This window comes from Flavobacterium sp. 2755 (genome assembly GCF_031455715.1).
Taxonomy (GTDB): domain Bacteria; phylum Bacteroidota; class Bacteroidia; order Flavobacteriales; family Flavobacteriaceae; genus Flavobacterium.
This window is the reverse complement of sequence record NZ_JAVDTG010000012.1, coordinates 115,343-163,977: the sequence shown is the minus strand read 5'-3', so window position 1 is coordinate 163,977 and position 48,635 is coordinate 115,343. Positions and strand designations below refer to the sequence as shown.

Genomic DNA, 48,635 nt, shown 5'->3' with positions numbered 1-48,635 from the left:
TTATTATTATTATTATTATTATTATTATTATTATTATTATTATTATTATTATTATTATTATTATTATTATTATTATTATTATTATTATTATTATTATTGCTTTTCTTCCTGATTTCTGTTTGCTAAAGCCACTTTTACCGTTTGGTAGTTTTTGTTGACTTTTGTAATTACTTTTTCTCTAAATGAAAGTTCTAATTCACCATCGACTTGGTTTAGTAAATCAGAAGCATTGATTTTTACTTTTGATTTTTTTACTGAACTTTGAGCCAAAACGGTTTTTTCGGCCGCTTCGAGTAATTGATCTGTGTTCTCTTTTTTAGGATTTTCGGTAATTGCGATTGGATTTGTATTTGATTGTTTTTCTTGATTATTTTTGATGATGACTGAAGACTCCGTTATTTGATTTGACTCATTTTTAATGGTTTTATTTGGTGTTTGATTAGAGTTATTTTCTTGTTTATTTGATTTCTCTGCCGCTGTTTCTGTTGAAGTTTTTTCTGCAATCACAGTTTCTGTTTGAACGGGTTCAACTTTATTTATAGTTGGTTTTACAACAGAATCTTTTTTAATATTTTCTTCGATTACAACAGTTTTAGGTGTTTCAATCGCATCTTTCTTTTGATTGAAAAAGAAAGTTCCAACCAATAAAAAACCAATAATACTTGCTGCTACATACAGCCATTTTCTATTTTTAGTTGGCTTTTTAGTTTCTTCTGAAACACTTAACATGGCATCTAATCGATCCCAGGCTTTTTCGCTTGGTTCAATTTTGCGTTGGTTTAGTTTTTCACGGAAATCCTTTTCAAAATTATTCGGTTCCATTATCTTGTTTTTTTAGAATAGTAATTTGTGTTTGCAGCATTTTCCTAGCGTGCGATAATTGCGATTTTGATGTTCCTTCATTAATTCCTAACATCTTGGCAATCTCATTATGTTTATATCCTTCAATAGCATATAAATTGAAAACCATTTTATAACCGTCCGGCAGAGCATCAATTAAAAACTGAATCTGATCAACGGTAAACTGACTGTCGATTTCGTTGAAACTTTCTTCTGTAAAAAATTCATCTTCGGTAAATTTTACTTTTTTCTGAACTCTTAAATAAGAAATACATTCGTTAACCATAATTCGGCGAATCCAGCCTTCAAAACTTCCTTTATGTTCAAAGTTTTTCAGATTCGTAAATACTTTCATGAAAGCCGTAATCATTACATCTTCTGCCAGCTGAATATCTTTTATATATTGTCGGCAGACACTTAACATTTTCGAAGAAAATTTACTGTAAATCTGCTGCTGTGCTTGTCGATTATTTTCGACAGCAAGCTTTATGACTTTAGTTTCTTCTTGATGTAAATGAATAATTTTCATTAATAAGCTTTTCGGTTTTTGGTTTTAGAAACAGACTTCTATTAGCATAGACGCATGTCGATTTGAAATGGTTGCATGGGAGGTAAAAAAAATCAAAATTTAAATTTCAAATTCCAACACGCAGAAATACACAACTGATTTACAACAAAGTAAACCAATTATCTAATTGATAAATTTTCTAATTATTTAATTAAAAAATTATTTCTTTCTTTCAATAACGTAGTTTACCATTAAGGTAAGCGCCGCTTTGAATTCAGAATCCGGGTAATTGTCTAAAAGCGAAAGTGCTTCCTGCTGGAATTGCACCATTTTGTTTTCGGCGTAAACCAAACCATTATTATCTTTTACAAAGGCAATAACTTCTTTTACGCGTTTTTTGTCTTTGTTGTGGTTTTTGATGGAGTTTATCAACCACTTTTTTTCCTGCGGAGTACAAGTATTTAAAACGTGAATTAAAGGCAAAGTCATTTTTTGTTCTTTAATGTCAATTCCGGTTGGTTTTCCGATGGCTTCTTCGCTGTAATCGAACAAGTCATCTTTAATTTGAAATGCCATTCCGATCAATTCGCCAAACTTTCGCATATTCTCCACCTGAATATCATCTTCAATTACCGATTTTGCGCCAAGTGCACAGCAAGCTGCAATAAGTGTTGCAGTCTTTTTTCGGATGATTTCGTAATAAACATCTTCGGTAATATCGAGTCTTCTGGCTTTTTCTATTTGAAGTAATTCACCTTCGCTCATTTCGCGAACAGCTACAGAAATGATTCGGAGTAAATCAAAATCGCCGTTATCAATAGAAAGCAATAAACCTTTTGAAAGTAAATAATCTCCAACTAAAACCGCAATCTTATTTTTCCAAAGTGCATTTATAGAGAAAAATCCGCGGCGACGATTACTATCGTCCACCACATCATCATGAACCAAAGTTGCCGTATGAATCAATTCAATAACCGACGCACCTCGATAGGTTCTTTCGTTTACGATTCCGCCTGAAACCATTTTAGCAGTCAGAAAAACAAACATGGGACGCATTTGTTTTCCTTTTCGGTTTACAATATAATAGGTGATTCTGTTTAGTAACGCAACCTTTGAAGTCATCGATTCGTGAAACTTTTTTTCAAAAAGTTCCATCTCGGTAATAATAGGCTGTTTTATTTGTGAAGTAATATTCATTTCGATTTCAAATATACTATTTTAAATAAAAAAACGTTGTCTATTTTATGTTAGTATATCTATAAATATGCACTAATTTAAAAAAAACAATCCAAAAACACCTCAATCTAATAACTAATTTGAATTCATTGAAAAGTAAAACCAAAAAAACTATTTATTATGAAAACAAAATTTTTATTAATTGGAACCTGTATCGCTTTATCATTATTTACAAGTTGTAATTCTGATGAAAACACAAATGACGGAACTAGTAAGGTCATTACTAATGACGAAATAATTGCCAATTCTAAAATTGACGCCTCTATTGAAGATGTTACGAATATTGCTGAAGACCAGTTTATTTCTCAAGTAAACATCAATAGCAAACCTTCTGGAAACATAAAACACTTTTTACCTGAATGTGCTGTTATTACAACAGTTTTAACGAATAATACTTTTACAAAAACAATAGATTTTGGCGTTGACGGCTGTACGCTTGATAACGGAAATACGGTAAAAGGAAAAATGGTGGTTTCGTTTTCTAATGATTTTTCGGCTTCTACACAAACGATCAGTTATACGTTTGAAGGATTTTATCACAATGGTAAACTACTTCAGGGAAGCAAGAGCATTATTAGAACTGTAAAATCAACTGATTTACTGGCAGAAGCACATCCGGTTTTAACCGCAGCAATTGATTTGACTATTACTTTTGATGACGGAAAGGTTTATATCAGAAAAGGTTCTTTAGTAAAAGAAATGACTGCGGGTTATAACACTTGGTTCAATTGGGAAGACAATGTTTTTGTCGTGACCGGAAGCGGTACTACAACTTTACCAAACGGAGATACTTACGCTGCAGAAATTACAACTCCACTGGAATTTAAAACTTCATGCAGAAAATCATTTGCAGTAAAAGGAGTTGTTGAAATAACTAAAAATGGAGCTTCGGCTATTATTGATTATGGCAATGGAGATTGCGATACGTTGGCTTCTGTAACAAAAGACGGAGTAACAGAAGAAATAGATTTGAAAAAATAAAATCCCTTTTTGCCCACAAAAAAAGCATTAAAAACAAGATTCACCCTCGTTTTTAATGCTTTTTTTAATATCGAAAATTTTACGTTTAAATGTAGTCCCTACGGGACATTCTCTACGTTTTAATCATGATTTTCTACCGATTTGTAACTCCTAACGGAGTATATCTCGTAGAGATTATATATCGCTAGACAACATTATGCGATATCGCTTTTGTCCCGTAGGAACTATACCGCATCAGCTTCTTTATTTGCTAATTGCCCGCAGGCAGCATCAATATCTTTTCCTCGGCTGCGACGCACTTTTACAACAACTCCAATATTTTCTAATGCTTTTATATATGCCAAAATAGATTCTTCTGAAGCTTGTTGAAATTCTCCATCGTCAATTGGATTGTATTCAATTAAATTGACTTTACACGGTACATATTTACAGAATTTTACCAAGGCATCAACCGAAGCTTTATCATCGTTGATTCCTTTCCAAACTACATATTCGTATGAAATTTTGCTTTTGGTTTTTCTATACCAATATTCTAATGCTTCACGCAAATCTTTCAAAGGAAAGTTTTTACTGAAAGGCATAATCTTCGCGCGGATTTCATCAATTGCCGAATGAAGAGAAACTGCAAGTTTGAACTTTACATCATCATCGGCCATTTTCTTGATCATCTTCGGAATTCCCGATGTCGAAAGCATAATACGCTTTGGAGACATTCCTAAACCTTCTGGCGATGTAACCATATCGATTGCTTTAATGACATTGTTATAATTCATTAAAGGTTCGCCCATTCCCATAAAAACAATATTCGAAAGCGGATGATTGTGGTACAAACGGCTTTCTTTATCAATTGCCAAAATCTGATCGTAGATTTCTCCCGGTTCCAGATTTCGCATTCTTTTTAAACGTGCAGTTGCGCAGAAATTACAATCTAAACTACACCCAACCTGACTTGAAACACAAGCTGTTGTTCTGGTTTCTGTTGGAATTAAAACCGATTCTACAACTAATCCGTCGTGCAGGCGAACGGCATTTTTTACTGTTCCGTCGCTGCTTCTCTGCATGGTATCAACCTTAATATGATTGATAACAAAATTTTCTTCAAGCATAGAACGCGTTGTTTTGGCAACATTCGTCATATCCTCAAAACTGTGTGCTCCTTTGCTCCAAAGCCATTCATACACTTGATTTCCACGAAAAGCTTTGTCATTATTTGCGACAAAAAAATCTCGTAATTGATCTTTTGATAAGGCTCTTATGTCTTTTTTCTCGATTTGCATGCTGCAAAGTTAATCACTTTTGTCCTTTTTTTCGATTTTTAGATGCATTCTTCGTTTATCCTTTCTTGAATTTTATGCAAAATCATAACTCTATTTATCCTTTAAACCCTTACTATAATGATTTAATTAAAGTTTGGCTATGATTTTTATCATTTAATTTCGACTGTCTGCTTGATAATTTTGATCTAAGAAATAAGGTCAGTTCACAACCACTTACAGAACTCTCCTGATTAAAATTAACAAATACCTATCAAGATGAAAACAATTACATCAATCCTATTAACAGCAATTTTCACAATCCTATCATTACAGCTAAACGCACAAAGAACTTATACGGTAGCAGCTGCTAAATCAACTTTTGAAGTTGCCGGAACTTCTACAGTTCACGATTGGACAATGAGGTCTACAGAAGGAACTGGCATCGCCAACTTAACGGTAAAAGATTCTAAACTTACAGCGATAAACAGCCTAACTATTACCTTATCAGCAGAAAGTTTAAAAAGCAGTAAAACAAGTATGGACCAGGTGGCTTATGAAGCCTTAGATACCGAAACGCATAAAACCATCGAATACGCTTTAAAATCTGCTGAAAAAATAAATGAATCAACCTGGATTCTAACCGGAACTTATACTATTGCCGGTATCAGCAAAGAATACAAAACTCAGATAAAAATAACGGCTGATAATGAAACTTTTATTCTTCAGGGTTCTAACCAAATTACTTTTGGCGATTTTGAAATGACACCTCCAAAAGCAGCTCTCGGTGTTGTTAAAACAGGTAAAGATTTAACTGTGATTTTCAATATCATGTTAAGCCAGATAAATCAGATTTCAGATCTGTAAACCATAATTACATTCTTTAAAAGTTAATGTTTGATAAAACCCGAATCTCGATTTAGGGTTCAATTATCCATTCCCAAAAAATGAAAACGTTGTAGTTTTTAAATACCATTTTAATAAAATTTTAACAATGATTTTTATCATGTATCCCTTTGAAATATAGGTAGATCTTTGATACAAGTTAAAACAACATTCTTAGTACTAAAAGAAAATCGGTCGATTTGTTAACTTATTTTTTACAATAAAAACATGACAAAAATGAAAACCAATAAAATCAAATTATTTGCAATTGCAGTTGCTTTTTTCGGAATTACTTCAATTGCTACAGCACAAAAATCATATTCTTTAGATGACAAAGCTTCCTTTTCAGTTGCGGGAACTTCAACCCTTCACGATTGGGAAATGAAGTCGGCTTCAGGAACCGGAACAGCAAACTTTTCAATAGCTAATTCAAAGCTTACTGAAATAGAATCTCTATCGGTTACCCTATTGGCTGAAAGTATAAAAAGTGAGAAAAAAAGCATGGATAAAGTGGCTTACACAACTTTAAAAACAGATAAAAATAAAAACATCAAATATGTTTTAAAATCTGCTGAAAAAGTAAACGAAACTACTTGGGAATTGACCGGAACTTATACCATTGCAGGAGTCAGCAAAGTTTACAAAACGACTGTAAAAACAACTGTTACAAAAGATGGATTAAACATGCAGGGTTCTAACAAAATCACTTTTGCAGATTTTGGAATGAAATCACCAACTGCCATGCTTGGAACTATTAAAACAGGGCAGGATTTAACGATAAAATTCAATTTAAACTTTAATTTATAAACGCCATGAAAAAAATTTATATCCTATGTATAACATTAGTCAGCACGTTTGCTGTTAATGCTCAGGTAAGTTTTGGGCACATTCAAAACCAGATTCCACGAAACCAAAAAGGTATTAATCAATTTGATGTAAAAAAAGATACTGTTGCTTATAAAGGATTAAGTGTAGATATGGGAGCTGCTTTTGCACTTCAATTTCAAGCTTTAAATTCGTTTAATGATCAAAAAAACTTAGCCACAGCGCCAGGTTACAGATTAAATAATTTAGAAAACAATTTCAATTTACCAAATGCAAACTTCACAATTGGTGCTCAATTGTATGATGGTGTACGTGTAAACTTAGATGTATATATGGCTTCCAGACATCACAACGAAACTTGGGTAAAAGGAGGTTATTTGCAAATTGACAAACTGGATTTCATTAAAAAAGATTTCCTGGCTGATTTCATGCAGTATACAACGATCAAAATTGGTCAAATGGAGAACAACTATGGTGATGCGCACTTTAGAAGATCTGATAACGGAAATGCGTTTATGAATCCGTTTGTTGGAAATAATATTATGGATGCATTCATCACAGAAATGGGAGCCGAAGTTTATTATAATAGATTAGGTTTCGTAAGTATGCTTGGCGTTACAAATTCTAAATTAAACCAAAACGTTCAGGAAATTGTAGCAGCAAATCCTACAGCAGCAAAACCAGATAATAATACAACTATAAGTCCTTCTATTCTTGCAAAATTAGGCTGGGATAAACAAATCAACGACGATTTGAGAATTAGAGTAACAGGTTCTTATTATCATACAGCAAATTCAAGCGGAAATTTATATTCTTCTGATAGAGCAGGAAGCCGTTTTTATGGTGTAATGAGCCATTCTGAATACAATATTATCGATCCGGCTACCGGAACAGCTATTAGCACTGTTGCAAACAATTTCGATCCAACTGCTAATAAAGATACTGGAAGGTTTAATCCGGGATACGGAAACTGGGCAACATCCTATATGATAAACCCATTTATCAAATATAAAGGTCTTGAGTTTTTTGGAACGTTAGAATTTACTTCTGGAGGAGATTATAAAGGAACCGATGATACTCGTAAAGTAAATCAATATGTTGGTGATTTAGTTTACCGTTTCGGAGAAAATGAAAGATTTTATGTGGGTGGAAAATACAATTTAGTTGACGGGAAATTAGCAAATGCAAATGCCCAAGCAATTCAAATAAATAGATTTGAAGCCGCTGCAGGATGGTTCATGACCAGAAATGTTTTGGCTAAATTAGAATATGTAGATCAAAATTACAAAAACTTCGCTCAATTTAATGGAGCAACTCCAAACGATCTTTTCGGCGGAAGTTTTAAAGGACTTATGTTCGAAGCAGTAATTTCATTTTGATAAAATGTACAAAAGATTTATTTTTTTAATTATGGGTTTAGCGGCTTTCTTTTTATCAGGAAGTGCTAAACCCACTTTTTTAACAGAAGATACAGCCTTAGTAATAAATAAAATTAAAATAGAAATTACAGGAGCATCTACTGTTGGCAAATACAATTGTTCTAATACCTTTTCAATAAAAGATACGGTTTATATAAATTCAGTTAAAAAAGAGGCTTTTAATACCGAAATCAAAATGTCAAACTTTGATTGCGGCAACAAAATAATGACGAAGGATTTACAGGGAACCGTAAAAGTGAAACAATTTCCAAATAGTACGGTTTGCATTACAGATGTAAAACCAAATGGTAAAAATTACAAATGCCGATTAAACTTTTATATCACCGATAAAACTTTAAAATACAAAGATTTTATTCTGTATAATTCTGATGATAAAATTCAGGGAACACTAAATTTAAAATTTTCTGATATTGACTTAGAACCGCCCGTAAAAATGGCCGGATTAATAAAAGTAAAAGATGATATTGTGATAAATTTCAGCCTTTACAAAAACTAAAACTTACTTCTAAAACATTTCAGCAAAAAAAATTTCTTCAACTTTTCAAAACTGCAAAAATTTGGCACAAGAATTGTCTTGCACTCAAAAGAAAAGTAATCTTACAAAGCGCGCCATAATTTTAAAATTTGTATTTTTATTATTCCACTTTATAACCTTTTAAATTTTATAACCTAAAAAGACAATTTATTATGAAAAAACATTTTTTAAGTTTAGCTGTTGTTGCATTATTAGCTTTGGGATTACAATCTTGCGAAAAGAAAGAACCTAAACCTGCAGATGAAGAATTAACTCTTGGAAACAAAGTTGACTCCTTAACAACAGATATTGAAGAAGTGAAAGACAGCGCTGTAAGCAAAACAGAAGAGGCTGCTGCAAAAGCTAAAGATGCTACTGAAAATGCTGTACAAGATGTAAAAGATGGAGCTAAAAAAGCAGCATCTGACGTGAAAGATGCTACTAAAAAAGGAGCTGAAAAAGTTGAAAATGCTGCAAAAGCTGCAAAAGACGGAACTGTGAAAACAGCTAAAGAAGTAAACGAAGCTTTGAAAAAATAATTTTCAAATTAAAACTAAAAACAGAAAGCCATTCGCCTAAACGAATGGTTTTTTTATGCAAAATAGTCAGCGGATATTTTTTGTATTTTTGCATTCAATTACAACAACTACAAGATGCATTTTATATCACAAGAATTAGAAGATTATATCGAGCAGCATTCTGAAAACGAACCAGAATTATTAGCGAAACTTAATAAAGAAACCTACCAGAAAATACTTTTACCAAGAATGTTAAGCGGTCATTTTCAAGGCCGGGTTTTAAGTATGCTCTCTAAATTAATTCGTCCGGTAAATATTCTTGAAATCGGAACTTATACGGGTTATGCTGCGCTTTGTTTATGCGAAGGAATGCAGGAAAACGGACAATTACATACTATAGATATTAAAGAAGAATTAGTTGATTTTCAGAGAAAGTATTTTGATGCATCGCCTTGGGGAAATCAAATTTTTCAGCATTTAGGAGAAGCCGTAGATATTATCCCAACTATTGACGTAAAATTTGATTTGGTATTTATTGATGCAGATAAGGAAAATTACCTCAATTACTGGGAAATGATTGTTCCAAAGATGAATAAAGGCGGTATTATTTTATCTGATAATGTATTGTGGAGCGGAAAAATCCTTGAACCGGTTCATCCAAATGATGTCAGTACAAAAGTACTTTTAGAATATAATCAGCTTTTGAAAGACGATCCAAGAGTGGAAACGGTTTTGTTGCCAATTCGCGATGGATTAACAGTTTCAAGAGTATTATAATTTTATAAGTTGCTAAGATACTAAGGCGCTAAGATTCTAAGATTTTTTCTATTTATACTTTTACTCCATTTAGAATGACTTATTTAAATCAGATAGATAATGAAGGTTTTGCAATTATAAACAATGTTTATACTGAAAATGAAATTGAAAAACTGATTTCATTAATCGAAAATGTAACCGAAAATGATTCTGATAATGCTACTTTTAGAAAATCTCAGGATTTATTTGCAATCAGACAATTTCATAAAGAAGTACCTGAAACCTTAGATTTTATTTTCAATCAAAATTTAAAAGATAGTATTGAATCTAATTTTGGGAAAGGATACTTCATTACCAAATCCATTTATTTTGACAAACCTGAAAAATCAAATTGGTTTGTGGCTTATCATCAGGATTTAACTATTTCTGTGGATAAAAAAATTGAAGCTGAAAATTTTGAAAACTGGACTGTAAAACAAAATCAGTTTGCGGTTCAGCCTCCAAAAGAAATTTTAGAAGATAATTTTACGATTAGAATTCATATTGATACCACTACAAAAGACAACGGTGCTTTAAAAGTTATCAATAATTCCCATTCAAAAGGAATTTTGAGAATCGAAAATCTGGATTTTGAAAACGAAACAGAAACAATCTGCGAAGTTGAAAAAGGCGGAATCATGATTATGAAACCTTTATTATTTCACGCTTCAAACAAAACCACAAACAACGAAAGAAGAAGAGTTATTCATATTGAATTCAGCAAACAAGAACTTCCCACAGGGCTAGAATGGAGTGAAAGAAAAATTCTTGAAAATAATTTAGACGACTTCAAGAGTATTATAAAATAAAAAATTCAATAGCCTCCAGCTTCAGCTGGAGATAAAAAAGCTAAAAAAAGAAAAAGGCTTTAGCCAAATACCCAGTGTATTTTGGCTAAAGCCTTCTTAATTTTATCTATAGACTCTCCAGCTAAAGCTGGAGGCAATTTATCCAAATTTTATATGAGAAAACTTAGAAGCTTAGTATCTTAGAAACTCAGAACCTTAGATTATCCCGGAAAATATTGCGGTTTCAACCTTCTGTAAGCTAAAAAGATTAAGAATCCAAAAATAGCTCCAAAGAAATATCCTGTTAGAATATCTCCCGGATAATGTAATCCCAAATAAATTCTACTGTAAGCGAAAATTAACGGCCATAAGAATAACAAACCAAAATATTTGAAATGACGTTTTAAAACCAAATATAAAAAGGTTGCAACGGCCATTGTGTTTGCAGCATGTCCTGAGAAAAAGCTAAAAGATTTTCTAACCTGAACCACTCTGATAATTGTATTGACATCAGGATCGTTACAAGGGCGCAAACGCTGAAAAGTATGTTTAAACAAATTACAAGTCTGATCTGTAAAAGCGATTAAAATTGCGACAAAAAGTAATATATACAAGGTTTGCTTTCCCCCTACTTTTCTATAAATAAGATAAAACAACAGCAAAAAGAACGGTGTCCAATTCAACTGTTCGGTAATAATCAGCCAGAATTTATCATATTTTTCAGAACCTAAACCGTTTAGATATACCAATAAATTGACATCTAATTCTTTTATTTTTTCAAGCATATTATCTTTGGCGTTTTATAGGTCCCGAAAGTGATTCAATATCTTCTTTTACCTGATCGATTTCTGTAGCAGTTTCACCTAACAGATTACTGGATAAATTAGTAGTATCTCCTAACAAATTAGATTTTGCATCATTAATTTGCGCATTAATATTACCCGTAATATCAGTCAAAGATTTCGTGTCAAGACCATTGGCCTCAGCTCCTTTTTGAATTTCACTTTTTATATCGTTGGTTGCATTTTTTAACTGCGCCATCGCTTTACCCATTGTACGGGCAATTTCCGGCACTTTATCAGAACCAAAAAGCATTAGTACTATAAACAGTATGAAAACTAATTCTCCTCCTCCTATACCAAACATATCTTTTATTTTTGTTGTGCAACAAAGATATTAAATTTTGAAGCGCACAGTTTTAAAATTTACTTAAAAAAAAAGACTCTTTTCAGAGTCTCTTTAGTTTGTTCTTAGTCAAATTTTGATTTTTGTTCAACTTTTGGCCATGAATTATTTGTTACATCGATATCAGCCGTAAGTAATTTTGGATCTATCTGAATGCTTTTTACAGCTTTTGTAGTCGCATAAACTTTTTTAGCGGTATCGTTACTTTTTCTCCAGATTTGTGCCGGATATTGGTAATTATCTTTTGTACCATCTTCGTAAGTAATTTCAACAAGAATTGGCATAATCATTCCGCCTGGTTTGTTGAATTCAACTTCATAAAAATATTTAGGCGATTTAATGCTTGCTTTTTCCTCAGCAGTAAAAGTCTGGTTCACATAATCAGCCAATGGTTTTACATCTTCTAATTTTAATGCTTTTTTGCTTGAAGCGCTAACTTCTGGATTATCTCCTGAAACTAGGTAAACAAAAGGACCTTTTTCGAATCCAAAACGACCTTTTCTCACTTTTACATCTTTAATGTCAGCAGTTGGAGTTTCAGAAACATAATATTGTTTTACCTCTTTAATTCCGATATCTACAAAATCAGTTGAATAAAACCATCCTCTAAAAAACCAATCTAAATCTACAGCAGATGCATCTTCCATAGTTCTAAAGAAATCCTCTGGAGTTGGGTGTTTAAATTTCCATCTGTTTGCGTATGTTTTAAAAGCATAATCAAACAATTCTTTCCCCATAACTACTTCTCTTAAAATATTAAGACCTGTAGCCGGTTTTCCGTAAGCATTATTTCCAAATTGGTGAATCGTTTCAGAGTTAGACATAATTGGCTCTAAAAACTTCTGATCACCGCTCATATAAGGAACAATATTTTTTGCAGGTCCGCGTCTTGAAGGGAAAGTTGGATCTAATTCCTGTTCTGCCAAATATTCTAAAAATGAATTCAAACCTTCATCCATCCAAGTCCATTGACGCTCATCAGAATTTACAATCATTGGGAAAAACGTGTGTCCAACTTCGTGAATAATAACACCAATCATTCCGTTTTTAACCTCTTTAGTCGTAACACCGTTTTCATCCGGACGACCAAAATTCCAGCAAATCATTGGATATTCCATTCCCTGATCTTCTGCAGAAACAGAAACCGCTTTTGGATAAGGATAATCAAAAGTATGAGATGAATAGCTTTTTAAAGTATGTGCAACTGTAAGTGTTGAAGTTTCTCCCCAAAGCGGGTTTGCTTCTTTTGGATAAACAGATTCTGCCATAACAGTTTTGTTTCCAATTTTTACAGCCATTGCATCGTAAATGAATTTTCTTGAAGAAGCAATTCCAAAATCACGAACATTTTTAGCACTGAATTTCCATGTTTTTTTCTTTTCAGAAAAACCTTTTTCAGCCGCTTCAGCTTCAGCCTGAGTTACAATAACAACAGGTTTATCAAATGATTTTTGAGCCTGCTCGTAACGTTTAACTTGTTCTGCAGTAAAAACTTCGTTTCTGTTTGTTAATTCTCCTGTTGCATCAATTACGTGATCTGCAGGAACCGTAATATTTACATCAAAGTTTCCGAAAGGAAGGGCAAACTCTCCGCTTCCCCAAAACTGCATATTCTGCCATCCTTCAACATCGTTGTAAACTGCCATTCTAGGATAGAATTGTGCAATTACATATAATTTATTTCCATCTTTTTCGAAGAATTCGTAACCAGAACGTCCGCCTTCTTTTCTATAATTATTGATGTTATACCACCATTTTATCGAAAATGAAATTTTTTCTCCCGGTTTTAAAGGCGCAGCCAGATTAATACGCATCATCGTTTCGTTGATCGTATAAGACATTGGAGTTCCTTTTGCGTCTTTTACCTGTTCGATATTAAAACCGCGCTCTAAGTCTTTTTTCAAATATTTAGACGAAAAACCATCAAGAGCTAAAACCTGATTGATTTTTTCTCCTTCTGCTAAAGAAGTCTGTCCATTTGCTCTCGCTTGATTTTGATCTAACTGAACCCATAAATACTCTAAAGTATCTGGTGAATTGTTAGAATATGTGATCGTTTCAGCACCGGTTAATTTTGAATTTTTATCATCTAATTCAACATCAATCTTATAATCTGCCTGCTGTTGGTAATAAGCAGGTCCCGGCGCTCCAGATGCTGTACGAAACATGTTTGGTGTTGCCAGCAAATCGTACATCTGGCTAAATTTATTAGTGTCGTAACTGCCTTGCTGCTTAGGTGTCGCAGCTTTTTCCTGAGCAACTAACATTGCAGGAAAAATTAATAATAATGAAAGCTTTTTCATAAAAGTCTAATGGTAATTTTTGTCAGGGTGTGAAAATAACAATTAAAATATTAATTTAACAGATTAATTAATACTTTAACAATTCTTTCCTTGAAGATTCTGTAAAGAGGACACTTCTTTTAGTACCAAATGCTGAAATATGTGTAATATTCTGCTGTTCAGAACTCCAGTCCACAAGTAGAGTATTTGAAATTTCGATCGATTTAAATTTTTCGATATCTTTTATTCTCGAATAACATATTAAAACATCGTCGCTTTCCACTTCTTTTGACAAAAAAGTAATTGGTTTTGATTGTCCGTTTATCTTAATCGTGAAATTTTCAGCAAGATATTTTTTTAATAAATCAAGATCTGCGGGAGTTTCCTTTTCGGTTCCAACGAAAGTTTTTTTATGGTATTTTTTTTCTAGTGCATTATTCAAATCATCTACAAAAATACGCGATGTAATTTGAATCATTTTTTTTTCAGCAGCATATTCAACCTGAAAAACACCAACATAAAATTTATGAAATGCAAAGGAAGAAAGCGACAGAAACAATATCCCGATAAAAGGATAAATCAATATTTTTTTCATTATTGAGAGGCATTCACTTTTTTAAATTCAGCATTTTTGTTGATTAAAAAATCAATCAACTCAAATTTTTGATCTTCATTAAGATGTCTTTTTGATTCTGGATCATTAGAACAAAACATCAAAAACAAATCAACTTCGTCTTTTTTCAAACCTAAAGTTTTAGTAAAGAAATCAGGTTTAAAATTGGCTTTAGAATATTCTACAAAGGCAATATCCGTGATTTCTTCTTCTTTTACATCATTTTTAGAAAGAAGCTTTTTAACATCTTTAAAAATTCTAACGAAGTCCATTCCGTATTTTATGGTTTGATCAGAATACATTACCGTATTTTTCGCAGTCGAGAGTTTATCATCTTCAAACTGCATATCAACATATTTCTGCGTGTTTTTATCTAACGATTGTACTTTTAAATCTTTACGAACCACAACTTCTTTTAATTCATTGCTAACCAAATCTAAAGGCACAGAAAAAAGTATTTGTGCACAGTCTTTCTCTGTCAAAACAATTTTTTTAGACTGAAAAGCCAAACCGGTAAAAACCAAAGTATCTTTTGGCTGTGCCAAAATATCAAACAATCCTCCCGGACCTATAAAAGTTCTGGATTTTGCATTAATATTCATAACATACCCACTTTCTATAGCAAGTGATTTATTTGTAACCTGACCGTGCAGCGACTTTCTTGAGCCATTTTGCCCAAACATTATTTGACAAAATAAGCAAACAACGAATACTCCTAGTTTATTTTTCATTTTCGAGAATTATTAGATATTTTCGAGCTAACTCTGTTATTAAAAACATACTCATTGTTTTATTCTTTGTATTCAAAGATACGGCAAATTCGGCATCATCCACACAATATAATTGAAATCCTTTGATATCATCTACCGGAATTTTTAATCTTTCGGTATAATAATTTTCATCAAAAAGATACTCAATTTTTCTGAAAAGCATCTCCTTTTTTTCCACATTTACCTCTTTTTTTAACATTGCCGTACGTCCAGAAATTTTATTGAGGATTTTATCTATAGAAGTCGAAGTTGCAGTATACACTTTTCTTTCTGCAGGTGTATATGTTTTTTGGCCGTGCGGAACAATTCCTAAATTTTCAGTCGTAATTCCATGATTGTCATTCACCTTGACTTCTTTCAACTCAATTTCTTTTGCTGTCATTTTAATCACGAGCAGACTTAAAGTTAAATCCTCAGCAGAAATTCGGCGTTTATAAGGTTCTAGATTTACTGCTGAAAAAACCAAAACATCGCCTTCTTTAACGGCAATAGAAAATCTCCCGTCGGCATCAGAAATAGTCGAAACTTGTGTCGTGTTATTAATAATATTCACTCCGTCAACCGAAGTAGTTTTTTCGAAGATTTGTCCTAAAATTTCTTTAGAAGATGCATTTTGTCCAAAACCAATTTGAACAAAAAATAGAATTAAAATTATATGTAGGGTATTATTTAACTTCACTCGCAATTATTTCATTGTATTTCAAAGCTTGCTGATAAATTAACAACTTTAGCTTTGCTTTTTCTTTATTTCCTAACAACAACATTATTTCCTCATTCTCAACAAGGTAAAATTTAAAACCTGAAATGTAATCTGATGGAATTTTCAACTCATTGATAAAATATTCATCTTCAAACAAAGCCCCCAACTTCTCTAGAGCAATTTCTTTCTTTTCAATCTGAACATTTTTCTTCAACATTTTAGTTCTCCCATTTATTTTATTTAAAATAGGGTCTATTGCCACAGAACCTCCTAATAACCCTAGAAGTGAAATAGCTTTAAAATCTCCTGCAGTTGCTAATTTTCTTTCTGCGGGCGTATACTTTTTTTGGTCTTTAGAAACAATTCCCAGATTTACAGCATTTATATGAGCATTTTCATTAATAACAACTTCCTTCAACTCGATTTTTCCCGCTTTCATCTTTATTTGAATCAAAGCCAGATTAAAATCCTCAGCCGTAATTCGATGTTTTACAGATTCTTTATCTACAGCCGAAAAAATCAAAACATCTCCTTCTTTTACTTCAATCGAAAATCTTCCATTTTTATCAGAAACTGCTGTTCTTTGTGTTGCTGTATTAATGATGTTGATTCCCTCAATTACACTAGACTGCTCTAAAATCTGCCCAAAGATTTCCTTTGAAGTTTTTTCCTGTCCAAAACTCATTTGGACAAAACACAGAAATAAGATTATATCTAGTTTATTATTTAACTTCACTCGCAATTATTTCTTTATACTTTACCGCCAGTTCGCCTAGCAAAAATTCGGTTGAAGTTTTATTTTTAGAGTTCAAAATATTCGTAAACTGTTTATTATCGACAGCGTAATATTCAAAACCTTTTACATATTCTGCCGGAATTTTTAAGCGATCCACAAAATGTTCAAGCGTAAACATTTTCTCTAAAAGTCTCATAAAAAACTCTTTCTGCTCTACCTCAATTTCTTTTTTCAGCATTGCTGTTCGGCCCGAGAAAAAGTTCAGCAGAGGATCTGCAGAAATTGATCCGCCTACCATTCCTGTAGCACTTGCTGTGGCATCTAAAGCGGTAGCGGTACGTAATTTTCTTTCGGCTTCGGTATATGATTTTTGACCCGCCGGAACAATTCCCAGAGAAACAGCATTTATATTATCATATCTTTTTACAATAACTTCCTGTAATTGATGCACAACTAAGTTCATCCTTACGGTAAAATTTAAATCGGTAAAATTTTCGCAGGCAAGAGAAACCCTATTTTCCTTAAATTGAATCGAAGAAAAAATCAGCACATCATCTGGTTTTGCCAAAATAGAAAAGGCACCGGATGCATCAGTAGTAGTCATAACCTCAGTTTGAGAATTGACAACATACACTCCTTCCAAATCATTTGTATTTGCCGTAATTTTTCCGTTTATAATCGTACGTTCCTGATTTTGAGACCAGGAATTCTGACTTATAACTGCAACTAAAAAAAATACAATATTCTTTGTCAAAATGAAAATATTAGGGAATTATTAAAAAGGTAAAAATATCCTAATGTCTTCCAAATTTAGTATTAATGAGTTGGTAAAAATATGTTAATTAAACTCCAATATCTCAATTATATTAGACAGACTTTTTTTAATATCTTTATCAAATAGAATTTGAGTTTAGAATTATGAAAAGCATTATCATCGCCAGCACATCTACCCTGCACGGCGGCAGTTATTTAGATTATTTACTACCTACGTTACAATTACATTTTAAAAACTGTACCACTGTTTTATTTATTCCGTACGCACGTCCCGGAGGAATATCTCATGAAGAATACACCAAAAAAGCAGCAGAAGTTTTTGCTTCTATAAATATTAAACTTCAGGGAATTCATGAATTTGAAAGTCCTGAAAAAGCTATACAAAATGCTGAAGGCTTTTTTACGGGCGGTGGAAACACTTTTTTGCTTGTTTCACAGCTTTATAAAAACAATATTATGCAATTGCTTGCAGAAAAAGTTAAAAACGGAACTCCTTATTTAGGAACCAGTGCCGGAAGTAATATTTGCGGTTTATCAATGCAGACAACGAATGATATGCCGATTATTTATCCGCCGAGTTTTCAAACTTTAGGATTAATTCCGTTTAATTTGAATCCGCATTATTTAGATCCAGATACAAATTCGCAGCATATGGGCGAAACACGTGAAACGAGAATTAAAGAATTTCATGCTTTTAATGCCATTCCTGTTTTAGGTTTAAGAGAAGGAAGCTGGCTGGAAGTAAAAGGAGACAAAATAACTTTGAAAGGTTCTCTAAAAGCAAGACTTTTTAAACAAAACCAAACTCCGGAAGAACTAGAACCAGAAAGCGACTTAAGCAGTTTAAAATAAAGTTTCCCACCATATAAGTGATATAAGTTCATTTAAAAAAGCTTGACAAAAAAACTTATAATAACTTATATCACTTATATGGTTTAAAAAAAATAACAGAAACAAAAAAGCCTCAAACATTGTTTGAGGCTTTTGAAGAGCGAAAGACGAGGCTCGAACTCGCGACAACCAGCTTGGAAGGCTGGAGCTCTACCAACTGAGCTACTTTCGCATTAACAGGGTGCAAATATAAATAATTTATTTTAAAAAACAAAAATTATTTAAGTTTGATAAAAAAACCGAAACGATTAAATTTCGGTTTTTTAGAGCGAAAGACGAGGCTCGAACTCGCGACAACCAGCTTGGAAGGCTGGAGCTCTACCAACTGAGCTACTTTCGCATTGCTGGTGCAAATATAAAAATAAAGTTAAGTTCAAAACAAGCTTTTTTGCAAAAAAAATTAATTAAAATCAACATTTTCTTATAACCTATTTAAAATTAAAAAGTTATAAAATCAATTATTTTTAAAAAATCATGAATACTATTAAAGAAATCCCATCAAAAGAAACTTATATCGTTCGTCAGCCTGTACTAAGAGAAGGCAAACCTATCGAAAGCTGCATCTTTGAGGGAGATGATTTAGACACTACACATCATTTTGGTTTATTTAATAATGAAGATTTAATAGGAATTATTTCGTTATTCAATAAAATCAATCCTATATTTGCCGAAAAAAGTCAAGCACAAATTCGAGGGATGGCAGTTTTAGAAACGCATCAGAAAAAAGGATTTGGAGAAGCCTTAGTTAAGCATTGCGAAACCTACTGCAATGACAACAAAGTCGATTTGATTTGGTTTAATGCTAGAACCGCCGCCGTTGGCTTTTACAGAAAAATGGGATACCAGCCCCTCGGTGAACCATTTGATATTAAAGATGTTGGCGAACATTATTTAATGTTTAAAAATTTATAAAATGAGGAAACTTTACTTTCTTTTATTGGTATTAAGTTTAATTAGCTGTAAAAAAGATGCTCCTAAACCAGCTCCTGCTGCAGTAAAAAAAGCACCGCCAATTATACTTACTGATGAACGAAAAGTAGAAGTTGATACGGCACTTTTAAGTACTTTTAAAAGTGAAACGCTGAAGCAATTTTATACTTCATCTGAAAATAAGACCGTTTGGGGAAATCTAAAAAAGAGACAATATGTATTATCTCAATTAGAAAAATCGGAAGAATTAGGACTTAATCCAGAAGATTATAAAGCTTCGCAGCTGGAAAAATTTGAAAAACGAATCAGCAGTCTAAATGATGCCGACCTGGCAACGTATGATATTTTACTGACTTATAGTTTTGAGAAATATTTAGAACATTTATATAAAGGTAAACTTGATCCTAAAAAATTATATACAGACTGGGATTTAGACGAAAAAACATTTGATGTAAACAGTGTTTTGATTAATGCTTTTAATAAAAACAAATTAGACAGCATTGTTGAAAATGTTCAGCCTAAATCTATCGTATACAAACAATTATTGAAATCACTTGAAATTATTAATTCATTTCCTGATGAAGATATTGCTACTATTGAATCTTTAAAGAAAATTACTTTGAACGATACAAACAATGCGGTAATTAACATTAAAAAGAAACTTTTATTCTGGAAAGACATGACTGGAAAAGACAGTCTTACGGATAAATACGATCAAAAAACTTTTGAATCGATTAAAAAATTTCAGGCAAGACATGGTTTAGCCGATGATGGCGTTATTGGCCCGGGAACTATAAGCGCTTTAAACTATTCTAAAGAAAGAAGAAAACAGCAGATTATTGCCAATTTAGAACGCTGGAGATGGTATCCGAATGAATTTGCCGAGAATTATTTTCTTATCAATATTCCGGATTACAGCTTAAATGTTGTCGAAAATCAGGATACAACTTTAGTTCGAAATATTGTAGTAGGGACAAGTAAAAGAAAAACGCCTATTATTACATCTGTTTTAAAAACGGTTGTTTTTAACCCAACATGGACTGTCCCGCCGACTATTTTAAAAGAAGATGTTGTTCCGGCAATGAAACGCAACCGAAATTATTTAGCAAAGAAAAATATAACGATTTACGATACATCAGGAAATGTTGTAGATCCGCATGCGTGGAACGAAAACAAACCTAATAATTACAGATATGTTCAAAGTCCGGGTTATAATAACTCATTAGGCTTAATGAAGATTTTGTTTCCAAATCATCACAGTGTTTATCTGCATGATACCAACCACAGAAATTATTTTGAACGTAATAATCGTTCATTAAGTTCGGGCTGCGTTCGTGTTGAAAATCCTTTAGAATTGGCTGAACATATTTTAGACGATCCTGAAAGATTTTCAAAAGTAAAAATTGATACGATAATTGCTTCTAAAAAAACCATGAGTTTTAAAATTACCAAAAAATATGCTTTATATCAATGGTATTGGACGGCTTGGAGCAAAAAAAATCAGCTCATTTTCAGAGCTGATATTTATAATCTTGATTCAGATTTGTATGCTAAGTTAAGAGATTAACTTCTCTTCCATCGTAAAGCTTCTTGACGGATGGTAGATATACAAACATGATTTGTCTTTAATTACTTGGATGATTTCATCTGTCAATTCAACAGGAACTGCAGGACAACCCTGGCTTCTGCCTAATCTTTTGTGGTCTCTGATAAATGATTCAGAAACATAATCAGCTCCATGCATTACAACTCCTCTTTCGCGGGCGTTGTCATTTAAACCTCTTTCAAGACCGTCTAAACGTAATGAAGCACCATGTTTTCCCTGATAGATTTCACCTGTTGCATAAAACCCTAAACTACTTTTAAATGAAGAGTTTAAGTTTGAAAATGCTGTAGCAAATTCTTCTCCGGTATTTCTACCATGAGCTACCAAAGAGTTAAATAAGATTTTATTAGTTGTCATGTCAATTACCCAAAGACGCTTGGTATTTGATGACAAACTAAAATCAATTAATGTTAAAATGTTTTTCTGAACAATTCCTCTTTCTTTTAAAAGATAAAATCCTTTTAAAGCTTCTGTAAAACTTTTAAGATCAGGAATTTTACAATCATTGTTCGAATCTAACTCACTGTAAACATTTGCAATTTTTGCTTCGACAGAAAGGTTTGTTTCAACTTTTGCAATACTTTTTGTTGTTACAGATTTCAATTCGGAAGTGTTTTTAGAATCTTTACCAAAAGACAATAGAAAAAACACCAGCAGTGGATACATTTTGTAAATCATTGAATTTCTTTAGGTTAATAATAAATTTGGGTAAGGCAAAAGTAGAAATTTTTGAAAATACACAAAATAAAACCCTGTAAATCAGGCTTTTTTTGTTGAAAATTTAACATTATTAACACAAATTAGATCTTTCTGTAAGATTTTTTCTCATGCAAAAAATCATAATATTTTAGCTGCTTTTCTTAAAAAAAGGTCAAAAAAGTGGAAATTTTGAAACTAAAACTGTAACAAGTGAAACAAAATGAAGTCTATTATTCTTAAATTAAAGTACTTTTACAATCATTTTTCGCTCAAATTTTCATGAATAAACTTGTTTTTCTAACGTTTTTTTTATCTACTTTTTTGTGTTTCAGTCAAAAAAAGGCATTGCAGGCGAAGTCTATTTCGCAAAACATTTCTATTGACGGAAAACTGGAAGAAAGCGCATGGGAAAATGCCGGAATTGCTTCAGACTTTATCACATTAGAACCTGATAACGGAAAAGCTGCTCCGGAGAATAAAAAATCTACTGTCAAAGTTTTATATGATAACGACGCCATTTATATTGGTGCCATGATGTATGATGATGAGCCTGATAAAATTTTAAAAGAGATTTCGCAGCGCGACAATTTTGGAACTGCAGATATTTTTGGTGTCTTTATAAATGGTTTTAATGACGGCCAGCAGGATTTTATGTTTTATGTTTCTGCTGCTGATGTTCAGGCAGATTGTATTATGACTGATGCAAATGGTGAAGATTATTCCTGGGATGCTGTTTGGATCAGCAAAGCTTCGATTACCGAAAATGGATGGGTTGTTGAAATAAAAATTCCATATTCGGCATTGCGTTTTTCACAGGAAAACAAACAAACCTGGGGAATTAATTTTTTCAGGGAAGTAAAGCGTACACGTTATAAGTATACGTGGAACTTTGTCGATAAAAAAATTGGAACTTTTACGCAGCAAGCCGGAACTTTAGAAGGAATTGAAAATATAAAACCTCCTACCCGATTGTTTTTTATGCCTTATGCTTCTTATTATTTGAATGCCGGTGAAGGGCAAAAAACATATGGAACTGTAAAAGGCGGAATGGATATTAAATACGGAATCACGGATGCTTTTACAGTTGATGCTATTTTAATTCCGGATTTTGGACAGACTAAATACGACGATCAGATTTTGAATTTAGGTCCGTTTGAACAGCAGTTCAATGAAAACCGAGCTTTTTTTACCGAAGGAACTGATTTATTCAATAAAGGAAATATGTTTTATTCGAGAAGAATTGGCGGCAAACCTTCTGTTGAACCCGATTTAAAAGACAATGAAGAAGTTATTGAAACCGTACAAAACGTTAATCTTATTAATGCTTTAAAACTTTCAGGACGAACTAAAAATGGTTTGGGAGTTGGAATATTAAATGCGGTGACCGAAAAAACTTTTGCGACTATAAAAGATACTATTTCCGGCGAAACCAGACGTGAGATTGTAGAACCACTTACAAATTATAATGTTTTGGTTCTGGATCAGCGTTTTAGAAAAAATTCATCGGTTACTTTTATCAATACGAATGTCACCCGAAACGGTCATTATAAAGATGCGAATGTAACGGGTTTAGCGTGGGATTTAAATACCAAAGCAAACACTTACAGCTTATTTGGAAATGTAAAATACAGCACCATAAATGATACTGAAGATACAAAAGGTTTTTTCTCCACTGTTAGTTTTGCTGAAACAAGCGGGAATTATCGCTATAGTTTAGGTACTGATTTTGTTTCTAAAGATTTTGACCCAAATGATTTGGGAATTAATTTCTATACCAATTATTACAATTTTTACGGAAACGCGAATTATAGAATTCTAAACCCAACGAAGCTTTTTAATAGTTTTAGAATTGACTATGAAATGTATTCAGAATTCAATAAAGATTCAGGAAAAGTTCAGTCAAACCGAATTGGAGCAGAAGTAAACTTAAGCACGGTAAAAAACAATTATTACGGAGCAGGAATTACCGTTTCGCCACTGGAATCTCATGATTATTATGAACCAAGAGCAGACAATCGATATGTTATAATTCCGAGGAAGTTTGATTTTTGGGGAAGCATTTCAACCAATTACAATCATAAATTTGCTATCGATATTAATCCGTCATTATCTGTTGCCGATGAACCCGGAAGAGCAGCTTACGGCACAGATATTAGTCCAAGATATCGTTTTAATGATAAACTTTTACTTGTTTATACTTTTAGTTTTCTTAAAAGAAACAATAACAAAGGTTATATCGACGGCTATGACGATGACGATAATGAAAGCACTCCCAAAACTGTTGTTTTTGCTAATCGTGACGTTATCACATACGCCAATACTATATCCGGTAAATATGCTATTAACAGCACTATGACGCTTAATTTAGCCGTTCGTCAATATTGGTCTTCGGCAGAAAATAAAGATATTTTAAAGCTTGAAGCAGATGGAACTTTAGATCCTTATCCGCAATATACCGAAAACAAAAACTCAAGTTTTTATTCCTGGAATGCCGATTTATCGTATTCATGGTGGTTTGCGCCCGGAAGCCAGCTTTCGGCTTTATACAGAAATAATGCTTCTAACTTTGAACGTATTATCGATAAGGATTTTAAAAACAACGTAACAAGCTTATTGACTAACGACGCCTTAAAACACATTTTTTCTGTTAGCGTAAAATATTTTATCGACTATAACGCTGTCAAAAATAAGGTTAGAAAAAGAGCTTAGCGTGAATTAATTTTAAAAAATAAAGAGTTCTATAATTAATTTAGTATTTTTTGTTACACTTCATTTTATTAAACATAAATGTCATAATGCTTTCTCTCCAAATTTTAGAAATGGCTTATCTTTGTAAAAAACAAAAATGTAATGAACAAAAAAGTTATCCTTATGATTTTAGACGGTTGGGGAAAATCTCCTGACCCTAAAGTATCTGCAATAGACAATGCAAATGTTCCATTTATAAATAGTCTTTACAAAAATTACCCAAGCGCGCAATTGCGTACCGACGGATTAAACGTAGGTTTACCTGAAGGTCAAATGGGAAATAGTGAAGTTGGGCACATGAACCTTGGTGCCGGAAGGATTGTATATCAGGATTTAGCAAAAATTAATTTAGCCGTAGCGCACAAAACACTTGCCAAAGAACAAGTGTTAATCGACGCTTTTACTTACGCTAAAAACAACAATAAAAAAGTACACTTTTTAGGATTAGTTTCTGATGGAGGTGTTCACTCACATACTTCTCACTTACGTGGATTAATCGACGCTTCGCAAGAGTATGGTTTAGATCAGGTTTACATTCACGCTTTTACAGACGGACGTGACGTTGACCCAAAATCTGGAGCAAAATACATTCATGATTTAGATGAATATATTAAAGATACTCCGGTAAAAATTGCTTCTATCGTGGGTCGTTATTATGCAATGGACCGTGATAAACGTTGGGAACGTGTAAAACTGGCTTACGATTTAGTAGTTAACGGAGTTGGAATTCCGTCTACAAATGCCGTAGCAAGTGTTCTTGACAGTTATGCACACGATGTTACTGACGAATTTATCGAGCCTGTTGTGATTGTTAATGAAGAACAAAAACCTTTGGCAACTATTATTGAAGGCGATGTTGTTATCTTCTTTAACTTTAGAACAGACAGAGGACGTGAACTTACTGAAGCGCTTTCTCAGCATGATTTCCACGAGCAAAACATGCACAAATTGAACTTGTATTATGTAACGCTTACCAACTACGACGAAACGTACCAAAACGTAAAAGTGGTTTACAATAAAGATAATATCACTGAAACGCTTGGTGAAGTTTTAGAAAAAGCGGGTAAAAAACAAATCCGTATAGCTGAAACAGAGAAATATCCACACGTAACTTTCTTCTTTTCTGGTGGTAGAGAAACTCCTTTTGAAGGCGAATCAAGAATTTTGAGAAATTCTCCAAAAGTTGCTACTTACGATTTACAGCCAGAAATGAGTGCTTACGAATTGGCAGACGCTCTTGTTCCTGAATTAAACAAAGGTGAAGTTGATTTTGTTTGTTTGAACTTTGCAAACGGAGACATGGTTGGACACACGGGAATTATGAGTGCTGCAATTAAAGCTTGTGAAGCAGTTGACGCTTGCGCGAAAAAAGTAATCGACGCTGCTCTTGCAAACGACTACACTACAATCGTTATTGCTGATCACGGAAACTGCGAAACAATGATCAATCCTGACGGAAGTCCAAATACTGCGCACACAACAAACCCAGTGCCTATTATTTTAGTCGACAAACAATTGAAAAATATTCAAGATGGTGTTCTAGGTGACATCGCTCCTACTATCTTAGAATTAATGGGAGTGCAGCAGCCAAACGCAATGACTTGTCATTCGCTTTTATAAAAAACACTTAAATTATTTTTAAACCATATAAGTGGTATAAGTTCATTTAATTGAAGCGCTAAAGCTTTATTAAACTTATATTTCTTATATGGTTTTTATTTTTATATACCCGTTTTGTCACCCTGAGCGAAGTCGAAGGCTTATGGAACGAAAAAGGGCTTCGACTTCGCTCAGCCTGACATTCGTGTGCATTGAGAAATATCAAACAATAAAGTAATGATAAAGCTGTTCAACACCATAAATTACAAGCCCGATAATACCGCCAACTAAAGTTCCGTTGATTCTGATGTATTGAAGATCTTTTCCTATTTCCAGTTCCAGTTTTTCAGAAACCTCTTTTCCGTCCCAGCTTTTTACGGTTGACGAAATTAAATCTCCAATTACTTTTTTATTGTTTAGAAGAACCGATAACAAATCATTTTTGATAAAATTATTGATTTTATCAATCATAATGGTGTCTTCTTTAATACCATTCCCAAAAGTTTGAATTAAACCCGAAACACTATTTTTAATGGAAGATTCATCGCCTTTGTTTAAATCATTCGTTATCGAAAGTTTTATTTCATCCCAAATTCCGTTGATGTAATCCTGAACTTCTTTTTTTCCGGCAAAGCTCAAAATCATATCGTTGATTTTAATTCGCATTTCTTCGGAGTTTTTGACTTTCTCTAAAAAATTAAAAATATACTCATCAATCTTTTGGCGCACTGCGCTGTCTGGTTTTTTAGCTTCATTTAAAAAATCCTGCAAACCATTAAAAACACCTTCGGTAATACTTTTATCGGCCAGTCCAAAGCTTAAAAACGGAGTCGAAGCTTTTACTTTTTGTCTGATTAAATCTTTATTATTAGTCAATTCGCTGCTCATCACTTCCAGAAGATTCGTCAGCATTTGATTTTTTAAATCACCTTTTTGTAAAGGCTCTAAAGCAACTGCAACCCAGTCACCAAAGTTTATTCCTTCCAGTTTTTCTTTGAATTGAACCTGAATAAATCTTTTTACATCTTCATCTTTTATGGTTCTTAAAATTCCGGGAATAATATTTACTGCAACAACACTGGCAATTTTATCTGCATTTTCTTCCTGCGAAAGCCACTCCGAAGCTTTTGTAGCAAAGTTGAATTCATCGAGTTTAATTTCCAGTTTTTCCCGATTCAGGAATTCTTCTGAAACAAAATTTCCCAAATTCTCTCCAATTTCATTTTTCTTCGTCGGAATAATAGCTGTATGCCAAATCGGAATCCCAAGCGGATGACGAAATAAAGCTACAACCGCAAACCAATCGGCAATTCCACCAACCATTGCCGCTTCGCTAAAAGCCTGCAGTATTGGAATTTTAAAATAAATAGCAATGATAAAAAGAAGCACCGCAAAACCTAAAAGCGCCAAAGCACTTGCCTGCATTTTCCTTAAAGCTTTTATTTTAACTATATCTTGATCTGTAGCAGTTTCCATGATTATCACATTTTACTACTAATTTATGGCTTTTTTCTGAGATATTAAATTAAATAAGTTTGCCACGAATTTCACGAATTTTCACTAATTGCTTTGTTTTTAAAAATTCTGCTAAATTATAATTCGTGTTAATTGGTGAAATTCGTGGCCAAAAAAACCTAATTCGCAGCGAAAAATTTTAGACAAAAAATAATATTAAAATTGTACTTTTGCGAACTGAAAATCTGAAAAATATGATTATCCAAAAAACGAGAGAGGAAATCGAATTAATGCGCGAAAGTGCTTTGATCGTATCGAAAACATTAGGAATGATTGCTTCTGAAATTAAAGAAGGAGTTACTACATTATATCTGGACAAATTAGCCGAAGAATTCATTCGTGATCACGGTGCAGTCCCTAGCTTTTTAGGATTGTACGGTTTCCCGAATTCACTTTGCATGAGTCCGAATTCTCAGGTCGTACACGGAATTCCGAATAATACACCTTTACAAAGTGGTGACGTTATTTCGGTAGACTGCGGTGCGTTCAAAAACGGATATCATGGAGATCACGCTTATAGTTTCGAAATTGGAGAAGTTGCTCCAGAAGTTAAAAAACTTTTGCAGATAACTAAAGAATCTCTTTACGTTGGGATTAGAGAATTTAAAGCCGGAAATCGCGTAGAAGATGTTGGAAATGCGATTCAAAAATATACAGAATCTCACGGTTACGGAGTTGTTCGTGAATTGGTTGGACATGGTTTAGGTCAAAAAATGCACGAAGAACCTGAAATGCCAAATTACGGAAAACGTGGCCGCGGAAAACTTTTCGTTGAAGGAATGGTGGTTGCAATTGAGCCTATGATTAATATGGGAACAAGAAACATCAAACAACATAAAGACGGCTGGACAATCACAACTGCTGATGGAAAAGCAAGTGCGCATTTCGAACACGATGTGGCGTTAATCGATGGCAAACCAGAATTATTATCGACTTTCCAATATATCTACAAAGCTTTAGGAATCGAAAGTAACGAAGAAGACGAATTCAGAAAAGTGCCGTTAGTATTATAACACGAATTTCACGAATTTGCACGGATTAATGTTGTGGTGAAATTTCACGGATTGAAAGATTGAATGAATGATGAGTGAATTATATTTAAAAGATGAATCCTATAAAATTATTGGGATTTGTATGGAAGTCCATAAAATATTAGGAAAAGGACATAGTGAAAAGGTTTATGGAGATGCTTTAGAATATGAATTTCAACGAAATGAGATTCCTTATAATCGTGAATTAAGATATAATATTGCTTACAAAGACATTGTATTACCAAGTTACTATTTTGCAGATTTCGTTATTTTCGATGAAATTATTTTAGAGCTGAAAGCAATTACAACATTAACAACAAGTGAAATCAAGCAGACATTAAATTATTTGGCTGCATCAAAAAATAAATTAGGCCTATTAGTCAATTTTGGAGAAGACAGCCTTAAATACAAAAGAATAATACTATAACCCAAATCAAAAGTTCGTGAAATTTCACCACAACATTAATCCGTGTCAATTCGTGAAATTCGTGTTCAAATTTATTTAACCGTGAAAAAACTTTTTAAATTAGTACTTAATACAATCCCGCGTCCATTATTAATTCGTTTGAGTTATGTAGCGCGTCCTATTTTAGCTTTATCATTAAAAGGAAGTAGATTTACTGATCCTATTGACGGAAAAAGTTTTAGATCTTTTCTTCCTTACGGATACGGAAAGCAGCGTAACAATGTGCTTTCACCAAGTACACTTTCTTTAGAAAGACACCGTTTACTTTGGCTGTATTTAAACGATCAGACTGATTTTTTTACAGCACCAAAAAAAGTACTTCATTTTGCTCCGGAACAAGCTTTTTACAAAAGATTTCGCAAGCAGAAAAACCTGAATTACACGACAACCGATTTGTTTTCCCCTTTGGCAGATGTAAAAGCAGATATCTGTAATTTACCTTTTAAAGACAACGAATATGATGTGATTTTATGTAATCACGTTTTAGAACATATTCCGGATGACACAAAAGCGATGCAGGAATTATTCCGTGTTTTAAAACCTGGTGGAATGGCGATTTTGCAGATTCCACAAGATTTAAACCGTGAAGTTACTTTCGCAGATGATACAATTACAGATCAAAAAGAACGCGCTAAAATATTTGGACAATACGATCACGTTCGTATTTACGGACGCGATTATTTCGACAAATTAAGAAGCATTGGTTTTATTGTAATTGAAGAAGATTACACCAATAAAATTGCACCAGAATTAGTAGAAAAATACTGTTTGGCAAAAGGCGAGATTATTCCACTTTGCTTTAAACAGGAAAACTAATTTTTTTCACCATATAAGTGATACAAGTTCATTTTAAAAGAGTTTTCAAATTATTGATATTTTGAAAACTCTTTATTTTTTAGCCCAATTCCTAATTTACAAGCCAACCAAATCCCTAAACCTTGGAACCTACAAAATCATTTCAGTTCTGTTTTGACATCAGTTTTGAAAAAAATCTGAATGTTTATATTCCAACATCCTACATCGTTGAGAATACCGATGAAATCAAATATCTGGACAAAAAAGCAACCGCCGGAATAATTCAAAGCTTCGGAATTGTTTTTGACGATTTAGATTCGAATACAAAAAAAATACTGGCTGCCTGCGAGTCTTTAAAACCTGAATTTATATTCAAAAAATTCAGTACCAAAATCAAATCGGCAAAAACCATTGCTGATTTACAAAAAGATTCTAAAATTGAGTTTGCAATCCGTCAGCATTTAAAATTAAATCTTAGTTCTTTTTACAGCCTAATTGTTGAAGGACAATTTCCGTTGTCGATAAACATTGGCCCTGAAAAAGATTTTTATCGTTCGAGAGTTGATATCAGTCTGCTTTATTTTGAACCTCAAATTCAATTTGACAAACACGCGGAAGGAATTACCTATACCCTTTCTTTAAAAGAAAATGAAACTGCTTTTTCACCAATGGAAAGCAATGTTGATATCCTTTTGGACGAACCGGGCTGGTTAATTATCAATAAAAAATTAGGTCAGTTAACAGCCCTTAATGCTAAAAAACTGATGCCTTTTTTAAAGAAAAAATCAATTGAAATACCTTCAAAATTAGTTGATGATTACTTTAAGAATTTCATTCCCGAAATAGCCAAAAAAATTGATATCGAGGCAACAGGTTTTGAAATTGATCAGCGTGATGAAATTACTTCCTGCACGATTCAGCCGATTTACGATTTCTTTAAAAACTGTTATTACCTCAACCTTTATTTTGATTATAACGGTTATTCATTTGACGGAAGTAAAACAAAGAAAACACATTCGTTTGTAGATTTCAGTGTTGCCAATGAACCTAAAATAATTCAGTTTAAACGAAATGCTGATGAAAATTTGTACGTCGATAAATTAACCGAAATTGGTTTAATAAAAATCAAAAACGAGTTATTTGAATTGAATTCTGATGCTGAAACTTCTGATCCTTATATCAACATTCAATTAATAATTGATAATAAAGAAAAGCTGGAAAGTTTAGGTTTTAACATTCAAAATTTAAAACTTGAAAGCAAAGAAATTATTACTTCAAATCATACCGTTTCTGCATCAAAAGATACAAACGGAGATTGGTTTGACATTAAAATTATCATTACAATTGGATCGTATACAATTAATTTCAGCGAAATTATTCCGAATATAAAAAGCAAGGAAAGGCTTTTTCCTTTGCCGGATGGAAATTATTTTTTGATTCCGTTAGAATGGTTCAGCAAATACAGTTCGCTGGCAAAACTGGCCAAAATAGAAAGCGGCACTTTACTTTTACGCAAAAGTAATTTTACGGCTCTTGATGCTATTGCAGAAATCAAAGACGATGTAACTTATAAAGCTGAATATGTGGCTTCCGATTTATTAAAAGCAACTTTAAGACCGTACCAAATTGATGGTGTAAAATGGCTTTTAGGACATTTTAATTCGAATTTGGGCGCTTGTTTGGCGGATGATATGGGACTTGGAAAAACATTACAGACTTTAGCTGTTTTGGTTGCCGTTCAGGAACAATTAGGTTTTACGACTAAAACTACCAATTTTGATTTATTCGCAAATGAAACTACTATAGAAAGAGAACCATTAAAAACTTTGATTGTTTTGCCTTCTTCATTGGTTTTTAACTGGTACAACGAATCTGCAAAATTCACTCCGCATTTTTCAAAAATGCAATATGTGGGTAATGACAGAAAACAATTAGCCGCAAGATTAGCAACAACTGATTTAATTTTTACCAGTTACAGCATTGTTCATCGTGATATTTCAATTTTAGAAAAATATGATTTCCGCTATTTGATTTTGGACGAAAGTCAATACATCAAAAATAAAAATTCTAAGATTTTTAAAGCCATAAACAAAATAAGTACGGGTCATAAAATTGCTTTAAGTGGTACGCCAATCGAAAATTCGCTGGACGATTTATGGTCGCAAATGCAGTTTATCAATCCGGATATTTTGGGAACTTATAATTTCTTTGCTGAAAATTTTAAAATTCCAATTGAGAAAAAGCAGAATGAAGACGTTTTATCAGAATTAAAAAATCTGGTTCAGCCTTATATTTTGCGAAGAACCAAGGAACAGGTTTTAAAAGATTTACCTGAATTATCAGAGCAGATTTATTATTGTGAAATGGATCCTGAACAGGAAAAATTATATGAACAGGAAAAATCAAAAGCGCGTAACTTTTTATTAAAAATGGATGGTTCAAGTCCGGACAAAATCAGCATTATTAATACGCTGATGAAGTTAAGACAATTGAGTAACCACCCCAAAATGGTGGATCAGGAATCTGAAATTGATTCCGGAAAATATATTGCTGTTACCAATTATTTGGAAAATTTAGTCAAAGCAAAACAGAAAGTAATCATTTTCAGTTCGTTTGTTACCAATTTGAATTTTTATACAGATTGGTGCAAAGAAAACAAAATAGCCTATTGTGAAATTACCGGTGAAACACCTGCTAGCAAAAGAGAACAACAGGTAAAACTGTTTCAGGAAAAAGAAGAACCATTATTATTTTTTATTTCGCTGAAAGCGGGAGGTGTTGGTTTGAATATTACAAAAGCTTCTTATGTTTTATTTTTAGATCCATGGTGGAATCCTTTTGCAGAAAAACAAGGAGTTGGAAGGGCGCACCGAATTGGGCAGCTGAATAAAGTAAACGTTGTTCGATTTATTTCGAAAAATACGGTTGAAGAAAAAATCATCAAACTACAGGAAAATAAAAAGCTTTTATCTGATTCTCTTTTAGAGGAAAGCTACATAAATGATGAGATCGAAGCTAATTTAGAATACATTTTAAATTCTTAATAAATCACTTCATCCAATAAATGGCATCTTATTACGTTTAATAAAATTCTTATATTTACAATCTTACAACGTAATAAGATGCCAAAATTTTTATATCAAAGTCTGCTTTTGTTTTTTGTTTTTACTTTCGCGAAAGCTCAGGAAATACAAACTGAAGTCGTTCCTCCATACAATATCAAAACCGTTACTTTTGTTCAGAATGGCAATAATGTTGTTCCGATATTTGAATTGAATTCTACTTTTGAATTTCAGTTTGATGATTTATTTGGCAACGAAGCCAATTATTATTTTGAAGTCACACATTGCGATTATAACTGGAAACCAACTGATATTCCGAAAACAGATTACATAAGAGGTTTTGACGGTCAGAGAATTACAGATTATTCGAACTCATTTAATACGCTTCAGGTTTATTCGCATTACCGACTGTCATTTCCAAATCAATTTACAACTCAGATACGTTTATCAGGAAATTATATCCTGAAAATTTTAAATGAAGATAAAGAAGTTATTTTCTCTCGAAAATTCATCATTTACGAAGAACATTGTACAGTTGCGGCGCAGGTAAAAAGAACCCGAAACCTCAGCAATATTGACTACAAACAGAATTTAGATTTTTCGATTGCTTCTAATGATATTACTTTTCAGACTCCAATTCAAAATGTAAAAGTTCTTTTATTACAAAACGGAAATTTCAACACGGCGATTAAAAATATTGCACCACAATACACGATTGGAAATCAACTGGTTTATAAATACGATGCTGAAACGCAATTTTGGGGCGGAAATGAATTTTTATATTTTGAAAATAAAGACATTCGTGCAGCAAATAATAACGTTGGTAAAGTTGGTGCTAACAACGATATTTACAATGCTTATTTGTATACAAATGCTGCAAGAGGAAATCAGATTTATACCAATTATCAGGACGTAAACGGTAATTTTGTTGTAAAAAATATAAACGGTTCCGACAACAGTATTGAAGCTGATTATGCCTGGGTTTACTTTTCGCTTTCGGCACCGGCTTTCAGGCTTAACAAAGACATTTATGTTACGGGAATGTTCAATAATTACAGCCTTTCACCAGAATATAAACTGGATTATAATACGGATAAAGCCGTTTTTGAAAAAGCAATAATGATTAAACAGGGTTTTACTAATTTTCAATACACCGTTGCCGATAAAAAAGGTAATATAGATAATGAAAATGCCGTTGACGGTAATTTTTATCAAACAGAAAATGAGTACACTATATTAGTTTATTACAAAGAAAGTACTGATCGTTATCAAAGAGTTATAGGAAAAGGTAATGCAAACTCCATAAACATAGTTAATTAAAACATTGTTAAGGTTTTAGGAATCCTATTTTTTTTTCGTAGCTTTGTGCCTATAACTCACACAGATTTACTAGGTTAATATGGTTTCTCAAATTACACGAGGCATAAAAATATCGGTTCTAACTAGTTTTGAAGGCACTTACTTCAAGAACTACAAGATTCACTTTGCTTTTAGTTACGTGGTTACAATCGAAAATCATAGTAAAGATTCTGTTCAGTTAACTTCTCGCCATTGGGAAATCCACGATTCACTAAACGACTTAGATATTGTTGACGGTGAAGGTGTTATAGGTAAAAAACCTGTTTTAAAACCAGGTGAAAATCATACTTACAGCTCTGGTTGTTTATTATCATCTCCTTACGGTGCTATGAAAGGTCATTTTAATATGATCAATTTCACTACAACCAAAACTTTCAAAGTAATTGTGCCAACTTTTAGAATGTGCGCTCCATTTGCATTGAATTAATTCAGCGTTTTATTTCTATTACTTCTTCCTTTGTTATGGCGTATACTTGGTCATTTTCTTCGGGAATTAGATAAAAATTTCCTGTAAATTCTCCAAAAGAAGGAAAAATCATTTGATGCGGTTTTCTAAAAAAACAGGATAAACTTAAAAACTGTCTGCCCAAACCTTTTAGTTTTATTCCGGGATGAATGTGTCCGCAGAAATTAAAAAAGTTTTCTCGTGTTGTAGGATGATGCGTTAGTAGAAAATCATCGATTATCAATTCTTCGTAAATTTCGATATTTAAATCGGCGTAGTTTTTTTTTGAAATAATATCATGATTCCCTTCCACTAGAATAATCTGCTGAGAAACGGTTTTAGTCCAATCTGCAAAAAAGTCCCATTCGCTATTGATTTTACTGTGGAATAAATCTCCCAGAAAAATAATCGTTTCAGAATCGAATAAACTCAAAACATCATTTAATCTTGCGAAATTTTCCAAAACCGCTTTCTCCGGAATTGCCATTCCGTGTTTTCTGAAATGTGCAATTTTCCCCAAGTGCAAATCAGAGATAAAAAGGATTTTCTTTTCTTCCCAAAAAGCTGCTCCGGATTGATGCAAAACGAAATTTTGATTGTTGATACTGATTTTCATAATTTCTTATTTCATATAACTCGCGGTCATTTTTTTAATTCTTTCCTGCAATGTTTCACTTGATATTTTTTCCCTTAAACGATCTGTAATGATTGGGAAACTAAACGGCGTTGGTTTATTGCACTGTTTCCAGACAATATTCTGGCTGTTAATTCTTTCCATGGCCTGAATTAAACGTCCTTCTTCTAACTGATGTTCAAAGGTTTCGATAAAAGCCTGCTGCAATAATAAATTATCGGGTTCATAATCCCTAAAAACTTCAAAAAGCAATTGAGAACCGCTTTGTAAATGTTTGGTTTTAACTGGTTTTCCGGGCATTCCGGTAAAAACCAAACCCGCGATTACGGCAATATCACGAAATTTTCGGCGCGCCATTTCGGTAGCGTTTAAGCTTTTCTGCAAATCATGATGTACATATTCTGTAGAAAATAAATTATTATCAAAAACAGACTGCATGTCGATTTCCTGATCAGAAAGGAGTTCAAATCCGTAATCATTATAAGCCAGCGAAAAAGTGATTGGCGACAATAAACTGATTCGATACGAAATTAAACTTGCCATTGCTTCGTGAACATATCTTCCTTCAAAAGGATAAAATATAGCATGAAAACCTTCGCGTGTTTTAAAAGTTTCTATTAAAAATTCATCATTATTAGGCACAATACTTTCTTTTCTTTGTCTGTCAAAAATAGGTTTTAGTGCTTTTAATTCGGGAGTTAAATTATCTGTGTTAGCTGTGTATAATTCTTCCCGAAGCAATTCACTCATTTGTGCTGATAACGTCATTCTTCCTCCCATCCAGCTTACGACTCGAGCCGTTTTCTTTGGATCCGCTTTTCGAACTAAAACCTGCATATTTTTAATTTGAAACAATTCGAGTCGTCTTCCGGCAAAAGTAAAAACATCGCCTCGCTGTAATTTTGAAGCAAACCATTCTTCGACAATTCCAATAAATCCTCCGCTTAAAAATTTCACATTTAAAACTGCATCGCCCACAATTGTTCCCATTTGCATTCTGTGATGCATGGCAATAAAACGGCTGTTAATTTTATAACGTCCGTCTTCTTCAATTTCTACTTTTTTGAATTCGTCGTAGGCTTGTAAACTCTGGCTTCCGTTTGTGATAAAATTTAAAATCCAGTTCCAGTTTTCTTTCGTTATGTTTTGATAACAGAATGTTGTTTTGACTTCTTCATAAATTTGATCAGGAAAAAATCCGTCAGAAACAGCGAGCGTATTTAAATATTGCACCAAAACATCCCAGCTGTTCAAATACGGCATTCGGTCTTCGACAACCGTTTTTGCAACCGCTTTTTTTAACGCCGAAGCTTCGATTAATTCCATTGCATGTGTAGCGAGAAAATAAATCACACTTTCTTTTCCCGGCTGATGTCCGCTTCGTCCCGCTCTCTGCAGAAACCTCGCAACGCCTTTTGGTCCGCCAACCTGAATTATGGTTTCAACAGGCGCAAAATCGACACCGAGATCTAAACTCGAAGTACAAACTACCACTTTTAGTTCTTCGTTTCTAATGGCATCTTCCACCCACAAACGGGTTTCTCTGCTGATGCTTCCGTGATGCATTGCCATTTCTCCGGCAAACTCGGAATATCTTTCTAAAATAGCCTGAAACCAAATTTCGCAGGCTGAACGTACATTCGTAAAAATTAAAGTCGTTTTACTTTTTCGGATGATTTTTGCAACCTCATCGATTAAATGCAAACCCATGTGCCCGCGCCACGGATAGGTTTCCATTTTTTCAGGAAGAATTGATTCTATCTTAATTTTTTTATTGATATGTGCTTTTATTAATACCGAATTATGATATGCTTCCGTATTATGTCCTAGTAAAACTTCTTGTGCTAATTCGAGATTACCAATTGTGGCCGAAATTCCCCAAATACGCATTTTTGGCGCAATTGTTTTTAATCTTGAAAGCGCCAATTCCATTTGCACGCCTCGTTTTGTACCCATTAATTCGTGCCATTCATCAACTACGATGGCACCGCAATTGGCAAATGTTTTTTCGTATTGTTTTGATGCTAAAAGAAGTTGTAAACTTTCGGGCGTTGTAATTAACAAATCGGGCATTTTGTTTTTTTGCTTCGTTCTTTCGCTTTGCGACGTATCTCCAGAACGAATTCCAACGGTTAACGGCAAATCTAAATCGGTAATAATTCGCTCTGCGGCTTGTTTTATTTCTACAGAAAGTGCTCTTAAAGGTGTGATCCAAATTGCTTTTAATCCGGGTTTGTGCTTGGTTTTATAATCGGGATTTTTTTTTAGGTAATCGAGAACTACAGGAAACCATAGGGCGTAAGTTTTCCCGCTTCCGGTTGGCGCGTTTAATAAACCGTTTTTTCCCTGCAAAAAAGCTGTCCAGGTTTGCGTCTGGAACGGAAAAGATTTCCAGCCCTGACTTTTAAACCAGTTTTCGGCTACTACATATAATTCGTCCCTGTTCATATTATGTTTTTGAATTATGCCACAGATTTTAATGATTAAAATGATTTTTTTTCGCCACGAATTCCACAAATTTTCACAAATCGTTGTGTAAAAATTAATTCGTGAAAATTCGTGTAATTCGTTGCTTAAAACTGTATTATAATTATTTCAATGTATTACGAAATCATATTTTTTAAATCTTCAATAGAGTTGGCTTCTTCTATTTTTTTGTCTTGCCTCCATCTCAAAATTCTTGGAAACCTTGTCGCGATTCCGCTTTTATGTCTTTTCGAAAGGGAAATTCCTTCGAAACCAATTTCAAAAACCAATTGCGGCGTTACGCTTCGAACTGGACCAAAACGTTCTAAAGTATTCTTCTTTATAAAATCATCTACTTTTCTAAATTCGGCATCCGTTAAACCGGAATACGCTTTTGCGAAAGTGACGAGTTCTTTTTCTCCATTTTCATTGTTTTGCCAAAGCGCAAAAGTATAATCTGTAAATAAATTAGAACGTCGTCCGTGTCCGCGCATGGCGTATGTGAGAACGGCATCGATTACCAAAGGTTCGATTTTCCATTTCCACCAATCACCTTTTTTTCTTCCAACTTGGTACGGCGAATTGTTGCGTTTTATCATCAAACCTTCGCTCTTCATTTCGCGGGCGCGCTCTCTTTCCTTTGCTACATCTTCCCAAGAAGTTAAAGCAACCCGTTTTGAAAGTTGAAAAGAAGTCGTGTAATCTTTTATTTCTTCATATAAATCTTCCAATAATTTTCTTCTTTCTATATACGGTAAATTTCGAATATCTTTTCCTTCCCATTCTAAAATATCATAGGCTTTTAGAATAACCGGAACTTTTTCAAGCAAATTTGCCGATATGGTTTTACGTCCAATTCGGGCTTGTAGATCATTAAATGTTCCGATTTCCTTTTCGGGAAAAGCTAAAATCTCAGCATCGATTACGGTTCCGTTTGGAATAAGTCCAACAAAAGATTTAAATTCAGGATATTTATCGGTAACCAACTCCTCACCTCTTGACCAAACGTAAATTTCTTCATCGCGAATAATGGTTTGCGAACGAATTCCGTCCCATTTATGTTCAATCGACCAATCTTCGGGATTTCCTAAATCTTCGATTTCACCTTCAATTGGATATGCGAGATAAAAAGGATATGGTTTTGATAAATAATCGGAACTTTTTTCATCCAAAATCAATTCCTGAAATGTAATGGTATTCGGATTCCAATTCCCCATTAATTTATACGCCAGCGCATCTTCATCAACATCTTCTGCTTTTGATAAAGCTCTTGTCATTAATTTTTGGCTTACGCCGATTCTAAAACTTCCCGTAATTAATTTAGTAAAAACGAAACGTTCGTAATAATTTAGCGCCACCCAATTTTCATGCAGATATTCTTTTTTCTCAGAATCCGTTTTCTTTTTTAAGGCGATGATTTCCTGTAGAAATTCGGTTAAACTTTTATCGGAATGTTCTTTTGTTGTTGGAATTATCAAAGCAATCGTTTCGGCCAAATCGCCGACAATATGGTAACTTTCTTCAAAAAGCCATAGCGGAATATTCGCCAGTTCATTTGCCCAAAGTCGGAGTAAAGTAGTATTAACCGGTCTTGCCGGACGACGGTGCGAAAGAATGGCAATGGTCCATACTTTATCTTCCGGCGACGCATTTTTAAAATACGTCGTCAGTGCTTCGACCTTTACGTTCGTTTTATTTGAACTGTCCAGCGTTTTTATAAGTTGGGCGAAATTTTTCATCTACATTTAATTTTCAGAAATAATCGAAGTTTCATTTTGATCTACTTCTTTTTCATCTTTTTCCATTTCAGCAATTTCTCCTTCATATTGTGTTTTTTCGGTTCTGGCGTCGTATCCTAATTCTCTTAAATATTTGGCAAAAATATCGGTATAACCATGTGTGCAGATTACGCGTTCTGCGCCCGTTGCTTTTACGCTTTCTAATAAAGAATGCCAGTCGCAATGATCGCTTAACACAAAACCTTTGTCTATGGCACGTCGACGTCTTGCTCCTCGAAATGCCATCCATCCGCTTGCTGAACCCGTTACAAAAGGCGTCATTTTTCTAATCCATGTACTTCCGTGCGCGCTTGGCGGCGCGAGAACAATATTTCCTAATAAGGCTTCTCTTTTAGTTTCTCTGGTAATTAATTCAGTTGGAGGAAAATAAACCATCGGACGTAAAACATTTGTCATGTTTTCTATTGCGCCGTGGGTGTATATTTTTCCAATATCGGTATCTAAATATTTTAAAAGTCTTTGTGCTTTTCCTAAAGAATATCCAAAGAGAATCGAAGTTCTGCCTTCGGCTTTATTCTCTGCCCACCAATTATTGATTTCTGTAATAACTTCGGCTTGCGGCGCCCAGTTAAAGGCGGGTAATCCGAAAGTACATTCGGTTATAAAAGTGTCGCATTTTACGACTTCATACGGCGTAGAAATTCCGTCGTCTTCCGTTTTATAATCTCCGGTAAAAACCCAAACTTCGCCTTTATGTTCCACACGAACTTGAGAACTGCCTATAATATGTCCGGCAGGATGAAGGGAAAATTTCACATTATTGATTACAAAGGTTTCTCCCCATTCTTTTCCGGTTACATTTATTTCTCCCAATCGATGTTTAATGATTGGAATATTGGTGTGATGTGTAATATAATTTTGATTTCCCCATCGCGAATGATCGGCATGCCCGTGCGTAATAATTGCATTTTTTACAGGTCGCCACGGATCGAGATAAACATCGGCCTGTTGGCAGTAAATTCCATTATCATTAAAAACTAAAAGAGGGATTTTCATAGCACTTCATTTAAAAACTTTCTTTTCAGAAGTAACTCAAATTTAAACGTTTATACAAAAATTCGTTTTACAACTTCACGGGATTAGTTTATTAAATTACAACTTTTTAATATTGTATTGTGATATAATCAAATTATCATTTGTACTTTTGTATAAAATTAAACAATTCGTAAATTTTAAAACAATTTATCCCATGTTAAAAGGATTCTTTCATGTACCAAAAGCGGTAAACGAGCCTGTAAAAAGCTACGCACCGAACTCACCAGAAAAAGCAGCTGTTCAAGCAGCTTACACCACAATGTGGAATTCTCAAATTGACGTTCCATTACACATTGGAAGCGAAGAAATTAGAACTGGAAACACAAGAAATATTACAGCTCCTCATGATCACAAACACATCGTTGGGAAATATCATTTAGCTGAAAAACAACATATTGAAAAAGCAATTGCAAATGCTCTTGAATCAAGAAAAGCATGGGCAAATATGGCATGGGAACAACGTGCTGCTATTTTCTTAAAAGCTGCTGAATTAATTGCTGGTCCTTACAGAGCACGCATTAATGCAGCAACAATGATTGGTCAATCTAAAAATATTCACCAAGCAGAAATTGACGCTTCTTGCGAATTAATTGACTTTTTACGTTACAATGTTGAGTTTATGACTCAAATCTACAACGATCAGCCAAAATCAGATTCTACTGTTTGGAACCGTTTAGAGTACAGACCTCTTGAAGGTTTTGTTTACGCAATTACTCCTTTTAACTTTACTGCGATTGCTGCAAATCTTCCTGCAAGTGCTGCAATGATGGGTAACGTTGTGGTTTGGAAACCAAGCGACAGCCAAGTATTTTCTACAAAAATTATTCTTGATGTTTTCAAAGAAGCTGGAGTTCCTGATGGCGTTATCAACGTTGTTTTTGGAGATGCTTTGATGATTACAGATACTGTATTAGCTAGCCGTGATTTTGCTGGTGTTCACTTTACAGGTTCAACTCACGTATTTAAAGATATCTGGGCTAAAATTGGAGCAAACATTCACAATTATAAAACATACCCAAGAATCGTTGGTGAAACTGGTGGTAAAGATTTTATCATTGCACACCCAAGCGCAAATGTAAAACAAGTAGTTACAGGTATTACTCGTGGAGCTTTTGAATTCCAAGGTCAAAAATGTTCTGCTGCATCTAGAGCTTATATCCCACAAAGTTTATGGCCAGCTGTAAAAGAACAATTGATTACTGATGTAAAATCTATGAAAATGGGTTCTCCAGAAGATTTTGGAAACTTTATTACTGCGGTTATTCACGAAGGTTCTTTTGACAAATTAGCTAGTTATATTGACCAAGCTAAAAAAGATGCTGACGCTGAAATTATCATTGGTGGAAATTACGACAAATCAGTTGGATACTTTATTGAGCCAACAGTTATTGTAACTACAAACCCAAAATATACTACAATGGAAACTGAGTTATTTGGACCAGTTATCACAATTTATGTTTACGAAGACGCTAAATGGGAAGAGACTTTGGAATTAGTTGATACTACTTCTGAATATGCTTTAACTGGAGCGGTTTTCAGCCAAGATCGTTATGCTATTGAAGTAGCGACTACGAAATTGCAAAATGCAGCCGGTAACTTCTACATTAATGACAAACCAACCGGAGCAGTTGTAGGAATGCAGCCTTTTGGTGGTGCCAGAGCTTCTGGAACTAACGACAAAGCAGGTTCTGCATTGAACTTATTGCGTTGGGCTTCTCCAAGAACAATCAAAGAAACGTTTGTAACTCCAGAAGATTACAGATATCCTTTCTTAGGTTAATTTTTGTTTCAAGTTTCACAGGTTTCAAGTTTTGATACCTGTTCACATAAAAAAGCCGAATCTTTTTCAAGATTCGGCTTTTTGTTTTTATTCTTTAAATGATATGAAGATACTTCTGATAATAATAAAAATTAAGCTTTAAGTACTTGTGAGTCTTACACATAGGACAAGTTTTGAAAAATGTAGTACTTTTCTTATTTAATTAAAAATCAACTAGTTAACCATCTAAAAAACCGTATTTTATTATTTTAAAAACTTCTTGTTCCATTCTAAAAAAATACATGATTTTAAATTTGTCCCTGTAAAAAATTACAATTTATACAAGATAAACAAATAAAAAAATATGAGAAATTTAAACAATGTACCTGCCATAATTTTAGAAGCAAAAAGTATTGGACATCCAATTAATTTTAAATGGACAAAAAAGAAAATAGATCAGCTTTTAGATCCTATTGAAGGAAACGATGCATTAGAAAGTGTATTAATGCAAATTAACCACAAAGCGTCTGTAGGTTTAACTGCTGCTTTATTAGAATGGGTTTACTGGCGTTTTACAGGTTATACTCAATTTACTATAGACACGCAAAAACGTATTGAAGCACTTTGGTGCTCGATTAACGATCGTGAGCAGACAAATCCTTTATTATTTGATTGTGACCTTGACATACCTGCTAATGGTTTAGTAAACGGGGCTTTATGGATTGCTTTAATGAATGTGAGAATGGTCGATGTAAAATACAGAAAAGGTTCTTACCTGCTTCAAAGCGAACTTGTAGGTTTGGCATTATTGGCCCGACACGTAACTCCAAAAAAGAAAACATTTGATAAGTGGTTCGAGAAAACAATTGCCGAATTAATTCGTTTATATCCTTGTCAATACAGTTATGATAATCTTGATGAAACTGATGAAGCAGTTTACGACTCATCAAACGAGCCCGTTTTATGCAGAGAATTATTTTTTGATGCTGAGTTTAAATACTCTGTCGAAGCATCAGAAAATGCCATTCATAACTTTATTGATAATTTAGACATAAAAGCAAATCCTTTTCTGGATTTTTCCAGGAAAGCATCTTAGTAGTAAAAACTATTAATTCAAAAAATAACCCGCCAAGAGTTTCTTACGGGTTATTTACTTTATAGCTATACTTAAGGTTTAAATTTTAAAGGAAGATGAACCACTTTTTTAGTTTCAAAAAATTCGTCATCAAATATTGCTGTTAAATCATACAAAGTCGCACTTGGAAAATCTTTTAATTCTTCGGCCAGGTCACCGCCTTTTAAATATAAAATTCCATTTTTTAAAGTATGCTTATGCTGTTTTTTAATTTTATCTTTTATCCACGAAACAAAATCCGGCATATTAGTTACGGCGCGGCTTACAATAAAATCGAAATCCCCTTTTACCAATTCAGCACGTTTTTGTTCTGCTTTTACGTTCTTTAATTCTAATGCATCAACAACACCCTGAACTACTTTTATTTTTTTGGCAATAACATCAATTAAGTAAAAACGCGTTTCCGGAAAAAGAATCGCTAATGGAATTCCGGGAAAACCGCCGCCTGTTCCAACATCCAGAACTGTAGCTCCTGGTTCGAACTTCATGATTTTAGCAATTCCTAAAGAATGCAAAATGTGTTTTGTATATAAGGAATCAATGTCTTTACGCGAAATCACATTGATTTTTTCATTCCAATCGTGGTATAAAAAGTCTAATTTTTGAAATTGTTCTATTTGAAGATCGGTCAAATCAGGAAAATATTTCAATATCTCATCCATTGCAGTAAATTTTTAACAAAAGTACTACTTTACGATTGAAATATTTAACTCAATTTTGCAAATTGAGAATTTATAATAATTACCTTTGAAAACTATTTAAAACAATTATGAATAACACTGCTCCAACTTTTGCAAGGCAAGACAATCTGAAGTTTTTCAGAACACTTAACTCACGGGTAAACAATTACTTTAAGGAGAACAACATTCAGAAAACTGGAAACTGGAAGTTACACTTAAAAGCCGTTATTCTATTCGCAGTTTTTTTAACTCCTTATTTTTTAATCCTTACGTTAAATATGCCTTTTTGGGTAATGCTGCTTTTATCAATCGTCATTGGCGTTGGAATGGCTGGCGTTGGAATGAACGTAATGCACGATGGAAATCACGGTTCATACTCTAATAAAAGCTGGATTAATAAATTCATGGGCGGAACCATTTATGTTCTGGCCGGAAACGTTTACAACTGGCAGGTTCAGCACAATGTGCTTCACCATACTTATACCAATATTCCGGGACACGACGAAGATTTAGATGCCGGAAGAATTATCCGTTTTACAGAACATGCAGAATGGCATAGTTTTCACCGTTTTCAACATTATTACTCTGTTTTCTTATACGGTTTATTGACTTTCAATTGGGCAATTACTACCGATTTTAAGCAAATGAGAAATTATCTGAAAAGAAAATTATCTTACGGAGAGCCTAAAAGCCCAAAAATTCTTTGGACAACATTAATTATTACAAAAGTAATCTACATTTCAATCTGGATTGTTTTACCAATACTTATTGGAATTACCTGGTGGAAAGTACTTCTAGGATTTTTTGTAATGCACTACACAGCCGGATTAATCTTAAGTGTTGTATTTCAATTAGCACACGTTGTAGATCACACTACAAATCCATCTCCAAATGAATTAGGAGAAATGGACAATACATGGGCAGTTCATCAACTGTATACCACAACTAATTTTGCACCAAAAAATGCAATTGTAAACTGGTACACAGGCGGATTAAACCACCAAATCGAACATCATATTTTTCCAAATATCAGTCACATTCACTATGGTAAAATTGCAAAAATCGTAAAGGAAACCGCAAAAGAATGTAATTTACCGTATTACGAATACAAAACAATGCGAAGTGCTATTGCAGCTCACTTTAAACATTTGCGTGACTTAGGAATGAAACCTGAATTATCTGTTTAAACTAAAAAAAATCTATTAATAATTAACCATCCTTAAATAGCGCAACAATTAAGGACATTCAAAATTTTTATAATGAACCATATTCTTTCGGACAGAATCAACAATCTTGCGACTTCGCAGACATTGGCAATGGCAGCTTTAGCTCGCGAATTAAAAGCACAAGGAAAAGACATTATCAGTTTAAGTTTAGGTGAACCAGATTTTAATACACCTGACTTTATTAAAGAAGCTGCAAAAAAAGCAATTGATGATAATTACAGCACATATTCTCCTGTTGATGGATATCAGGATTTAAAAGAAGCTATCTGCAGAAAATTCAAAAGAGACAATGATTTAGAGTACAAACCATCTCAAATCGTAGTTTCTACAGGAGCAAAACAATCTTTATACAACATTGCACAAGTAATGTTAAATGATGGTGACGAAGTTATTTTACCAGCACCATACTGGGTTTCTTATTTCGAAATTGTAAAACTTTCTGGCGGAGTTCCGGTTGAAGTTCCAACTTCTGTTGAAACAGATTTTAAAATTACTCCAGAACAATTAGAAGCTGCAATCACGCCAAAAACAAAAATGATGTGGTTCTCTTCTCCATGTAATCCTTCAGGATCTGTTTACAGCAGAGAAGAATTAACAGCGCTTGCAAAAGTTTTAGAAAAACACCCAAATATTTACGTAGTTGCAGATGAGATTTATGAGCACATCAATTTCTCAGGAACTTTCTGCAGTATTGGTTCAATTCCGGGAATGTTAGAAAAAACAATTACTGTAAACGGAGTTGCAAAAGCATTTGCAATGACAGGATACAGAATTGGATATATTGGAGCTCCTGAATTTATCGCAAAGGCGTGTACAAAAATTCAAGGACAAGTGACTTCTGGTGCAAATTCTGTTGCACAAAGAGCTACAATTACTGCAGTAGATGCCGATCCAAGCGTATTAAACGAAATGGTTCAAGCTTTCCACGGTCGTAGAGACTTAGTTGTGGGATTGTTAAAAGAAATCCCGGGAGTAAAAATCAACGTTCCAGAAGGTGCATTTTATGTATTCCCAGACGTTTCTTCTTTCTTCGGAAAAACATTAAAAGGAACTGAAATTAAAGATGCAAACGACGTTTCAATGTATCTTTTGGCAGAAGCAAATGTTGCAACAGTAACTGGAGACGCTTTCGGAAATCCAAACTGTATCCGTTTCTCTTACGCAACAAGCAACGATATTTTAAAAGAAGCATTACGCAGAATCAAAGAAGCTTTGACTGTATAATTAGCTATAATATAAAGTAAAAAGGGTGTTTTAAAAACACCCTTTTTTTGTTTAGTCAATTAAAAGAGCTGCAATATCTTTTGTAATTGAAGTTGGAGAATTACATTCGCAATTACTCAAACCAACCACATAAACCTGTTCTGTTGGCTCATAAACTCCCATAGATTTAAAACCGAAAATACTTCCGCCATGTTCACGGATTATTTTGTTTTTCACCTTTTCTAAATGCCAGCCGTATCCATAATCAATATTCGTCCCGTTATTTAGCTTATAATTCGTAAAAGCTTTTTCTGTATAAGCCAGATTTAATAATGCATTGGTATTTATTGCATTTTGCCATTTCAGCAAATCATCTACAGTAGACATTATCGAACCAGAAGCATACGGAATAGAAAAACTAATATAATTTGTATTTACATAACCATTCTTGTCACGATAACCAGAAACCCTGTTTTTAATAATTTTATCATGGCTTGCATAATAACTGTTTTCCATTCCTATTTTCTTAAAAATATTTTGGGTTATGAATTCTTCATAAGTTTTTCCAGACACCATTTCGATAATATATCCCAAAAGCACATAGCCTGAATTGCAGTATTTATATTGTTCGCCAGGTTTAAAATCAACAGGTTCATTCTTAAAAAAATCTATCAATTCTTTAGGCGATAAATCCCGTCTTGCAATATCTTTAATTGATTTCATACTCGTAAAATCTTTAATTCCCGAAGTATGCGTCAGCAAATGATGCAGTGTTATCACATTTCCATTCGTTGGATAATCAGGAATAAACTTCGTAATTTCATCATCAAGCTTCAATTTTCCCTCTTCAGCAAGCATTAAAACAGAAACAGCCGTAAATTGTTTCGTCATCGAACCAATTTCAAAAACAAATTCAGGTTTCATTTTAATATTCATTTCTAAATCAGCCATTCCAAAAGCTTTTCTATACATTACTTTCCCTTTCTTAACTGCAAGAAAAACAGCTCCGGGATTTTCAGGTTTAAACTTTGAAGTAATTAAACTATCTATTTTAGTTTCTAAATTCTGAGCCGACAAACCCGAACAAGCTATTATAAATAGAACAATAAACGATTTTAAGATTGTTTTCATTTTGTGATGATTTAGTTTGATTGATAAAGCTTTGACGGCATGAATCAACTAAAGGTTACAAAAAACAAGTTTCTATATTTTTTGGGCGTGCCCCTCCGGGTCGGGCTATCCGTTACAAGTCCTCGCACTTCCTTCGTCAGGCTTTGGGCTTTTCACTACTATCCCTCACGCAAAACGGAAACGACACAATTCATTTTCAAAAGAAAAAATCAGCTGAATCTGCTAAATCTGCGAGAACAAAAAAATAAACTTTCAAAATTCCCATTCCACAATATTGTAAAACCATGCACATAATCCTGTAAAACATAAGACTTTAGAAATCGCCAACTTTGTAATGTATTAATTTAAAAACTATTAGTCATGATACATACAGATGAAACCACAAAAGAAACAGTTAAAACTTTAGAAGGATTAATTTCAATTCTTGAAGATGGAAAACTAGGATATACAAACGCCGCAGAACATGTTGAGAATTTAGCCATTAAAGCTGATTTTCTGGAATATGCCCGAGAAAGAGCTTTATTTATTGTAGAATTACAAGACGAAATCAACAAACTTGGAAAATCGACAGATACTTCCGGCGGAGGTCCATTAGGAGCTTTACACCGTACGTGGATTGATATCAAATCATCTTTCACTGGCGGAGATACTGAAGCCATTATAAATGCCTGTATTACCGGAGAAGAAGCCGCTATTGAAAAATACAAAAAAGCACTTGAAGATAATGAATTAGAACACAGTCAGGTTTTCATTGTTTCAAAACAATTAAACAGTATTCA

44 protein-coding genes and 2 tRNA genes (1 of these 46 cut by a window edge) are annotated in these 48,635 nt (G+C 33.5%); 24 read left to right on the top strand and 22 right to left on the bottom strand.

Annotated features, from left to right (window positions below):
* Positions 1 to 93 precede the first annotated feature (93 nt).
* The 3 genes from J2Y38_RS22435 to J2Y38_RS22425 form a co-directional block, all read right to left on the bottom strand.
* Positions 94 to 822, bottom strand: coding sequence for a hypothetical protein (locus J2Y38_RS22435; protein ID WP_309847052.1), 729 nt, complete (start codon positions 820 to 822; stop codon positions 94 to 96).
* Positions 809 to 1,369, bottom strand: coding sequence for an RNA polymerase sigma factor (locus J2Y38_RS22430; RefSeq protein WP_309847051.1), 561 nt, complete (start codon positions 1,367 to 1,369; stop codon positions 809 to 811). Before J2Y38_RS22430 ends, J2Y38_RS22435 begins: the two co-directional genes overlap by 14 nt.
* A gap of 198 nt (positions 1,370 to 1,567) precedes the next feature.
* On the bottom strand, positions 1,568 to 2,545 hold the full coding sequence (locus tag J2Y38_RS22425; protein WP_309847048.1) for a polyprenyl synthetase family protein: 978 nt from the start codon (positions 2,543 to 2,545) through the stop codon (positions 1,568 to 1,570).
* Positions 2,546 to 2,704: 159 nt separating this feature from the next.
* Here J2Y38_RS22425 and J2Y38_RS22420 point away from each other — a divergent pair, with 159 nt between their 5' ends.
* The gene (locus J2Y38_RS22420; protein WP_309847046.1) at positions 2,705 to 3,565 is read left to right on the top strand and encodes a hypothetical protein; all 861 of its coding nucleotides are present in this window, start codon (positions 2,705 to 2,707) and stop codon (positions 3,563 to 3,565) included.
* A gap of 224 nt (positions 3,566 to 3,789) precedes the next feature.
* On the opposite strand, the gene rlmN is transcribed toward J2Y38_RS22420, so the two are convergent.
* Positions 3,790 to 4,842 carry a 23S rRNA (adenine(2503)-C(2))-methyltransferase RlmN gene (gene rlmN, locus J2Y38_RS22415; protein WP_053472076.1) on the bottom strand — a complete coding sequence of 351 codons (1,053 nt, stop codon included), beginning with the start codon at positions 4,840 to 4,842 and terminating at the stop codon, positions 3,790 to 3,792.
* 255 nt (positions 4,843 to 5,097) lie between these two features.
* On the opposite strand from rlmN, the gene J2Y38_RS22410 reads away from it, so the two are divergent.
* The 7 genes from J2Y38_RS22410 (at position 5,098) to J2Y38_RS22380 (ending at position 10,603) form a co-directional block, all read left to right on the top strand.
* Positions 5,098 to 5,685: a YceI family protein gene (locus tag J2Y38_RS22410; protein ID WP_309847043.1), complete on the top strand. Its 588-nt coding sequence runs from the start codon at positions 5,098 to 5,100 to the stop codon at positions 5,683 to 5,685.
* A gap of 255 nt (positions 5,686 to 5,940) precedes the next feature.
* Entirely contained in the window at positions 5,941 to 6,510 is a 570-nt protein-coding gene (locus J2Y38_RS22405) for a YceI family protein (RefSeq protein WP_309847041.1), read from the top strand.
* Between the two features lie 5 nt (positions 6,511 to 6,515).
* The gene (locus J2Y38_RS22400) at positions 6,516 to 7,907 is read left to right on the top strand and encodes a hypothetical protein (protein WP_309847037.1); all 1,392 of its coding nucleotides are present in this window, start codon (positions 6,516 to 6,518) and stop codon (positions 7,905 to 7,907) included.
* 4 nt (positions 7,908 to 7,911) lie between these two features.
* Positions 7,912 to 8,463, top strand: a complete 552-nt coding sequence (locus tag J2Y38_RS22395) for a YceI family protein (protein ID WP_309847034.1) — start codon at positions 7,912 to 7,914, stop codon at positions 8,461 to 8,463.
* Positions 8,464 to 8,654: 191 nt separating this feature from the next.
* On the top strand, positions 8,655 to 9,020 hold the full coding sequence (locus J2Y38_RS22390) for a hypothetical protein (protein WP_309847031.1): 366 nt from the start codon (positions 8,655 to 8,657) through the stop codon (positions 9,018 to 9,020).
* Between the two features lie 114 nt (positions 9,021 to 9,134).
* Positions 9,135 to 9,776, top strand: a complete 642-nt coding sequence (locus J2Y38_RS22385) for an O-methyltransferase (RefSeq protein WP_309847030.1) — start codon at positions 9,135 to 9,137, stop codon at positions 9,774 to 9,776.
* Between the two features lie 74 nt (positions 9,777 to 9,850).
* Positions 9,851 to 10,603: a phytanoyl-CoA dioxygenase family protein gene (locus J2Y38_RS22380; RefSeq protein ID WP_309847028.1), complete on the top strand. Its 753-nt coding sequence runs from the start codon at positions 9,851 to 9,853 to the stop codon at positions 10,601 to 10,603.
* Between the two features lie 200 nt (positions 10,604 to 10,803).
* On the opposite strand, the gene J2Y38_RS22375 is transcribed toward J2Y38_RS22380, so the two are convergent.
* The 8 genes from J2Y38_RS22375 to J2Y38_RS22340 form a co-directional block, all read right to left on the bottom strand.
* Complete coding sequence (locus J2Y38_RS22375) at positions 10,804 to 11,367, bottom strand: phosphatase PAP2 family protein (RefSeq protein ID WP_309847027.1); 564 nt, start codon at positions 11,365 to 11,367, stop codon at positions 10,804 to 10,806.
* 1 nt (position 11,368) lies between these two features.
* Positions 11,369 to 11,728, bottom strand: coding sequence for a twin-arginine translocase TatA/TatE family subunit (locus tag J2Y38_RS22370; protein ID WP_053472068.1), 360 nt, complete (start codon positions 11,726 to 11,728; stop codon positions 11,369 to 11,371).
* 104 nt (positions 11,729 to 11,832) lie between these two features.
* Positions 11,833 to 14,070 (bottom strand): M1 family metallopeptidase, encoded by a 2,238-nt coding sequence (locus J2Y38_RS22365; protein WP_309847022.1) that lies wholly within the window; start codon positions 14,068 to 14,070, stop codon positions 11,833 to 11,835.
* Positions 14,071 to 14,137: 67 nt separating this feature from the next.
* On the bottom strand, positions 14,138 to 14,644 hold the full coding sequence (locus tag J2Y38_RS22360) for a DUF6702 family protein (RefSeq protein ID WP_309847019.1): 507 nt from the start codon (positions 14,642 to 14,644) through the stop codon (positions 14,138 to 14,140).
* A complete protein-coding gene (locus tag J2Y38_RS22355) occupies positions 14,644 to 15,393 on the bottom strand; it encodes a hypothetical protein (RefSeq protein ID WP_309847017.1) in 750 nt (249 codons plus the stop codon). The genes J2Y38_RS22360 and J2Y38_RS22355 overlap by 1 nt, the downstream gene beginning before the upstream one ends.
* Positions 15,383 to 16,111: a carboxypeptidase-like regulatory domain-containing protein gene (locus tag J2Y38_RS22350; protein ID WP_309847016.1), complete on the bottom strand. Its 729-nt coding sequence runs from the start codon at positions 16,109 to 16,111 to the stop codon at positions 15,383 to 15,385. The genes J2Y38_RS22355 and J2Y38_RS22350 overlap by 11 nt, the downstream gene beginning before the upstream one ends.
* Positions 16,098 to 16,817 carry a carboxypeptidase-like regulatory domain-containing protein gene (locus tag J2Y38_RS22345; protein ID WP_309847015.1) on the bottom strand — a complete coding sequence of 240 codons (720 nt, stop codon included), beginning with the start codon at positions 16,815 to 16,817 and terminating at the stop codon, positions 16,098 to 16,100. The genes J2Y38_RS22350 and J2Y38_RS22345 overlap by 14 nt, the downstream gene beginning before the upstream one ends.
* Positions 16,818 to 16,854: 37 nt before the next feature.
* Positions 16,855 to 17,622 (bottom strand): carboxypeptidase-like regulatory domain-containing protein, encoded by a 768-nt coding sequence (locus tag J2Y38_RS22340; RefSeq protein WP_256637003.1) that lies wholly within the window; start codon positions 17,620 to 17,622, stop codon positions 16,855 to 16,857.
* A 164-nt stretch (positions 17,623 to 17,786) separates the two neighbouring features.
* Here J2Y38_RS22340 and pepE point away from each other — a divergent pair, with 164 nt between their 5' ends.
* Positions 17,787 to 18,494 (top strand): dipeptidase PepE, encoded by a 708-nt coding sequence (gene pepE / locus J2Y38_RS22335; RefSeq protein ID WP_309847012.1) that lies wholly within the window; start codon positions 17,787 to 17,789, stop codon positions 18,492 to 18,494.
* 138 nt (positions 18,495 to 18,632) lie between these two features.
* Here pepE and J2Y38_RS22330 read toward each other — a convergent pair.
* Positions 18,633 to 18,705: transfer RNA gene (locus J2Y38_RS22330), tRNA-Gly, on the bottom strand.
* A 95-nt stretch (positions 18,706 to 18,800) separates the two neighbouring features.
* Positions 18,801 to 18,873 (bottom strand) — tRNA-Gly (locus J2Y38_RS22325).
* Between the two features lie 134 nt (positions 18,874 to 19,007).
* Here J2Y38_RS22325 and J2Y38_RS22320 point away from each other — a divergent pair.
* Positions 19,008 to 19,445, top strand: a complete 438-nt coding sequence (locus tag J2Y38_RS22320) for a GNAT family N-acetyltransferase (protein WP_256637001.1) — start codon at positions 19,008 to 19,010, stop codon at positions 19,443 to 19,445.
* Between the two features lies 1 nt (position 19,446).
* Positions 19,447 to 21,030: a L,D-transpeptidase family protein gene (locus J2Y38_RS22315; RefSeq protein ID WP_309847008.1), complete on the top strand. Its 1,584-nt coding sequence runs from the start codon at positions 19,447 to 19,449 to the stop codon at positions 21,028 to 21,030.
* Here J2Y38_RS22315 and J2Y38_RS22310 read toward each other — a convergent pair.
* Complete coding sequence (locus tag J2Y38_RS22310) at positions 21,019 to 21,747, bottom strand: murein L,D-transpeptidase catalytic domain family protein (RefSeq protein WP_309847005.1); 729 nt, start codon at positions 21,745 to 21,747, stop codon at positions 21,019 to 21,021. The two genes, J2Y38_RS22315 and J2Y38_RS22310, sit on opposite strands and share 12 nt — an antisense overlap.
* A gap of 300 nt (positions 21,748 to 22,047) precedes the next feature.
* On the opposite strand from J2Y38_RS22310, the gene J2Y38_RS22305 reads away from it, so the two are divergent.
* Together J2Y38_RS22305 and gpmI are read left to right on the top strand one after the other, a co-directional pair.
* The gene (locus J2Y38_RS22305; protein ID WP_309847002.1) at positions 22,048 to 24,477 is read left to right on the top strand and encodes a DUF5916 domain-containing protein; all 2,430 of its coding nucleotides are present in this window, start codon (positions 22,048 to 22,050) and stop codon (positions 24,475 to 24,477) included.
* 141 nt (positions 24,478 to 24,618) lie between these two features.
* On the top strand, positions 24,619 to 26,136 hold the full coding sequence (gene gpmI, locus J2Y38_RS22300) for a 2,3-bisphosphoglycerate-independent phosphoglycerate mutase (RefSeq protein WP_053472057.1): 1,518 nt from the start codon (positions 24,619 to 24,621) through the stop codon (positions 26,134 to 26,136).
* A 201-nt stretch (positions 26,137 to 26,337) separates the two neighbouring features.
* Here gpmI and J2Y38_RS22295 read toward each other — a convergent pair whose 3' ends face one another.
* On the bottom strand, positions 26,338 to 27,591 hold the full coding sequence (locus tag J2Y38_RS22295; protein ID WP_309846999.1) for a DUF445 domain-containing protein: 1,254 nt from the start codon (positions 27,589 to 27,591) through the stop codon (positions 26,338 to 26,340).
* A gap of 233 nt (positions 27,592 to 27,824) precedes the next feature.
* Between J2Y38_RS22295 and map the strand changes: the two genes are divergently transcribed.
* The 6 genes from map (at position 27,825) to apaG (ending at position 34,770) form a co-directional block, all read left to right on the top strand.
* On the top strand, positions 27,825 to 28,643 hold the full coding sequence (map, locus tag J2Y38_RS22290; protein ID WP_053472055.1) for a type I methionyl aminopeptidase: 819 nt from the start codon (positions 27,825 to 27,827) through the stop codon (positions 28,641 to 28,643).
* A gap of 70 nt (positions 28,644 to 28,713) precedes the next feature.
* A complete protein-coding gene (locus J2Y38_RS22285; RefSeq protein WP_309847055.1) occupies positions 28,714 to 29,088 on the top strand; it encodes a GxxExxY protein in 375 nt (124 codons plus the stop codon).
* A gap of 81 nt (positions 29,089 to 29,169) precedes the next feature.
* A complete protein-coding gene (locus J2Y38_RS22280; protein ID WP_309846995.1) occupies positions 29,170 to 29,943 on the top strand; it encodes a methyltransferase domain-containing protein in 774 nt (257 codons plus the stop codon).
* Between the two features lie 122 nt (positions 29,944 to 30,065).
* Positions 30,066 to 32,966, top strand: a complete 2,901-nt coding sequence (locus J2Y38_RS22275; protein WP_309846993.1) for a DEAD/DEAH box helicase — start codon at positions 30,066 to 30,068, stop codon at positions 32,964 to 32,966.
* A 78-nt stretch (positions 32,967 to 33,044) separates the two neighbouring features.
* Positions 33,045 to 34,304 (top strand): DUF5103 domain-containing protein, encoded by a 1,260-nt coding sequence (locus J2Y38_RS22270; RefSeq protein ID WP_309846990.1) that lies wholly within the window; start codon positions 33,045 to 33,047, stop codon positions 34,302 to 34,304.
* A gap of 79 nt (positions 34,305 to 34,383) precedes the next feature.
* Positions 34,384 to 34,770, top strand: a complete 387-nt coding sequence (gene apaG, locus J2Y38_RS22265; RefSeq protein WP_073489142.1) for a Co2+/Mg2+ efflux protein ApaG — start codon at positions 34,384 to 34,386, stop codon at positions 34,768 to 34,770.
* A 1-nt stretch (position 34,771) separates the two neighbouring features.
* On the opposite strand, the gene pdeM is transcribed toward apaG, so the two are convergent.
* The 4 genes from pdeM to J2Y38_RS22245 form a co-directional block, all read right to left on the bottom strand.
* The gene (gene pdeM / locus J2Y38_RS22260) at positions 34,772 to 35,404 is read right to left on the bottom strand and encodes a ligase-associated DNA damage response endonuclease PdeM (protein ID WP_309846988.1); all 633 of its coding nucleotides are present in this window, start codon (positions 35,402 to 35,404) and stop codon (positions 34,772 to 34,774) included.
* 6 nt (positions 35,405 to 35,410) lie between these two features.
* On the bottom strand, positions 35,411 to 37,870 hold the full coding sequence (locus J2Y38_RS22255; RefSeq protein ID WP_309846985.1) for a ligase-associated DNA damage response DEXH box helicase: 2,460 nt from the start codon (positions 37,868 to 37,870) through the stop codon (positions 35,411 to 35,413).
* 155 nt (positions 37,871 to 38,025) lie between these two features.
* Positions 38,026 to 39,627: an ATP-dependent DNA ligase gene (locus J2Y38_RS22250; protein ID WP_309846982.1), complete on the bottom strand. Its 1,602-nt coding sequence runs from the start codon at positions 39,625 to 39,627 to the stop codon at positions 38,026 to 38,028.
* Between the two features lie 6 nt (positions 39,628 to 39,633).
* On the bottom strand, positions 39,634 to 40,683 hold the full coding sequence (locus J2Y38_RS22245; protein ID WP_309846980.1) for a ligase-associated DNA damage response exonuclease: 1,050 nt from the start codon (positions 40,681 to 40,683) through the stop codon (positions 39,634 to 39,636).
* Positions 40,684 to 40,876: 193 nt separating this feature from the next.
* Between J2Y38_RS22245 and pruA the strand changes: the two genes are divergently transcribed.
* Both pruA and J2Y38_RS22235 read left to right on the top strand, forming a co-directional pair.
* Positions 40,877 to 42,502, top strand: a complete 1,626-nt coding sequence (gene pruA / locus J2Y38_RS22240) for an L-glutamate gamma-semialdehyde dehydrogenase (protein WP_309846977.1) — start codon at positions 40,877 to 40,879, stop codon at positions 42,500 to 42,502.
* Between the two features lie 343 nt (positions 42,503 to 42,845).
* Positions 42,846 to 43,577 (top strand): hypothetical protein, encoded by a 732-nt coding sequence (locus tag J2Y38_RS22235; protein WP_309846975.1) that lies wholly within the window; start codon positions 42,846 to 42,848, stop codon positions 43,575 to 43,577.
* A 71-nt stretch (positions 43,578 to 43,648) separates the two neighbouring features.
* Here J2Y38_RS22235 and rsmG read toward each other — a convergent pair whose 3' ends face one another.
* Positions 43,649 to 44,278, bottom strand: coding sequence for a 16S rRNA (guanine(527)-N(7))-methyltransferase RsmG (rsmG, locus tag J2Y38_RS22230; protein WP_309846973.1), 630 nt, complete (start codon positions 44,276 to 44,278; stop codon positions 43,649 to 43,651).
* Between the two features lie 107 nt (positions 44,279 to 44,385).
* Between rsmG and J2Y38_RS22225 the strand changes: the two genes are divergently transcribed.
* Both J2Y38_RS22225 and J2Y38_RS22220 read left to right on the top strand, forming a co-directional pair.
* On the top strand, positions 44,386 to 45,483 hold the full coding sequence (locus tag J2Y38_RS22225; RefSeq protein ID WP_053472042.1) for an acyl-CoA desaturase: 1,098 nt from the start codon (positions 44,386 to 44,388) through the stop codon (positions 45,481 to 45,483).
* Between the two features lie 72 nt (positions 45,484 to 45,555).
* Positions 45,556 to 46,746 carry a pyridoxal phosphate-dependent aminotransferase gene (locus J2Y38_RS22220; protein WP_053472041.1) on the top strand — a complete coding sequence of 397 codons (1,191 nt, stop codon included), beginning with the start codon at positions 45,556 to 45,558 and terminating at the stop codon, positions 46,744 to 46,746.
* 51 nt (positions 46,747 to 46,797) lie between these two features.
* Here the strand turns inward: J2Y38_RS22220 and J2Y38_RS22215 are convergent, their stop codons facing one another.
* Positions 46,798 to 47,856 (bottom strand): serine hydrolase domain-containing protein, encoded by a 1,059-nt coding sequence (locus tag J2Y38_RS22215; RefSeq protein WP_309846971.1) that lies wholly within the window; start codon positions 47,854 to 47,856, stop codon positions 46,798 to 46,800.
* Positions 47,857 to 48,216: 360 nt separating this feature from the next.
* Between J2Y38_RS22215 and J2Y38_RS22210 the strand changes: the two genes are divergently transcribed.
* Positions 48,217 to 48,635, top strand: the 5' portion of a protein-coding gene (locus J2Y38_RS22210) for a PA2169 family four-helix-bundle protein (RefSeq protein WP_309846969.1). The gene runs 37 nt beyond the window's last position; the window shows 419 of its 456 coding nt (coding positions 1-419); it begins with the start codon at positions 48,217 to 48,219; the stop codon falls past the right edge of the window.

Bases quoted from the DNA above. Each gene is read 5' to 3' on its own strand.
- J2Y38_RS22225 (WP_053472042.1), top strand. From the start codon at position 44,386: ATGAATAACACTGCTCCAACTTTTGCAAGGCAAGACAATCTGAAGTTT.
- J2Y38_RS22320 (WP_256637001.1), top strand. From the start codon at position 19,008: ATGAATACTATTAAAGAAATCCCATCAAAAGAAACTTATATCGTTCGT.
- J2Y38_RS22395 (WP_309847034.1), top strand. From the start codon at position 7,912: ATGTACAAAAGATTTATTTTTTTAATTATGGGTTTAGCGGCTTTCTTT.
- J2Y38_RS22310 (WP_309847005.1), bottom strand. From the start codon at position 21,747: ATGATTTACAAAATGTATCCACTGCTGGTGTTTTTTCTATTGTCTTTT.
- J2Y38_RS22270 (WP_309846990.1), top strand. From the start codon at position 33,045: ATGCCAAAATTTTTATATCAAAGTCTGCTTTTGTTTTTTGTTTTTACT.
- rsmG (WP_309846973.1), bottom strand. From the start codon at position 44,278: ATGGATGAGATATTGAAATATTTTCCTGATTTGACCGATCTTCAAATA.
- pruA (WP_309846977.1), top strand. From the start codon at position 40,877: ATGTTAAAAGGATTCTTTCATGTACCAAAAGCGGTAAACGAGCCTGTA.
- map (WP_053472055.1), top strand. From the start codon at position 27,825: ATGATTATCCAAAAAACGAGAGAGGAAATCGAATTAATGCGCGAAAGT.
- J2Y38_RS22425 (WP_309847048.1), bottom strand. From the start codon at position 2,545: ATGAATATTACTTCACAAATAAAACAGCCTATTATTACCGAGATGGAA.
- J2Y38_RS22380 (WP_309847028.1), top strand. From the start codon at position 9,851: ATGACTTATTTAAATCAGATAGATAATGAAGGTTTTGCAATTATAAAC.
- J2Y38_RS22435 (WP_309847052.1), bottom strand. From the start codon at position 822: ATGGAACCGAATAATTTTGAAAAGGATTTCCGTGAAAAACTAAACCAA.
- J2Y38_RS22365 (WP_309847022.1), bottom strand. From the start codon at position 14,070: ATGAAAAAGCTTTCATTATTATTAATTTTTCCTGCAATGTTAGTTGCT.
- J2Y38_RS22360 (WP_309847019.1), bottom strand. From the start codon at position 14,644: ATGAAAAAAATATTGATTTATCCTTTTATCGGGATATTGTTTCTGTCG.
- J2Y38_RS22305 (WP_309847002.1), top strand. From the start codon at position 22,048: ATGAATAAACTTGTTTTTCTAACGTTTTTTTTATCTACTTTTTTGTGT.
- J2Y38_RS22430 (WP_309847051.1), bottom strand. From the start codon at position 1,369: ATGAAAATTATTCATTTACATCAAGAAGAAACTAAAGTCATAAAGCTT.
- J2Y38_RS22375 (WP_309847027.1), bottom strand. From the start codon at position 11,367: ATGCTTGAAAAAATAAAAGAATTAGATGTCAATTTATTGGTATATCTA.
- J2Y38_RS22235 (WP_309846975.1), top strand. From the start codon at position 42,846: ATGAGAAATTTAAACAATGTACCTGCCATAATTTTAGAAGCAAAAAGT.
- J2Y38_RS22355 (WP_309847017.1), bottom strand. From the start codon at position 15,393: ATGAAAAATAAACTAGGAGTATTCGTTGTTTGCTTATTTTGTCAAATA.
- J2Y38_RS22400 (WP_309847037.1), top strand. From the start codon at position 6,516: ATGAAAAAAATTTATATCCTATGTATAACATTAGTCAGCACGTTTGCT.
- J2Y38_RS22385 (WP_309847030.1), top strand. From the start codon at position 9,135: ATGCATTTTATATCACAAGAATTAGAAGATTATATCGAGCAGCATTCT.
- J2Y38_RS22245 (WP_309846980.1), bottom strand. From the start codon at position 40,683: ATGAAAATCCCTCTTTTAGTTTTTAATGATAATGGAATTTACTGCCAA.
- J2Y38_RS22250 (WP_309846982.1), bottom strand. From the start codon at position 39,627: ATGAAAAATTTCGCCCAACTTATAAAAACGCTGGACAGTTCAAATAAA.
- J2Y38_RS22345 (WP_309847015.1), bottom strand. From the start codon at position 16,817: ATGAGTTTTGGACAGGAAAAAACTTCAAAGGAAATCTTTGGGCAGATT.
- J2Y38_RS22390 (WP_309847031.1), top strand. From the start codon at position 8,655: ATGAAAAAACATTTTTTAAGTTTAGCTGTTGTTGCATTATTAGCTTTG.
- J2Y38_RS22285 (WP_309847055.1), top strand. From the start codon at position 28,714: ATGAGTGAATTATATTTAAAAGATGAATCCTATAAAATTATTGGGATT.
- J2Y38_RS22410 (WP_309847043.1), top strand. From the start codon at position 5,098: ATGAAAACAATTACATCAATCCTATTAACAGCAATTTTCACAATCCTA.
- gpmI (WP_053472057.1), top strand. From the start codon at position 24,619: ATGAACAAAAAAGTTATCCTTATGATTTTAGACGGTTGGGGAAAATCT.
- J2Y38_RS22405 (WP_309847041.1), top strand. From the start codon at position 5,941: ATGAAAACCAATAAAATCAAATTATTTGCAATTGCAGTTGCTTTTTTC.
- J2Y38_RS22370 (WP_053472068.1), bottom strand. From the start codon at position 11,728: ATGTTTGGTATAGGAGGAGGAGAATTAGTTTTCATACTGTTTATAGTA.
- J2Y38_RS22220 (WP_053472041.1), top strand. From the start codon at position 45,556: ATGAACCATATTCTTTCGGACAGAATCAACAATCTTGCGACTTCGCAG.
- pdeM (WP_309846988.1), bottom strand. From the start codon at position 35,404: ATGAAAATCAGTATCAACAATCAAAATTTCGTTTTGCATCAATCCGGA.
- J2Y38_RS22295 (WP_309846999.1), bottom strand. From the start codon at position 27,591: ATGGAAACTGCTACAGATCAAGATATAGTTAAAATAAAAGCTTTAAGG.
- J2Y38_RS22315 (WP_309847008.1), top strand. From the start codon at position 19,447: ATGAGGAAACTTTACTTTCTTTTATTGGTATTAAGTTTAATTAGCTGT.
- J2Y38_RS22420 (WP_309847046.1), top strand. From the start codon at position 2,705: ATGAAAACAAAATTTTTATTAATTGGAACCTGTATCGCTTTATCATTA.
- rlmN (WP_053472076.1), bottom strand. From the start codon at position 4,842: ATGCAAATCGAGAAAAAAGACATAAGAGCCTTATCAAAAGATCAATTA.
- J2Y38_RS22255 (WP_309846985.1), bottom strand. From the start codon at position 37,870: ATGAACAGGGACGAATTATATGTAGTAGCCGAAAACTGGTTTAAAAGT.
- J2Y38_RS22215 (WP_309846971.1), bottom strand. From the start codon at position 47,856: ATGAAAACAATCTTAAAATCGTTTATTGTTCTATTTATAATAGCTTGT.
- apaG (WP_073489142.1), top strand. From the start codon at position 34,384: ATGGTTTCTCAAATTACACGAGGCATAAAAATATCGGTTCTAACTAGT.
- pepE (WP_309847012.1), top strand. From the start codon at position 17,787: ATGAAAAGCATTATCATCGCCAGCACATCTACCCTGCACGGCGGCAGT.